Genomic DNA, 46,211 nt, shown 5'->3' on the forward strand with positions numbered 1-46,211 from the left:
TCGAGGTCCCGCCGGCGTGGATGGCGGTCCTGGTGGCGCTCTTCCTCGCCGGCGCGCTGACCAGCCTGATCCGTGTCGGAGGGCGGCTGCCCCGGCCCGCGACGGGCCGGGGCTGCTCGCCTTCTCGTGGGGTATGGTCAGCCCACGATCCTGGTCTTGACCTTCTTCACGAAGAACCAGTTTTTGGTGCCCAGGCGCTCAAGCTCGTCCCGGGAGAGGTTCTCGGCGCCGGTCGGGACGTCGTAGCTGTCGACGCCCAGGATCGCCTCGGCGGTCCGCCCCGACTTCTTGCCGAGCTTCACCGTGATCGCGATGGTCTCGTAGTCGTCGATCTCAAGGGAGTAGGGAGTCCAGCACCAGAATCCGTCTTCGTAGTTGTAGCATCCCGTGCCCTTGGGCGCGGAGACTGCGGTGATCTTGGAGCCTTTGGGCAGCAGGCCGCCCATGTAGAAGTAGTCGGCCTCGTAGGGGCCCTTGTTGACGGCCTTGATCTTGTAAGTGACCTTTCCGCCGGCCTTGGCCTTCTTCGGAGCGGAGACGCTGACCGTGAAGGAGGAGAACGGTTCGGCTGCGGCCTTGACCGCCGCCGGTGCCTGCGCGGGAGCCGCCGAGGCGGGGGTGGCGAACAGCATGCCGCCGGCCAGCGGGGCGACCAGAGCAAGAGCGGCGATCTTGGAGATCGGGTGGCGCATCAAACGTCTCCCAGCTGGAGGGTTAAGGGGACGCCTGGAACGCCCCATAAAGTTCCAGCGTTTTATCACACATATAGATGTGGGGAGAAATCATATTTCGCTATGTGATTTAGGTGGAGCACCTGGCGCGGCGCCGTACCGGGTGGAGGTGCCCGGCACGCCTCGTGCGATCCGGGGCCCGGAGTGACCTGAGGCTCGAAAGGGCCGGGACTTCGCGCCGTGCAGAGGCCTGGGCTTCGTGAGGAACCCGAACCGGGAAAGGCCGGGTTTTGAAAATGCCCTAAAGGCACCCTAAGAGGATTTTAGGGGATGAAACCGACTGAGGCCGTTTTCCGCGCGTGCCGCGTCGTCGACGTACGGGGCGTCACGATCGTCGCTGTTTCGGCGATCGTCCCAGGGGGACGGCGGCACGCGCGGAACGCGCGGTTAGCGGAGCACCCGGGTCTTCACCCGCACGTACTTGACGTCGCTGCCGATGTCGATGCCGTGGATGTCGAAGGTGCCGAGCCCGCCCGCGGGGACGTCGATCGAGGCCGAGCCGAAATCGGCGGTCGCGGTGCCCCTGGCGCTGTTCTTCAACCAGACCCTGACCTTGATGGTGGCCGTCTTTCCGGGGTTCAGGGTGTCGAGCAGGCAGCCCACCTCGCGGCCGGAGATCTCGCAGTACGACCCGGCGGGCTTGCGGATGACGCGGACCTTGGAGACCTGCGAGGGAAGGTAGCCGCCGATGTAGGCGATGTCGGTGTACCACTTGCCCACGTTCTTGGTCGTGAGCGTGTAGACGTACGAGTCACCCGCCCAGGCCCTGCGAGGGTAGGTGACGGTCAGCTTCAGCGGCGCGAGCGGCTTGTCGGTGTGGACCGTCCCCTGCGGGGCGGTGATCCGGGGAGCCGCGGCGTTCGCGGTTCCAGGGGTGAGCAGCATGCCTCCCGCCAGGGCGATGGCGGCGAAGGCGGTCAGGTGCCGGCGCATTTCTTTACTCCAGTCGGAATTCGGTGATCCCCCGTTGGTTAATACGATCAGCATGCGGGAGCCCACTTGGAGATTCCTTGTGACTGACTGGCCGACCGAACGGTGAGCGGTTGGACGACGCACCGGATGCCGATCGGGAAGCGGCGATCCGACACGGCCGGGTCTGGCTCACCACCGTGCCCTTCGCGCCTTGGACGCGAAGGGGCTCCCTGTGCCCATCTGTGGTGCCTGGGAGTGCGCGGAGTCTTTGAAGTCCGCCAGGAAATGTCGCGGCGGGATGTCGAGAACCCGAGCGCGGCTTCGTCCCCGGAGTGAACACGGCCACAATGGGCCGTACCGCACTGAGGAGAACATGATGGCCAAGTACCTGCTGCTCAAGCACTACCGGGGCGCGCCGGCACCGGTCAACGACGTGCCGATGGACCAGTGGACGCCGGCGGAGCTTTCGGCCCACGTGCAGTACATGCGGGACTTCGCCGCTCGGATCGAGGGCACCGGTGAGTTCGTCGACAGTCAGGCGCTCTCCCCGGAGGGCACGTTCGTCCGCTACGACGGCGAGGGGCGGCCGCCGGTCACCGACGGCCCGTTCGCGGAGACCAAGGACCTGATCGCCGGCTGGATGGTGATCGACGTCGAGACCTACGAGCGGGCGCTCGAGCTGGCCGGCGAGTTGTCCGCGGCTCCGGGTGCGGGTGGGAAGCCGATCCACGAGTGGCTCGAGGTGCGCCCGTTCCTGGCCGAGCCCCCGACCATCACGGAGTGACGCACGGTGGACGAGGCCCTGCTGCGGACCCTCACCCCCATCGTGATCGGCATCCTCGTCCGTCGCGGAGCCGACTTCGCGGCGGCCGAGGATGCCGTGCAGGACGCCCTGGTCGAGGCCGTGCGCGTGTGGCCGGACGACCCGCCGCGGGACCCCAAGGGCTGGCTGGTCACCGTGGCCTGGCGTAAGTTCCTCGACACCGCCCGCGCCGATACCTCCCGACGGCACCGCGAGGTACGTGTCGAAGGCGAGCCCATGCCCGGCCCGGGCGAGGTGGTGGACGACACGCTCCAGCTGTACTTCCTGTGCGCGCACCCGTCCCTGACACCGGCTTCGGCCGTCGCGCTCACGCTGCGCGCGGTCGGCGGCCTGACCACGCGTCAGATCGCGCAGGCCTACCTCGTGCCGGAGGCGACCATGGCCCAGCGGATCAGCAGGGCCAAACGGGCCGTCTCGGGCGTCCGGTTCAACCAGCCCGGTGACGTCGCCACGGTGCTGCGCGTGCTCTACCTGGTCTTCAACGAGGGCTACTCCGGCGACGTCGACCTCGCCGGCGAGGCGATCCGGCTCACTCGCCGGCTGGCGGCCAAGATCAACCATGAGGAGGTCGCGGGCCTGCTCGCGCTCATGCTGCTCCACCACGCACGGCGCCCGGCACGGACCGGCCCCGACGGCAGGCTCGTGCCTCTTGCCGAGCAGGACCGCGGCCTGTGGAACACCCGTCTGATCGCCGAGGGCGTCGACGTGCTCCAGGCAGCCCTCACCCGCGACCGCCTGGGCGAGTTCCAGGCCCAAGCCGCCATCGCCGCGCTCCACGCCGACGCCCGGACAGCCGAGGAGACCGACTGGGTGCAGATCGTCGAGTGGTACGACGAACTGGTGCGCCTCACCGACAGCCCGGTGGCCCGCCTCAACCGGGTCGTCGCGGTCGGCGAGGCCGACGGCCCGCGGGCCGGCCTGGCCGCCCTGGCAGGGCTCGACCCCGCCCTGCCCCGCCACGCCGCCGTCGCGGCGTACCTAAACGAGCGTGACGGTGACCCGGTGACCGCGGCACGGCTCTACGCCGAAGCCGCCCGATCGGCGCCCAGCCTCCCCGAACGCGACCACCTCACGCGACAGGCCGCACGGCTCAACGCGCAGCTGCGCAGTTGAGCGGCGGGCATTCACCGACCCGATGGGGATGGTCTGCCTGATCCCCGGTGCCGCAGGTCAGGGCAGTTCCGGGCCGGGAATCGACGCTGCCGTGGAGCCGCTGTCCTGATCAGCTGCCGAGCCTGCCGAGCAGGTCTTGGATCGCTTGGAGAACGGCGTCGGGGCGGCGGAATATGACGGAGACGTGTCCGGCGTCGTCGATGACGCGGTTCTCGCCGTGCGAAACGGATTCGGCCAGCGCGGTGTAGAGCCGCGTTTTCGCTTCGGCCTCCTCGTGGAGGAGCGATGTGGGTATGCCCTGGGTGACCGCTTCTTTGAAGGGGTCGATCGCCACAGCGGTGAGCACGATCAGCGGGACGTCGGGCATCGGTCCCGCGTTGCGTACCTCGTCATGGAGTTGGTAACGGTTGGCCGCCTCCTGGCCGCCGATTCTCAGCCATTCCGGGCTGACGTGCCGTTCGATCAGCGACTCGCGGATCTCCTCCGGCCAGTCGGCCATCTCCCGCGCGAACAGGCCGCGGTAGAACTGGACGATCTCGTCGGGCAACTCGTCGGGCACCGCCTCGCCGGGGTCCCATGCCTGGTACAGCTCGTTCAGTTCCTTGGGCATGTAGGAGTCGTAGTCCTCGTGTTCGGGCTCCACCAGAACCAGGCCCGCCACCTCGTCGGGGAAACGCTGCGCATAGTGGCGTGCGTGCAGGCCGCCGAGGGAATGACCGACCAGCAGGTAGGGAGCGGGCACGCCGACGACCCGCAGCAGCTCGCGCAGCTCGTCGGTGACCTGGGTGGAGGTGCGTGGCAGCTCGGCCCGGTCGCTCCACCCCGTTCCGGCCCGGTCGTAGAGCACGCTCGTGGTGAGTTCGGCGGCCCGCTGCTGAACGATGAAGCCGTCCATGCCGGATGAGCCGGCCCCGGGTAGGAACACCGCCGCCGGGCTCCCGCTGCCCGATCGGTGGAGGAACAGCCTCCGATCCCCGACCTGGTGGTGCCGTCCCACTGGCGGCGTTGCCTCGGCCGTTTGACGTTGCATCGCTGACTCCCTCACTGCCGGGCCGGCTTGGCGGAGACGAGAGCGCACCTTTCGGGATCGCCGCCCGTCGCATGCCATCGAGCATGTGCTTTACCAATTTCAGGAACGGTACCAGATATGGGATCGTAGAGCTGTGGACACCCTTGATCTGCTCCTGCACCCGGTCCGGCTGCGCATCGTGCACGCCATGTCCGGCGGTCGCACCCGCACCACGTCCGGCCTGTGCGCCGGCCTGCCCGACGTCCCCAAGACCACGGTGTACCGGCACGTCGGCCTGCTGGCCGAGGCGGGAGTGCTGGAGGTCGTCGACGAGCAGCGCGTGCACGGCGCCGTCGAACGCCACTACCGGCTACGCCGCGAGCATGCGGGGATCGACGCCGACATGGCCGCGTCGATGTCCCTGGACGAGCACCGTCACGGGTTCGCCGCAGCCATGGCCGCCCTGCACGCCGAGTTCAACGCCTACCTCGACCGGGAGGGAGCCGACCCGACCGCCGACTCCGTGGGCTACCGGCAGGGCACCGTCTGGCTCAGCCCGGACGAGCTCGCCGAGATGATCGACGAGCTACGCGACGTCCTGGCCTCCAGGGCGGGCAACAAACCCGCGCCCGGCCGCAGCCCCCACCTGCTGAGCATGATCCTGTTCCCGACGGAGGAACCACCGCGGCACAAGGCCGGCGACCACCCCTGAGTCCATGCACGGCTTCTGATGAACGAGCGATTCCGAGAGAAGATCGCCCACACACCCCACGGGACGGCCGAAGACCTCGAATCCCTCTCATGACTCGTTGGCAACCGGATCGTCAGCATGAACGCACCTCCTCGGCTTTGATCGTGGTACCGGCCGCCGCACGGGCGTCCGTCCACCGGTACCGAGCCCGCCGAACGGTGGCGCCGAGCTCTCATCGGACCGGGGCTAGAGTCGTTCCGTGAGCTCCGAGAGTGAGGACCGGGACGCCGTGCTGCACGCGGTGAGCTCGGCCGTCCTCGCGGTGACCAGGCATCTGTCGGTCCGGGAGGTGCTCGGCGTCATCGTGCGGTCGGCGGGGCGGCTGCTGGACGCCCGCTACGCCGCGCTGGGCGTGCCCGACGACCAGGGGGCGTTCGCCGAGTTCGTCGCCGAGGGCATCTCCGACGAGGAGTGGGACGCGATCGGGCCCACGCCCCGCCAGCACGGCATGCTCGGCGCCCTGCTGCGCGAGGGCGTGCCGGTCAGGCTTCCCGACATCCGCAGGGACCCCCGGTTCGAATACTGGCCCCGCGCCCATCCGGTGCTCAAGGACTTCCTCGGGGTGCCGATCCTCGACGGGGACGAGGTGCTCGGCATCATCTTCCTGTCCAACAAGCGGGCCCCGGGCGGCTTCACCGAGGCCGACCAGCGGCTGCTCACCATGTTCGCCGCGCACGCCGCGCTCGCCCTCACCAACGCCCGCCTGTACGAGCGGAGCCGGGAGCTCACGCTGGTGGAGGAGCGCACCCGGATGGCCGGGGAACTGCACGACGCGGTGACCCAGAAGCTGTTCTCGCTGCGCCTCACCGCGCGGGCCGCGGCGTCGCTGGTCGCCGACGACCCGGTACGGGCGGTGCGGGAGCTCGACCGGGTGGAACGGCTGGCGGGAGAGGCGCTGGCCGAACTGCGGGCGGTGATCGTCGAACTCCGGCCGGCCGAGCTCGACCGGCACGGCCTGGCCGAGACGCTCCGCAAGCACGTCCGCCTGCTCGACCGGATCCACCCGGCCTCGTTCTCGTTCGAGGAGGCTCCGGTGTGCGACCTCGAACCCGAGATCGAGGCGGCCGTGCTGCGGGTGGCCCAGGAGGCGCTGCACAACGCCTCCAGGCATTCGAAGGCGCGTGCCGTCGGCGTACGGCTGGGGTGCGAGGGCGGGCGCGTGTTTCTGGAGGTGAGCGACGACGGGACGGGATTCGAGGTGACCGCCGCCGTGGGACGAGGGCTGGGCATCGCCTCGATGGGCGATCGGGCGGAGGCCGTCGGCGGCAGCGTGCGGGTGAGGTCGGAGCCCGGGGGCGGCACGCTCGTCCGGATGGAGGTGCCGGCGTGATCCGCGTCCTGATCGCCGACGACCACCCGGTCGTCCGGCAGGGGCTGCGTACCTTCCTGGACCTCCAGGAAGACCTCGACGTGGTCGGCGAGGCCGCCAACGGCGCCGAGGCGGTCGCCCTGGTGGAGACCCTCGCCCCGGACGTGCTGCTGCTCGACCTGAAGATGCCGGTCCTCGACGGGCTCGGCGCGCTGCTCCTGCTGGGGGAGCGGGGACTGTCGCCGCGGGCGCTCGTGCTGACCTCGGTCAGTGACCGGGAGGACGTGGCCCCGGCGATGCGGGCGGGCGCGGCGGGCTTCCTGTACAAGGACGTCGAACCGGCAGCGCTCGTGCACGCGATCCGGGCGGTGCACGGTGGCCAGGTGCTGCTCGCTCCGGAGGCCGCGGAGGCGATGCTCTCCCTCTCCGGATCCGTTCCGGCCACGCCGGAGGGCAGACGGGTGGCACCGTTGACCGAACGGGAGCGCGAGGTGCTCGCACTGATCGCGTCGGGTCGTTCCAACAGGGAGATCGCCAGACAGCTCACCGTGGCGGAGAAGACCGTGAAGACCCACGTCTCCAACGTGCTGATGAAGCTGGGCGTGCAGGACAGGACCCAGGCCGCCCTCTACGCGGTGCGGAACGGCCTGGCCTGACCGGCGTGCGAGGTCAGGTGTCCTTCTTCTCCTCACGCCGTCCCGGCGGCGGGGGCGGTGGCGGGGGAGGCGGCGGCGGTGGTGGGGTGTAACTCCCGCCCCCACTGCGCTTGGGTTTGGGCGGTGCGGGGTGGACGATCTTGGTTTTCACCGTCTTGAGGTAGTACCAGTGGGGGAAGTTCAGCCGCCTCCACTCGTCGCGGCTGAGGTCCGCGCCTCCGGTCGGGACGTTCCAGGTGTCGGCGCCGAGCTTGGCGACCGCGGTGCCCCTGGTCCGCTTGTTGAGCTTGACCCAGATGCGCACCGTCTCCGACTCGCCCTTGCCGATGATCCAGGGCGTCACACACCAGAAGCCGTCGGTGTAGAAGTCGCAGTCGGTGCCTTTCGGGCCCTTGTAGTAGACGGTGCTGTTGATGCCTTTTGGTAGGAGGGTCCCGCCTACGTAGAAGTAGTCGGCCTTCTGTGGTCCCCGATTGGTGATTTTGATCGTATACATGAACTCTTGGCCGCTTCTGACCCGTTTTGGGGCCTTCACTGAGACCTTGAAAGCGGACCAGGGCCTGTCCAGACTCGCCGCTGACGGGGCCACGGCCGAGACGTCCGTCCGGGTCGCCGACAGGGCCTCGGAGGAAGCCGGGGACTGTGTGTTCGCGGCGGCGGCCGAGGCGTTGGGGACGATCGCGAGCGGAGTGATGAGGCTGAGACCTAGAAGCGTGCCGAAGCTTCGGCGCATGGGCGTCTCCGCACGAGCTAGGGGTGACCGTAGTCACCATTTGTTTCGAAGATTATGACTTAAGAAGGACGCGCCGGAAGCGTGAATGATCTACCTGAAAATTAGTTATTTGCGTATCTTTGGTGACTCGGGGATGGCGGCGGTTCACAGGCTGGACAACGGGGAGGCTCAGGTGCCGGATACGAGCCCGCTGCGCAGGGAGGACCCGGAGTCACTGGGCGACTACCGGCTGCTCGGCCGCCTCGGTGAGGGGGCGCAGGGGGTGGTCTACGCGGGCCGGGGGGCCGACGGGGTGATGGTGGCGATCAAGCTGCTCCACCCCAGGCTGAGCGACACCGGCATGGACGGTGCCCGGTTTCTCCGTGAGGTCTCCGCCGCCCGCCGGGTGGCTCCGTTCTGCACCGCCCAGGTGCTGGGCGCCCACATGGACGGTGACCGCCCCTACATCGTGAGCGAGCTGGTGGAGGGGATCTCCCTGCAGCGGGTCGTGCAGGCCGAGGGACCCCGCGGCGGCAACGTGCTCCACCGGCTCGCGGTCGGTACCGTGACCGCGCTGGCCGCCATCCACCGGGCGGGCATCGTGCACCGCGATTTCAAGCCCAGCAACGTGCTGCTCGGTCCCGACGGACCCCGCGTAATCGACTTCGGCATCGCCAGAGCCCTCGACTCGGCGATGACCGTGACGAGCGGAGTGGTCGGCACCCCCGCCTACATGTCGCCGGAACAGGTCTCCGGGCACCGGGTCGAGCCCTCCTCCGACATGTTCAGCTGGGCGTTGACGATGGTGTTCGCCGCGACCGGGCGGCCCGCGTTCGGCCAGGACAGCGTGCCCGCGGTCATCTACAGGGTGATGAACGAGGCCCCCGACCTGTCCGAGCTTCCCGACACCCTGCGGCCGATCGTCACCTCGTGCCTCAGCAAGCAGGCCGGGGAACGGCCCAACGCCTCCGAGGTGCTGTTCGCGCTTCTGGACACCCAGTCGGAGGAGGCAACCACTCCCGAGCCTCCGCTCGCCGCTCCGCCCCTGCCCACTGCCCTGCCCACTGCCCTGCCCACGCCTTCGCCCGCTGTTCCGCCCGTGCCCCCGCCCGCCGCCTCGACCGTGCCCCCGCCGCCCGCTCCCGAGACGTTGTGGGTGCGGCCGTCAGGGGCGGACCCGGGGGAGCCCGGCGCGGCCCCCGGTCACGCTCCGGGCGGCAGGGCGGGCACCTCCCCGGCTGCTCCTCCACCCGCGGCCGTCCCCTTCACCTCCCCCGCGGGACCCGCGCACTACCCGGGCAACCTGACGCCCGTCGGCCGGCAGGCCGCGCCCCCGCCGGGGGCGTACCCTCCGCCACCGCCGCGGCACCCGGACCTCTTCGGTGACCCGGTACCCGGCGCGCCCGGCGAGCACGGGACACGGCGCAGACGGGCCGCCCTCGTCACCGGGGTGCTCGTGGGAGCCCTGGCCCTGGCCACCGCCGTGCTGGTGGCGGTGCCGAGCATGCGGAACGACACCACGGCGAGCTCCCCGGCTCCCGATGTCGGTACGCCGTCGTCCTCGATTCCCTCCACACGGCCCCCCACGGCCGCCTCGCAGGCTGCCACGCAGGCCCCGACACCTGTCGCGCAGGCCCTGACCCCGGCCCCCACGGCGAGCCTCACGACGGCGCCGACCTCCGAGCCGTCCGAGCCGCTCGCCATGCCGCCCGCCGCGGTGCTCTTCGACGGTCAGGACGGCAAGGCGCTCAAGGGGCACAGCAGGGCCGTACAGTCCCTCGCCAAGATCGAGATCAAGGGCAGGCCCACGGTGGTCTCGGGCAGCCAGGACGGTTCGCTCGGGATCTGGGACCCCGCCGAGCACAAGAGGCTCCACCGGCTCCGCGGCCACCGGGGCGAGGTCTACGCGGTCGCCACCGTCACCTTCGGCGGCACGCCGTACGCGGTGACCGGCGGCTACGACCACTCCGTCCGCCTGTGGAACCTGAAGACCCGCAAGAGCAGGGTTCTCGGCCACCACCCCATCGCGGTCTTCTCCGCCGCGGCGGGCATCGTGAACGGTTCACCGGTCGCCGTCACCGGGGACGGCGACGGCACGCTCTACTTCTGGAACCTGAAGAGCCGCAGGTTGCTCAGAGTCGTCTCCGCGCACCGCGACGACGTCAACTGGCTCGCCTTCGGCAAGATCGGAAAGCGCTCCGTCGTCGTGTCCGCCGGCGCCGACAAGACGCTGAAGATCTGGGACCTCGTCACCAGGAAGCGGTACGGCAAGGTCTATCGGGGGCACAGCGGGCGGGTCTTCTCGGTGGCCTTCGGCAAGCTGGGCGACCGCACCGTGGTCGCCTCGGGCGGCAAGGACAAGAAGATCAGGATCTGGGACCCGAAGACCTCCAAGACCATCGGCAAGCCGCTCAAGGGTCACGGAGGCAACGTCTACTCCCTGGCGTTCGGCACGGTGGACGGGCGCACCGTGCTGGTGTCGGGCAGCACGGACGGGACCGTCCGGCTCTGGGACCCGGCCGAGGGCAAACCCCTTGGCAAGGCGATCAAGGCACACAAGGGCGGGGTCTACTCGGTCACCGTCATGACCATCGGCGACCGTATGGTGGCCGTCTCGGCGGGCAAGGACCGCACCGTCAAGCTCTGGAAGCTGACCTCCGGCCGGTGACCCGCCCCGCGACAGGCTCTCGGACCGGGCCCTCAGACCAGCTCGGTGATGGCGTGGTGGGCGACCACGCGGGCCCGGCGCACCGCGCGGTCGAGCTCACGCAGGGCCTCGGCGCGCACGGCGAGCTGGCCCGAGGTGAGCCCCCGCTCGTCGGCGATGCGGAGCACCGCGGCGAGACGGGCGGCCAGGGCGGCGACCCGATGGGCGCGGGCGGGATAGCCGGGGGCCAGGCCGTCATCGGTGATCTTCGGCTGCCGGTGGCCCTGGGCCGGACCCCCCACGCCGAGCAGGGCGTCGGTGGCCACGCGCATCGCGCGGGTCAGCTCGTGCTCCGCGTCGGCGAGAGAGGGCAGGTCGGGTGCCGTGGCTCGGGCCTCCAGCACGCTCCAGCGAACCCCGGCGTACGATGACCCGCGGTGGTCCTTTACCGGGACCAGGCCAAGGCATCTGTCACCGAGCACGGCTGTCGCCGCCTGTCCGGCCTCGATGGCCGCGGAGTTGAAGGGGGGCGGTCCGGTGAGCCCGAGCGGGTCGCCCGGGACGGGCAGGGCCAGTCGCAGCGACTTCATACCCCCGATCCGCAGGTCGGCGAGGAACCCGCGGAGGGGAAGGTCGCCGCTTTCCGCGGCGACGACTTGGGGGCCGGCCTGTCGTTCCACGCGGTCGGCGGCCTCGTCGAGGCCGACCTGTCCGGCGAGCCAGGCGTTGCCCCAGCAGACCAGGGTGGCCGAGATCGGTGAATCAGGGTGCACCGATCCACGATATGCGCTCACCCTGCAATAGGTTTTGTTCCAGCGATTCACAAGGAGGCGTAAGGGATGGGCGGTCAGGTGCTTCGGCTACAGGACGTCACCGTCCGCAGGGACGGGGCGGCCCTGCTGCGGGAGATCGACTGGACCGTTCACGAGGACGAACGGTGGGTCGTCATCGGTCCCAACGGCGCGGGGAAGACGACGTTGCTGCAGGTGGTCGGGGCGATGCTGTTCCCCACCGAGGGCATCGTGGAGATTCTGGGCGAGCGGCTCGGCCAGAGCGACGTCTTCGAACTGCGGCCCCGCATCGGGCTCGCGAGCGCCTCACTGGCGGAGAAGGTGCCGCCGGAGGAGAAGGTCATCGACCTGGTGCTCACGGCTTCGTACGCCATCCTCGGCCGCTGGACGGAGGAGTACGACTCCCACGACGTCACGCGCGCCGTCGAGCTGATCGACCAGTTCGGATGCGCCCACCTGATCCGGCGCCGGTTCAACACGTTGTCCGAGGGAGAGCGTAAGCGGGTCCAGATCGCCCGCGCGCTCATGCCGAACCCGGAGCTGCTGCTGCTGGACGAGCCCGCCGCCGGCCTGGACCTGGGCGGGCGCGAGGACCTGGTCCGCCGCCTGGCGACGCTCGCGCACGATCCGAAGGCGCCGACCATGGTGCTGGTCACCCACCACGTGGAGGAGGTGCCCAGCGGGTTCACCCACGCGCTGTTGCTCCGGCACGGCTCCGTGGTGGCCCAGGGGCCGATCGAGCAGGTGATGACGGCGGAGAACCTGTCGCACACCTTCAGCGTCCCGCTCAGCCTGGATCAGGGGCGGGACGGCCGGTGGTACGCGCGGGCGCACCAACTCTGAACTCATTTCGGTTGTCCAAAAACCGGTAAAGCATACCCCTGCCGTGAGACGGCGGCCGGGCTCCTCCTAGCATCCGGTAAGTGCCGTGCACCTCGTCATGGGCGCGAGCCTCACCAGCAAAGGGGAGTTCATGACACCGTGGGAGGCGGCTGCGATCTTCGTGGCCGGTATCGGAGCCGGAGGCATCAACGCCGTTGTCGGCTCCGGATCTCTGATCACGTTTCCGACCATGGTCGCGCTGGGGATGCCGCCGGTCGTCGCCAACGTCTGCAACAGCGTCGGCCTGGTCCCGGGCTCGCTGACCGGCGCGCTCGGCTACCGGGCGGAGTTGAAGGGGCAGCGCCAGCGGCTGATCCGGCTGGGAATTCCGACGATCATCAGCGCGGTGATCGGCGGGGTGCTCCTGCTCTATCTCCCCGCGGAGACGTTCGACATCGTGGTGCCCGTCCTGATCGGTGTGGCGTGCGTGCTGGTGATCGCCCAGCCGAGACTCAACAGGTGGTTGAGCGCCCGGCGGGAGCACGCCCAGCCGCACGGCGGCCCCTGGCTCTGGATCGGTGTCTTCGCCTGCGGCATCTACGGCGGCTACTTCGGCGCCGCGCAGGGCGTGCTGCTCATCGGGCTGCTCGGCAGCTTCCTCGACGACGGCCTGCAGCGGATCAACGCGGCCAAGAACGTGCTCTCGCTGCTGATCAACATGTCCGCCGCGGCGCTGTTCATCCTGATCGCGGAGATCGACTGGCTGGCGGTGCTGATGGTGGCGCTGGGCGCCGCGATCGGCGGTTTCCTCGGTGCGAAGATCGGCAGGAAGCTGCCTGCTCCGGTATTGCGCTGGTTCATCGTCTGCATCGGTGTGGTGGCGATAGTCAAACTGGTGTACGGGTGAACCTGCCTACTAGTGGGTACCAATTAGGTATGAAAGGTGACAAGGTCGAGGTTGTCATCGACGCAGGAGACAGTTCCCGTACCTACGAGGTCAGCGCCACCAGAGCGGGACGCCGTGTTGAGGTGGCCAACGCACGCGGCGGCGTCGTCGAGGTGAGCGAGGTCACCCGGAGCGGAACGGCCGTGCGCACCGCCCGGTTCATGTCCAGCCGGATCCTTGCCCTGGTGGAACACCCCGCCGACGGCAAGCCCGCATAGCCCCGAACGGGCCCGAACAGCTCAGGATCGGTGGCGGGCCGGTTCTTGTCGCGCCCGGGCGGGGCGGTCCGTCATGCCTGGGCGGGACGGACCTGGAGCACGCCGTCGCGGCGGACCCGGGTCTCGAAGGACGGCTGGGGGGCCGTGGCCGGGCCGTGTACGACGGCACCGTCGGAGAGTCTGAAGGTGCTTCCGTGCCACGGGCAGACCACGCAGGCGACGCCCTCCTCCGAGATCAGGCGCCCCTGGTGGAGTGGCCCGGCCAGGTGGGCGCACTGGTCGGCGAGGACCGTGACGGTGCCCCCGACACGGAGTACGAACAGGTCGATGTAGCCGAGCCGTCGCGTCACCGGACGTCCGTTCGGCAGATCGCCGATCTCGCACAGGTCATGCCAGCCCAGCGGGACCAGGTGGGTGACGGGCTCGGCGTGGTTGGACCCGGCCGCCTGCCGGTAGGCGAGGTAGCCGCCGAGGTAGCCGCCCACGCTCGCGGCACCCAGCCCGACGAACGACAGCAGCCGCCCGGTCCGGTCGCGCCCGGTCAACCGGAACGCCAGCGATCCGGCGTAGAGCCCTAGGGAGGTCAGGTTGGCGATCGCGTGCACGAACCCCACCCGCTGCTGCTCGCGGTGGAGCGCGGACCAGTCGACGATGCCCGCGGCCACCGCCGGGGTGGCGGTGGCGAGTCCACTCGCGACCAGCAGTTGCGACGCGCGTGGATCCGAGCGGGTCACGTCGAGCACCGCGGTCGCCGCCCAGAGGCCCAGGCTGAGGTTGGCGAGCGGTGGATGGAGTGGCTTGCCGAGCGGTACCCCGTGCAGCAGGTCACGGAGCAGGCCGGGGCCGATCCGTCGGCGCACCGCCTTGGCGAGTATGCGGATCGGCCGATCGGCCCTGGGGGACCGCTCGATCCGCTCGGTGAACTCGACCCCGGGCACCAGGCGCTTAAAAGTTCGGCGCCCTGTTTTGACGGTTTCCTTCACTATCGCCCCCTTCTCGACCCATAGGGACCTACCCGGGAACGGTGTTATGCACGCGCCAAATGTCCTCGGCTGACGGAGAGAGCGATGATCTCGGTGGCGTAGGCGCCCAGCGTCGCCGACCCCTCCTCGATGATTTTCACCTTCTCCAGCACCTGTTCCGCCGTCACCTTGTAGAGCGACCAGGTGCCGCCCTCGTTGTGGTGGTTGGCCATGATGGGCGCGATCCGGTCGAGGGCCTTGGCGAACTTGGCCTCGGGAGTCCTGCGCTCCTCGAACTCGTCCCAGAGGTCGCGCAACCGCGTGGCCTGGTCATCTGGGAGCAGCCCGAAGATCCGGTCGGCGGCCTTGCGCTCGATGCCCAACTGGGCCTCGACGGCGGAGGCGTCGTAGATGAAGGTGTCTCCCGCGTCGATCTCGACGATGTCGTGGACGAGCAGCATCGCGACGACCCTGTCGAGGTCGGTGCCTGGTGGTGCGTGTTCGGCCAAGACCATCGCCAGCATGCCCACGTACCAGGAATGCTCGGCGTCGTTCTCCCGCCGCGACCCGTCCATGAGGGTGTTGCGGCGGACGATGCGTCTGAGCTTGTCGATCTCCATGGCGAAGGTGAGCTGAGCGTGTAGACGGTCCTGTGCTAAAGGGGTGGTCACGCGCGCAAGCCTAATGCGCGTCGATCCCCCTTTTCCGAGCGATCATGGGATCATGCCCGGCCGAGTGTGACGGGGACCCCGTTGAACACGGCGTTTCCCGAGGGTACGTCCACGATGGAATCGTCTGTCAGCGCGTTCGCGTTGACCCCCGCGTGCTCGGCGGCCACCAGTTGCGAGGTGCCCGCGTGTCCCCATCCGTGGGGCAGGCTCACCACTCCCGGCATGATCGTGTCGGTCGGCTCCAGCGGTACGACCAGCTCGCCGGCCGCCGAGCGCACCACCGCGTGCTCGCCCAGCCCGAGCCTGCTCACGTCGTCCGGGTTGATCTGCAGGGTGCACCGGTTGGTCCCGCCGACCAGCGGGCCCACGTTGTGCAGCCAGCTGTTGTTGGAGCGCAGGTGGCGCCGGCCGATCAGTACGATCTCCGCGGGTGGCACGGTCAGCCGCCCGCGCAGCCGCGCGACGTCCTCGACCAGCCGCGGCGGGGCCAGCTCCACCCGCCCCGAGGCGGTGCGGACGATCTCCGCCAGCCGAGGTTCCAGAGCGCCCAGGTCGATGCCGTGCGGGTTCGCCAGGAGCGTGGCCAGGGAGAGCCCGTAGGGGCCGAGCCTGAGCATGGCGTCCAGCCGCATCTCGGCTCCGCTGCCGCCGTCCAGCGAGGCACGCAGCTCGGCCGGGTCCCCGCCCTCCATCGGTGAGCCGGGCGTCTCGACCGCCTTGCGGAGCATCTGGTCGAGGATCAGCTCGTCGAGCAGGGCCGGGTCGGCGTCCGCCCCCTGCCCAGAGGCGATCATCGTCAGCCGCGCCATGATCTCGGCCTCGGAGGGACGTCCCGGCTCCAGTGGCAGGACCGGCGGGGAGAACCTCGCGTAGTTGCGGACCGCGACGAACAGCAGCGACAGGTCGTAGTGCGGCGACTGCATCACCCGGGGCGGCGGCAGGATGACGTTCGCGTGCCTGGTGGTCTCGTTCAGGTACGGGTCCACGCAGACCATGAACTCCAGGTCACGGAAGGCCGCGTCCAGCCGGGGACCGCCCGGCGCGGACAGCACCGGGTTGCCGGCCACCATGACCAGCCCTCTGACCTGCCCCTCGCCCGGTGTCTCGATCTCGTCCGCGAGGGTGGCCACCGGGAGCTCACCGTTCGCCTCCGGCAGCCCGCGGACGCGGCTGTGCCAGCGTCCCGTGGTGTACGGCCTGCTCCTGCGGCCGTTCTCCACCGCGGTTTTCGCGAACATGACCCCGCCGGGGCGGTCGAAGTTGCCGGTCAGGATGTTGACGACGTCGACCAGCCACTGCGTGACGGTGCCGAACTCGACGGTGCAGGTGCCGATACGGGCGTAGACGGCGGCGGTCGGGGCCGCGGCCAGCTCGCGCGCCAGCCGTACGATCTCCGTGGCGGGCACCCCGCAGATCGGGGCCACGGTCTCCGGGGCGAAGTCCTCCGCCAGCCGTCTGACCTCGTCCAGCCCGTTGACCTCGACGCCCACCGAGGTCAGATCCTCGGCGAAGAGGGTGTGCACGATGCCGAACAGCAGGTAGGCGTCGGTGCCCGGCCTCACGAACAGGTGCTCGTCGGCGAGAGCGGCGGTGCGGGTGCGGCGCGGGTCGACGACCACGAGCCTGCCCCCGCGTCCGCGCAGCGCCTTGAGGCGGCCGGGGAAGTCGGGGGCGGTGCAGAGCGAGCCGTTGGACTCCAGTGGGTTGGCGCCGAGCATCAGCAGGTAGTCGGTGCGATCCAGGTCGGGCACCGCGATGGCCAGCGGGTCGCCGAGCATCAGGCCGCAGGAGACGTGCTTGGGCATCTGGTCCGCGGTGCTCGCGGAGAAGATGTTGCGGGTGCCGAGGGCGCGGATCAGGGGTGTGCCGTACAGGGCGCCCGCCATGGAGTGGGCGTTCGGGTTGCCGACGTAGACGGCCAGAGACCGGCGTCCATGTGCGTCGATCACGCCCTTCAGGCCCTCCTCGACCGTGCGGAACGCCTCGTCCCAGGACGCCTCGCGCCACGCCTCGTCCGTCCGGATCATCGGGACGCCCAGCCGGTCCGGGTCCTCGTCGAGGCGGCCCAGGCTTGCCCCCTTGGGGCAGATGAACCCCTTGGAAAACGGGTCGTCCGGGTCGCCCTTGACCGAGGTGACGTGCCCGGTGTCGTCGAGGGTGAGCCGGAGGCCGCAGACGGCCTCGCAGAGGGGGCAGGTCCGGTGCGCTGTTCTCATCGGCACTCCTGAGTCCGGCAAGTGAACTCATCATGGCCGTAGGCCGGGGCGAGGGGAAGCCCCCGAGGGGGCGAACTCGGGGGCTTCCGTGCCGCCAGGAGGACGGGACGGCCAGTGGAACCCAGACGGCCCGCTGTGTCCCGCGGCCGGATGGGAGGTTCGCGCGGCCTGCTTCCCGTGGACCGGAGGTTCACGCGGCCCGTTGCCGTTGGTCGGCGGGCTCGTGCGGCCCGGGGAGCAGGGCGGCGGCGGAGCGGATGCCGGACTCCTCCCGCACGGTCCGGTGGGCCCGTGGGCCGACCCAGTCCGTCCACCCGTACCACCGGTCGATTCCCACCGGGGGGCCGGTGAACTCGTCCCTGCGGACGATCTCGACGGCCAGCAGGTGCGCCCACCTGCGGTGCCGAAGGACCACGGTGTCGCGGGCGTAGCACGCCGACGCGATCTCGGCCGAGAACGCCTCGAAGTCCTCGGCACAGATCCCGGCCCTGGCGAGGATCAGCGCCTTCTCCCCGGCGGCGGAAGGAGTGATCCACAGCACCAGCGGAAGCCGTCCCGAGCGGGTGTGTATCCCGGTCTCCACACACGTTCTCTGGAGGCGGTGCCGGGAGATCAGACACCACGCGTGCGCCCTCACCCACCTGCGCCCGGAGCGGGAGGCGGCGGGGACGCCGGAGGTGCAGGCCAGAAGGGCGGAGGGCCACCAGTGGCCCTGTTTGAAGGAGAGGGCCGCCGCGGCCAGGACGGTCGAGACGGCGGCGAGCAGGACGATCTCCGTCCGCCAGCGCCACAGCCGGACGAGGAGGCCCGTCCTGCCGGGTGGCCGGCCGTCGGGGCGACCGTAGCGGTTGTTGCGGAGGTTACGCCGCGACATCGCCGCCCGCCCTCTTGCCGGGTACGGGCGCCAGGGCGAGGGCGGGGGCGGCGGTCCGCTCGGCCTTGAGGAGGTCGAACCGGGGCTCGCGGTAGTGCCTGCTCACGAAACCGGTCCTGGTCACGGTCCAGCCGAGCCGGTGGGCCCACTCGTCCTGGTCCATGCAGAGTTCTCGGTCGATGATGTAGATCAGATCGAGGATGAGGGTCTTGATTCCGCAGAGTCCCTTGGTACGGTGGAAGGACATAGGAGACTCCCTTCGTGGTTTCAACGTGGAGTTCTTGTGCCAACCGGGTCGGTGGCCGCCGACCCGGTGCTTTTTTGCGCCCGATCGGGCGCTCCCTGGTGCGTGCGACTCTGGGCCGTCGCCGGCCGATCTCCTCCGCTCCCCCTGCTGGCCTCCCCGGTTCAACTCCGTCGTGCTGGAGACGGCGCCGTTGCCGATCAGGTGCGCGCACGTTTCGCCCCGCGCGCGATTCGCGGAGGTCCTCGAAGACATCCCCCGGATGATCACCGGTGGATTCCCCGATCTTCCGAGAACCTTCCTGTTCTGATAGTCGCTCAGTAGAGATTTCCCTGCAAGACTTGCCGTAAGGAAAAAAGCAATAAACTTCTCCGAATACACTGCAAACGACAGTGTAATTTGCACTACCATTCGTCTGGTTCCTGTTGAGGCCATGACGTCCACCCGCCCGTCATGGTGAGGAGGTCGTGATGCCGGAACGTGGTAGTCCAGCGCTCCGCCGGCGTCGGCTGGGCATGGAGCTTCGCCGGCTCCGCGAAGGCCTGAGCATGACCGGTGACGAGGTGTCCGACCGTCTCGGGTGGTCGACCGCCAAGGTCAGCCGCATCGAGACCGCCAAGACACTGGCCAAGGAGGAGGACGTCGAGGCGCTCTGCGGGCTCTACGGGGTCGACGAGCACCTCCGGGAGGCTCTGGTCGCGCTGCGACACGACGCCGCCCGGAAGGGGTGGTGGGAGAGGTATCGGAGTTCCGTTCCCGATGACTACATCACGCTCATCGGGATGGAGGCGGAGGCCACCATGACGCGAAACTGGGAACCCCAGGTCGTGCCCGGCCTTCTCCAGACGAAGGAATACGCCCGGGAGGTCCTCGCGGCGGGGCAACACGCCAGCCAGCTACCGTCGAGCTGGTTTCAGGATCGCGCGGAGATCCGGATGATGCGCCAGCACACCCTGCTGCACGCGCCGCGACCGCTGACGCACATAAGCGTCTTCCACGAGTCCGTGCTGAAGAACCAGTACGGCGACGCCCAGGTCATGCGAGACCAACTTCTGCATCTGATCGAGATCTCCCGGTTATCGCACGTGGAGATACGGATCCTGCCCCAGGACGTTCCGCCGCCGGTGTCCACGGGCACCTTCGTGCACCTGACGTTCTCCGACTTCCCCGATGTCGTCTATCTGGAGTCCCTGTTCGGTGGACGGTTCATAGAGGACGCGGAAATGGTCTACGGGTACGAACGGGCCTTCGGCCATCTGGCGGAGCGGGCTCTGGACGAGGCGGCGTCGCAGGAACTGATAAGAAACACAACGGAGTACTGGGAAAGATAGCGGCAGGCCGCTATGCACATATTGGACGACAAATGAACAAGAAACATATCAGCGCCGCTGAGTGGAAGAAAAGCTCGCTCAGTTCCGTGAACGGGAACTGTGTCGAGGTGGCGGCGCTGGACGGAGGCCACATGGGGGTCCGGGACAGCAAGGAGCGGTCAGGGCCGGTCCTGGTCTTCACCCGCGAGGAGTGGGGAGTCTTCGTCGGCGCGATCAAGAAAGACGGATTACATCTCTGAGAGATGAGAACGGCCCGCCGGCCGATGGCCGCGGGCCGTTCCCCTGGGCACCTCTCACCGCCTCGTGCGGGTCGAGGACTGCCGGACCGCGAAGCCGTACATCCGGTTCGAGGTTCACGGGCCCGCCGCCGGCCGCTGGATGGAGGCGTGCCGGGCGATCAACGATCTTGGTGGAATGCCCGCCTCGTGGCCCGAGGCGCCTCAGGCGGGCGGCGCTGACGGGGATGCCCATGTGGGTGCGGATGGTGGGGGGAACCGTGGGCTCCACCGTCGCCGGTTTCCCGGTATGGGGCCTGGCGCGATAAACCCGCTGGTTAGCGGACTATTCCATGTAAGAGTCTTGCATTTCCTCGTCTTCCCGATGAAATTCTGACATTGGTGCTGTTGGGTGAGAGGACGGGCATGGAATCAGGTGATGCGTTGATCTGGAAGAAGAGCAGCCACAGTTCCCTCAATGGTAACTGTGTGGAGGTGGCACGGCTCTCCGGACGCGAAGTGGGTGTGCGCGACAGCAAGGACCGGGAAGGACCGGTGCTCGTTTTCGGCCATGCCGGATGGGTCGCGTTCGTCGGTGGGGTGAAGGGTGGGGAGTTCGACTTCTGAAGTTCCGCACCTCGGACGGGGGCTTGCCCAACGGCGGTCAGGCCCCTTTCGCGTCCCCGGGGGCGGTCTCTCCGGGAAACCGGGGGAGAAGCCGTATGGCCCGCACCTGTCGAAGGTGCGAGCCGTACGAGGAGAGGGTTGACTATTCGGCGGTGACGCGCCCAGGTCCTGGCCGAGGTCCTTGTGGATGTTCGTCCAGTACTCCACGACGCGCTTCTTCATCTCGACGGTGACCTCCGGGGCGGAGGCGTGGCCGACGACGTTGCTCACCAGGTGGGCGAGGTCGCTGGAAGAAGATCGGCGGGTTGTTGCCGACGATGTGGTGGTTGCCCTCTTCGGTGTAGAACTTCAGCGCGAAGCCACGCGGGTCACGCTGGGTGTCGGGGCTGCCGAGCTCACCGGCCCTGGTCCTCCATGGACGACACGGTACGGTCTAAAGTTGAATTATTCGGATAAGCGATTTACTCAACTTTTGAGGAATCGAATCTCGTAGGGCGAGTTGTGCCACACATCGCGGGTGAGATGGCATCCTCGGATACCGATGGACACGTACAGCACCGCCCGACGTCTTGCCCTGGCCGCCACGATCACCGCCTCAGCCGTGCTCCTCGCGGCCTGTTCCACGGCCGAGTCGGTCACCCCCGGCGCACTCGCCGACGTCGAGGAGAAGTCGACCCCCCAGCCGGAGCCCACGCCTACCCCCGAGCGCAAGCCGTACACCATCTCCTTTGGTGGCGACGTGCACTTCGAGGGCGTGCTGCGAACCCGTCTGAACGCCGATCCGAAGACCGCGCTCGGCCCGATCGCCAAGGTGCTCAGCCGCTCCGACCTGGCGATGGTCAACCTGGAGACCGCGATCACCACCGGTGGCACCCCCGCACCGGGCAAGCAGTACACCTTCCGCGCTCCGGCGGCCGCGCTGACCGCGCTGAAGGCGTCAGGGGTGGACGTGGCGTCCCTGGCGAACAACCACGGCATGGACTACATGCAGAGCGGGTTGACCGACTCCCTCGCCGCCATAAAACGCGCCAGATTCCCCGTTGTGGGCGTGGGCAGGAACGAGGCCGAGGCCTACCGGCCGTGGCGGACCACCGTGAACGGCAACCGCGTCGCCATCATCGGCGCCACCCAGGTGCTGGACGCGGAGTTCGTCGGGGCGTGGACCGCCTCCGGTGACAAGGCCGGCCTCGCCTCGGCCAAGAACGAGGCGCGGTTGATCCAGGAGGTGCGCAGGGCCCGCAAGAACTCCGACACCGTGATCGTCCACCTGCACTGGGGAACCGAACTGCAGAAGTGCCCCAACGAGGCGCAGCGCGGCCTGGCGCCCAAGCTGGTCGCGGCCGGGGCGGATGTCATCGTGGGCGGCCACGCGCACATCCTGCTCGGTGGCGGCTACCTGAAGAACAGCTACGTCAACTACGGCATGGGTAACTTCGTCTTCTACAACTGGGGCCCGGAGACCGGCAGGACCGGCGTGCTCACTCTGACGATCAACGGCCGCAGGGTGCTCAAGGACCAGTGGACCCCGGCCAGCATCCAGGGCGGGGTGCCGATCCCGATCACCGGGCTCGGGCGGCAGCAGGCCATCGCGAACTGGAAGGCGCTGCGTGACTGCACCGGACTGGCCGCCAGACCCGGCCAGTCCGGCTGACCGGGCCGGTCCCGCTCTCCCCGCGCGCCGCGTCGCCTTCGATGATCACCCCAGGTCGTGTGCGGCCGGCCGCGGGAAGCGGCCTGTCAGGATCCCGTTCTGTTCGACTACTGTCTTGGACAATCCATCCAACAGGAGGTCGTGGTGCGGTGGGTCGAGTCCGGCGACGTGCGGCTGGCACTGTTCGAGCAGGGTGATCCCGCCGCTCCCACGGTCCTGCTGGTCCATGGCTATCCGGACACCCACCGGGTCTGGGACGAGGTCGCCTCGCTGCTGGAGGACCGCTTCCACGTGGTCCGCTACGACGTCCGCGGTGCCGGACTCTCCGGCGCCCCGCGTGCCACCGAGGACTACGACTACGACCACCTGGCCGCCGACATGACCGCGGTCCTGGACACGGTGGGCAAGCCGGGAGTGCACCTCGTCGGGCACGACTGGGGCTCCATCCAGGGCTGGAAGCTGATCGGCAGGCCGGGAATCGAGGAGCGGATCCTCTCCTTCACCTCCGTCGGCGGCCCGCACCTGGACCAGGCCGCCCACTTCGTACGGCACGGCCGTCCGCGCGAGGTCGCCGGGCAGCTCCTGCGCTCCTGGTACATCGGCGCCTTCCAGATCCCCGTCATCCCCGAACTCGTCCTGCGTGCCGTGCTGCCGCGTGTGATGAGACGGTTCGTACGGGTGGCCGGGCGCCCGGGGCACCCCGCGGACACGCTCGTCAGGGACGGACTGAACGGCCTCGGTCTCTACCGGGCCAACATGCTGACCCGCCGGGGGACGCCCGCCGAGCCCGTCCCCCGGATACCCGTCCAGCTCGTCGAGACCACGAAGGACCCGTTCGTCTCCTCCACGCTGCTCGCCTCGACGCGCCTGTGGGTGCCAAGGCTGTGGCACCGTCGCATCCCCGCGGGCCACTGGGTGCAGCGCAGCCATCCCCGGGTGCTCGCCCGCATGATCGCCGAGTTCGCTGAGCACGTCGAGGGGGCGCCGCCCTCCAGGGAACTGCGCGGGGACCGGCCCGGCAGGCGCGGGCCCTACGACGACCGACTGGTGGTGGTCACCGGTGCAGGCAGCGGGATCGGACGGGCCACGGCCCGCGCCTTCGCCGCGCACGGCGCCGAGGTGATCTGCGCGGACATCGATCTCGGCGCGGCCCGCCGCACCGTGGAGGGCATCGCCGCGGGTGGGGGCACGGCGCACGCCCGGCAGGTGGACGTCGCGGACGCCACCGGGATGGAGGAGTTCGCGCGGGTGGTCAAAGACCGGTACGGCGTGCCCGACATCGTGGTCAACAACGCGGGGATCGCGGTGGCCGGCCCGTTCCTCGACCACTCGGTCGACGACTGGCGGCGGACCCTGGACGTGAACCTGTGGGGCGTCATCCACGGCTGCCGCCTGTTCGCCGCCCAGATGGCCGAGCGCGGCCAGGGCGGTCACATCGTGAACGTGGCCTCGCTCGCCGCCTTCCTGCCCAGCCGGCTGCTGCCCGCGTACTCGACGTCGAAGGCGGCGGTGAAGATGCTCAGCGACTGCCTGCGCGCGGAGCTCGCCGGGCAGGGGATCGGGGTCACCGCGATCTGTCCCGGGTTCGTCTCCACCGCGATCGCGCGGAACGCCAGATACGTCGGCGAGCTCGCCGAGGGCGCCGGCAGGCCTGCGGGGAGGGCGCTGGCCGCGCGCGGGTACCCGCCTGAGCGGGTGGCCGCGCACATCCTGCGCGCGGTCCACCGCGACCTGCCCGTCGTCGCCGTGAACGCGGAGGGCAAAATCGGTCACGCGCTCTCGCGGATCTCCCCGGCGGCCGTGCGCCGGCTGGCACGGCTGGCCGGCGGGGCGAAATCTCGCGATTGACGAATAAGCACTGACCCGACGGCGTCAGGCGGGCAAGATGGTGGGGTGTCCATCGTGCCCGCCGAGGAGCCCTGCGAAGTCCCACTGCGGCGTCAGCCCACCCAGCGACGGAGCGCACGGCGCGTGGAGCGAATGCTCGACGCGTGCGCCGACCTGCTGGACGAGATCGGCTACGACGCGCTTTCCACCACACGGATCGCCGAGCGCGCGGGGGTCGCGATCGGCTCGGTCTACCAGTTCTTTCCCGACAAACGGGCCATCGCCCAGGCGGTGACCCGGCGTCACATCGAGGGGTTCGTCTCCCGGATCGGGAGACGCTTCCTGTCGGAGGAGTACGCGGACTGGTGGGACGCGGTCGACGCGATCATCGATGAGTACGTGGAGATGCACAGGACCGTGCCGGGTTTCCGGTCCCTGCACTTCGGCGACGTGGTCGACCTCAACCTGCTCGACGCCGGTTCTGAGAACAACACGGTGATCGCCGGACGGCTGCGTGGCCTCCTCCTGGAGGAGTACGGCCTGGCCGACAGCGAGGAGTTCGACCTGGCCATCCTGGTCGCGGTGGAGGCCGGAGACGCGGTGCTCAAGCTGGCGTTCCGCCGTGATCCGAACGGCGATCCGCAGCTCGTGGCCGAGGCCAAGCGTCTGATCCGTGGCTATCTGAACCGTCAGTTCGCCCGGGTCTCGGTCTGAGAGAGCCGGGGGAGAAGGTTCTCTTCGAGAGACTCGCCGGTGCCCTCAGGCGGGTTCCCGCCGCCGGTCGAGTCCGGCGTGGCGAACACGGGCCCCGCGTCGGCGAGCCGTTCCCGATACTGCCGGACCTGGCCCCGGCGTTCGAGCTGGGACCACCGCTCCTGTGCGAAGGTCCCGCCGGACGCCTCGGCCGCCCCGGCCGTCCCGGTCTCGACGCGCCTCTGCGCCGTCGGTCTCTGCGCTTCCAGCAGTCTCTGCGCTTCCGGCCCCTGCGGGTTCTGCCAGGCTGTTCCCGGTCTCTGGGTGCTCTGCCGCTGCACATCCTGCCGTTGCGCGCGCGGCGGTCTCTCGCGCGGCCACTCCGCGCCCGGCTCGATCGGCACCGCTACGACCGTGCCGGGTCCGGGCGGCAGCGTCCCCGACTCGACGCGGGAGCTCCGGACGGGCTCGGAGGGGGTGACCGGTTGGAGACGTCGCGCCCGATGGACCCGCTCCATCTTCTTGATCCGGGCGGCGAGCTTCTCATGACGGAGCCTGCTCTCCAGGGTGAGCAACTCCTGGTGGGCCTGACCGATCGCCTCCATCTTGACCGACAGATATCCGGCGGACCCCGGAACGATCACGGAGAAGGCCAGGAGAAGCATCAGGGTGAAGGCCGTCTGCCTGGACATGCCCATCGCAGCTCCTCCCAATGATGTGCTCCCCTAGCAGGAGTCATCGCTCATATGCCCGTTTTACTGGAGAAACACGCGCACCGTAGTCGTTCGTTTACTCAAGGTCATATGGCCAATACCTGCCGTTGGCCGTACGCGGTCGAGCGTCGCTCGGTACTCTCGCGATGTGGCGCATGTGACACGTGAGCAACTTGATCGATTGCTTGAGCAGGCACTTCTGGCCGACGATCACGAAGCCCTGGCTCGGCGACTCGAAGCCCTGGTCGAGGCGTACGCGTCCGGCGACATATCGCGGGCGGCGATCCTCGTGCTCGCTGCCGAGGAGTGGCGGCAGGCCGGACAGCCCGCTCGGGCCCTTGACTGCTTCCAGCGGGCGGTGGACGACGGTGGCGAGGTGAGCATCGATCCCCGGGCCGGGATCGCCGACACTCTTTTCGAGCTAGAACAGCCGGACGAGGCGAGAGAGGTGATCGCGGCGATTCACGCGGTCGGCGAGGTCACCGCGGCCACCGCTCTCACGGTCGCTGAGACGCTCGTCGCCTACGGAGACCTCGGGGAGGCCCATCGGTGGGCCACCGAGGGGGCGCACCGGGCGGTGGAGGGCGGCGGTGAGCACATCGCCCTGCTCAGAACCCGCTACCGGATCCGCGTCGACCTCGGGCTCCCCGAAGACGAGCTCGACGCCCTCCTCGACGCTTCGTGCTGACGACGGCCTGCCCCGAAACCAGGAAAGGGCCGTGCCCGTTGGGGCACGACCCTTCCTCCGTGGTGGTTCGCGATCCGGTGGTTACCCCACATTGAGGCCCGGGATCGTCCTCTCCAGCGCGGGGAGGACGGAAAGCTCCGCGCCGCCCTCCGTGGTGGCGGCCTCGCCCGCGGAGGTGTCCGGCGCCGTGGGAGTCTCCGGCGCCGCGGGGGCCTCCGGGCGTGCGACGGCCGGAGGCTCCACCACCGGCGTTTCGGCCGACGGCAGGTCCTCGGTGACGGCGTCCGCCTGGGCCGGCTGGGGCAGCGGCGCCGTGTCGTCGTCCGGCGTGACCGCCGCTTCGGCGGGTCGCTCGGGCGCCGGGGGCACCGGGGCCCGCAGCCAGCTGATGCCGTCGCCGGGAGCACCCGGCGCGCCCGGCAGGCCGGGCAGGTCCGGCGCGTCGGCCACGATGCTCACCCAGGAGTTCGTCCACTCGTGACCGGGCAGGCTCGACAGCCCGAAGGGCAACGCGTGGAAGCCGGTGCCCGCGGCGACGCCTCCGGCGTCGGCGAAGCTGACCAGTGCTGAGGCCTGGGAGAGATCCGGCAGGTCGGTGACGTGTGCGAGCCGGTCCGCGGTCACCGACGCCCCGGCGCCGTCCGTCGCGACCGGCGTCTCGCCGATGTTCGCGGTCACCGATGCCCCGGAACCGTCTGCGATCGCCGGCGTCCCGGCGTCGCCGGTGGTCGTCCCGTCGGCTGCCGCGGTGCCTCCGACATCGCCGGCCTCCTCGCAGGCGGCCGCCATGGCCCCGGGCGCCTGCGGTGCCCCTGCGGTCTCGCGCTCCTGGCAGGGCGCGACCTCCGCCGAGGCCGGAGAGACCATGGTCCAGCCGGCGCCGGCGGTGAGCAGCGCCACCGCGAGGATTCCCCTGATGTTCCGTGATGAGTTCGACATGCACATCCCCCTGTTGCGTTCGGTAATCCGATGACTGCCGAACGTAACAGGGGGGTCTTGCCCAGGGGCGCGCTTAACCCAATGGTGGTCGAGCCATTACCGGGCCCCATCCGGTGATGGTCAAGCCCTTACCGGGCCGATGTTCAGGGAGTCGCTCGCCTCGTCGAGGTCGACCAGCACCTCGTCGCCGTCCTGGACCTCGCCGGAGAGCACCTCCTTGGCCAGCTTGTCGCCGATCGCGGACTGGACGAGGCGGCGGAGCGGGCGCGCGCCGTACAGCGGGTCGTAGCCCGTCAGCGCCAGCCAGTCGCGTGCCGCCGGGGTCACCGTCAGCGTGAGCCGCCGGTCCGCCAGGCGCCTGGCCAGGTGGGTCACCTGCAGGTCCACGATCTGGGAGAGCTCCTCGGTGCCGAGCGCGTCGAACTGGATCACATCGTCGAGCCGGTTGAGGAACTCGGGCTTGAACGAGCTCCTGACCGCGGCCATCACGGCGGTCCGCTGATCCTCCTTCGCCATGCTCGGGTCCACGAGGAACTGCGAGCCGATGTTGGAGGTGAGGATCAGGATCACGTTGCGGAAGTCGACGGTCCGGCCCTGTCCGTCGGTGAGCCGCCCGTCGTCGAGCACCTGGAGCAGGATGTCGAAGACCTCGGGGTGGGCCTTCTCGACCTCGTCCAGCAGCACCACGGTGTACGGCCTGCGCCGCACGGCCTCGGTGAGCTGGCCGCCCTCCTCGTAGCCCACGTAACCGGGTGGGGCGCCCACCAGCCGCGAGACGCTGTGCTTCTCGCCGTACTCGCTCATGTCGATGCGGACCATCGCCCGTTCGTCGTCGAACAGGAAGTCCGCCAGCGCCTTGGCCAGCTCCGTCTTGCCGACGCCCGTCGGACCGAGGAAAAGGAAACTGCCGGTCGGCCGGTCCGGGTCGGAGATGCCGGCCCGCGCTCGCCGTACGGCGTCGGAGACCGCTTCGACCGCCTGCCGCTGGCCGATCAGCCGCCTGCCGAGTTCCTCCTCCATGCGGAGCAGCTTGCTGGTCTCGCCTTCGAGCAGCCGGCCTGCGGGGATGCCGGTCCACGAGGAGATGACCTGGGCGATGTCGTCGGCGCCGACCTCCTCCTTGACCATCGGGTTCTCGGGCTGGGCGGCCTTGCTGGCCTCGGCGAGCTTGGCCTCCAGGCTGGGCACCTCGGCGTACATCAGCCGCGAGGCGGCCTCGAAGTCGCCGTCGCGCTGCGCGCGCTCGGCGGCGCTCCGCACCTCGTCGATCTGCTTCTTCAGGTCACCGACCCGGTTGAGCCCGGCCTTCTCCTGCTCCCACCGGCCGACCAGGGCGTTGAGCTCCTCCTGGCGGTCGGCGAGTTCCCCGCGGAGCCGCTCCAGCCTCTGCAGGCTGCTCTCGTCGGTCTCCTTGGCGAGCGCCAGCTCCTCCATCTTCATCCGGTCCACGTTCCGCTGGAGCTGGTCGATCTCGACGGGACGGGAGTCGATCTCCATGCGGAGCCGGGAGGCGGCCTCGTCGACAAGGTCGATCGCCTTGTCGGGCAGGAAGCGGGAGGTGATGTAGCGGTCGGAGAGGGCGGCGGCGGCCACGAGCGCGCCGTCGGCGATCTGGACCTGGTGGTGTGCCTCGTAGCGCCCCTTGAGGCCGCGCAGGATGGCGATCGTGTCCTCGACGGTGGGCTCGCCCACGTAGACCTGCTGGAACCGTCGCTCCAGCGCGGGGTCCTTCTCGATGCGCTCGCGGTACTCGTCCAGCGTGGTGGCGCCGATCATCCTCAGCTCGCCGCGGGCCAGCATGGGCTTGAGCATGTTGCCCGCGTCCATCGCGCCCTCGCCGGCGCCCGCGCCGACCATGGTGTGCAGCTCGTCGATGAAGGTGACGACCTGGCCGTCACTCTCCTTGATCTCCCCGAGCACCGCCTTGAGACGTTCCTCGAACTCGCCGCGGTACTTGGCGCCGGCGACCATCGCGCCCAGGTCGAGCGCGATCAGGCGCTTGTCGCGCAGGCTGGAGGGCACGTCACCCGCGACGATCCGCTGGGCCAGCCCCTCCACCACGGCGGTCTTTCCGACGCCGGGCTCGCCGATGAGCACCGGGTTGTTCTTGGTACGGCGGCTGAGCACCTGGACGACACGCCGGATCTCCGAGTCGCGGCCGATCACCGGATCGAGCTTGCCCGCCCGGGCCCGCTCGGTCAGGTCGATCCCGTACTTCTCCAGCGCCTGGTAGGTGTCCTCGGGCGTCTCGCTGGTCACCCTGGCGTGCCCGCGCACCTTCTCGAAGGCGTCGAGCAGCGCGTTCGGGCTCGCGCCGCGCGATTTGAGCAGTTGGGCGATGGGGCCGCCGTCCGTGGCGAGACCGACCAGCAGGTGTTCGGTCGAGACGTAGTCGTCCTCAAGGCCGCGGGCCCGCTGGGCCGCCGTGTTCATCACGGTGAGAAGCTGCCGGGAGCTCGACGGGGCGCTGACCGTGGCGCCCTGCGCCTTCGGCAGGGCCGCGAGCTGCTTCTCGGCCTCGATCCGCAACTGCTTCCAGTCGGCGCCCACCGCTTCGAGCAGGGGCACCGCGGTGCCGCCGGTCTGGGCGAGCAGTGAGGTGAACAGATGGGCCGGGGCGACCTCGGGGTTACCCTCCGCGGCTGCCCGCCGGATGGCGGAGGAGACCGCCGCCTGACTCTTCTGGGTGAGCTTGTAGTCCATTGACTTCCCTCGTGTGGTTCAGGAGGTGCTGCCGGCGACGCTGCGCGTCGCGGTGAGGCCGCTCAGACCCAGTCGCTGGCGGGGCCTCACGGGCTGTCGGCGACGCTAACGCGTCGCGGTTCGGCCGCTGGGGTCCGGTGACTTCCCTCGTCGAGGGAGGCCGCTCGTTCCTCGCAACCTCCCTCTCCTCAGTCCAGTCACCGGCGCGGCCTCACGGGTAGGAGTTTCAGGCGGGAGGTAGCTGGTACTGGATGAGGGCGCGGATCATGTTCATCTCCGCGCGGAGACGGTGGTTCTCGTCACGCAGGCGCAGGGCCTCCGTCTCGAGGACCAGGATTCGCTTGATGCCCGCGAGGTTGATGCCCTCCTCCTGGGAGAGCCGCTGGACCTCGCGGAGCATCATGATGTCGCGGGTGGAGTACAGGCGTCCGCGTCCCGCCGTACGGCCTGGGCTGACCAGGCCGAGACGGTCGTACTGGCGAAGGGTCTGCGGGTGCAGACCTGACAGCTGGGCGGCCACCGAGATCACATAGACGGGTGTGTCATCCGACAGATCGAAGTAGTTGGCTTCCATGGCTACTCGCTTCTGGCCTGTTCGATGAGGTCCGCCCGTGGGTCACCACCCGAGGTGGCGTCGCGGAACTCCTCAAGGGCACCTCTCGCCTTGTCCTCCAGCTGCTGTGGCACCAGAACCTCGATCGTGGCGAGCAGATCGCCCTTGGTGCCGTCCTTACGTGCCACACCCCTGCCGCGCACCCGGAAGGTGCGGCCGTTCGGGGTGCCCTCGGGGATGCGCAGCGTGACCGGCATTCCCTTGAGAATCGGCACCTTGATCTCGGCTCCCAGCGCCGCCTCGGTGAAGGTGACCGGAACGGTGACCGTCAGGTTCTCACCCGTCCTGCCGAACACGGAGTGCGGCTTGACGTGGATCTGGACGTAGAGGTCACCGGCGGGGCCGCCGTTCTCCCCGGGCGCGCCCTTCGCCTTGATCTTGATGCGCTGGCCGTCGCCGACCCCTGCCGGGATGCGGGCCTGGATCGTGCGGGTGCTCTTGCCCCGCCCGCTCCCCTCACATACCTGGCACGGGTCGTCCACCAGCAGGCCGCGGCCCTTGCAGTCGCGGCACGGCTCGGAGAAGGCGAAGTTTCCGAGGTTGCGGCTGGCCGCCCCGGTGCCCTCGCAGGTCGGGCAGACCCGCGGGGTGGTGCCGGCCTTGGCGCCGGTTCCCCCGCACGCGGTGCACGCGGAGGAACTGGTCAGACGGAGCGAGACCGTGGTGCCCTCCACCGCCTCGGAGAAGGAGAGCGAGACCTCGGACTCGATGTCCTGGCCGCGCCGTGCCCTGGTCGACGTCCCGCCGGGGCGGCTCGTGCCACCCCGGTTGAAGAGGCCGCCGAAGATGTCGCCGATGCGCTCTCCGGCGCCGCTCTGCTGGTGGGTGCCTCCGAAGAGGTCTCCTAGGTCGAACGGGAACCCACCCGCGCCGGTGCGCGGAGCCCCCCCGGTCCCCGCGTAGCCGCCCAGACCCGATCCGAACAGCGTCCGCGCCTCGTCGTACTCCTTACGGCGCTTGGTGTCGGACAGGATGTCGTAGGCCTCGGAGACCTCCTTGAACTTGGCGGTGCTCTCGGAGGTCGCCGAGCTTCCGGGGTTGGCGTCAGGGTGATACTTCCTGGCCAGCTTCCGGTACGCCTTCTTGATCTCATCGGCCGTGGCGGTCTTGGGCACACCAAGGACGGCGTAGTAGTCCTTCTCCAAGTAGTCCTTGGTGCTCATCCACGTTCCTTCTCAGAGATTGGATCTTGGGGGGTCAGTTGTCGTCCGCGACGGGCTCTTCGGGCTCGGCCACCGCGACTCGCGCGGGGCGGAGCACTCGCTCGCCGATCCGGTAACCGGGCTGCAGGATCTCCACGCAGGTCGGCTCTGTGACGTCGGGGGAGTAACTGTGCATCAGGGCCTCGTGCACCGTCGGGTCGAACGGTTCGCCCTTGGTGCCGAAGGCACTCAGCCCCAGTTTCCCCGTGGCCGCCTCCAGTGACTCGCTCACCTTGGCGAAACCGCCGGTCAGCTCGCCGTGGTCGCGGGCCCGGCCGATGTCGTCGAGGACAGGGAGCAGTTCGGCCAGCGCGCCGGCCACCGCCTGCTCCTTGACCGCGGCCCGGTCCCGCTCGACCCGCTTGCGATAGTTGGAATACTCGGCCTGAAGACGCTGCAGGTCCGCGGTGCGCTCGGCGAGCTGGGTGGCCAGCTCGATCGAGGCGAGGTCCGATGCCAGGGAGGACGAGGAGGACGACCTGTCGGTCTGCTCCTTGTCGTTCTGACCCGTGGCCTCCGCCGGGGCCGTCTCGCGGACCTGTCCCGTCTCCGGGTCTATCTTCCGGTTGTCGCGGATCACCGGCTCCTCCTCGGAACCGTTCTCGCGCGTGCTCACGCTGCTGCTCCCCTCGACTTTCCGGCCGTCACTTGGTGCCGCTGTCGCGCTTCGGCTCGTCGTCCACGATCTCGGCCTCGACCACATCGTCGTCCGCCTTCTGCCCGGCGGTGGCGTCCGCCCCGGGGGCGCCGGTCGGGGCCTCGGAGGCCTGCGACTGAGCGTAGATGGCGGAGCCCATCTTCTGGCTGACCGTGGCGAGCTTCTCCGCGGAGGCGCGGATCTCGGACGAGTCGGTGCCCTCCAGGGCCTTCTTGAGCTCGGCGACGGCCTCGTTGACCTCGTTCTTGATGTCCTCCGGGACCTTCTCGGCGTTCTCGCCGAGGAACTTCTCGGTCTGGTAGACGAGCGAGTCGGCGTTGTTGCGCGTCTCGGCCTCTTCGCGGCGCTTCTTGTCCTCGTCGGCGTAGGACTCGGCCTCGCGCATCATGCGCTCGATGTCGTCCTTCGGCAGCGCGGAGCCGCCGGTGATCGTCATCGTCTGCTCCTTGCCGGTGCCGAGGTCCTTGGCGGAGACGTTGACGATGCCGTTGGCGTCGATGTCGAAGGTGACCTCGATCTGCGGGATCCCGCGCGGCGCCGGGGCGATGCCGGTCAGCTCGAAGGTGGCCAGCTTCTTGTTGTACGCCGCGATCTCGCGCTCGCCCTGGTAGACCTGGATCTGCACCGACGGCTGGTTGTCCTCGGCCGTGGTGAAGACCTCGGAGCGCTTGGTCGGGATCGTGGTGTTACGCTCGATGATCTTGGTGAAGATCCCGCCCTTGGTCTCGATGCCCAGGCTCAGCGGGGTCACGTCGAGCAGCAGGACGTCCTTGACCTCGCCCTTGAGCACACCGGCCTGGAGGGCGGCGCCGATGGCCACGACCTCGTCCGGGTTGACGCCCTTGTTGGGCTCCTTGCCGCCGGTCAGCTCCTTGACGAGGTCGGCGACGGCGGGCATGCGGGTCGAGCCGCCGACGAGCACCACGTGGGCGATGTCGGAGACCTTGATGCCGGCGTCCTTGACGACCTGGTTGAACGGGCCCTTGCAGCGCTCGAGCAGGTCGGCGGTGAGCCGCTGGAACTCGGCGCGGGTGAGCTTCTCCTCCAGGTGGAGGGGACCCTCGGCCGAGGCGGTGATGTAGGGCAGGTTGATGGAGGTCTCCGACTGGCTGGAGAGCTCGATCTTGGCCTTCTCCGCGGCCTCACGCAGGCGCTGGAGGGCCATCTTGTCCTTGGTCAGGTCGACGCCGTGGGCGTTCTTGAACCGGGTGGCGAGCTCGTCGACGACGCGCTGGTCCCAGTCGTCACCACCGAGGTGGTTGTCGCCGCTGGTGGCCTTGACCTCGACGAAGCCGTGGCCGTCCTCCTGGCCGACGTCGAGCAGGGACACGTCGAAGGTGCCGCCACCGAGGTCGAAGACGAGGATGGTCTCGTCCTTGTCCTTGTCCAGGCCGTAGGCGAGCGCCGCGGCGGTGGGCTCGTTGATGATGCGCAGCACGTTGAGGCCGGCGATGGTGCCGGCTTCCTGGGTGGCCTGACGCTGAGCGTCGTTGAAGTAGGCGGGAACGGTGATCACCGCGTCGGTGATCTTCTCGCCCAGGTAGGCTTCGGCGTCCTGCTTGAGCTTCTGCAGGACGAAGGCGCTGATCTGCTGCGGGGAGAACTTCTTGCCGTCGATCTCGACGGTCCAGTTGGTGCCCATCTCGCGCTTGACCGAGCGAATCGTCCGGTCGACGTTGGTGACGGCCTGCCGCTTGGCGACCTCTCCGACGAGGACCTCGCCGTTCTTCGCGAAGGCGACCACGGACGGCGTGGTCCGCGAACCCTGGGCGTTGGCGATGACGGTGGGCTCACCGCCCTCAAGAATCGAGACGACGGAGTTGGTCGTCCCCAGGTCGATACCTACCGCACGTGCCATGAGTACGTCCTTGTAGTCAAAGTTGAGTCGATGCCACTCATAGTGGAACCTCGCGCGAGGTTTGTCAAACGACTTGAGTCTATTGGGCTCAACCTTCGACCGCGTGGAAGCATTCCCGATTTCCGGGAAACGGGCGGGATCCTTCATCCCCTCCGACGAGGGAACGCGCGTGGTCGTTCCCGGCGGTGACCGGAGGCCGTCCGGTCACCGCCGACGGGGGCCCGTTCTGGACGCGCGAGCCCCGGTGGGCGCCGCGTCAGCGGGCGCCGTCGACCACCTTGCGGGAGCCGAGCGGCTTCTTGAGCTTGACCGTCGTCACCTTCTGGATGGCGATCTCGATGCAGGCGACGTTCTGGGCCTTGCTGCTCGGGCCCTCCCACAGGGTGACGGTCACCCGCTTGGAGGTCTCCCGTACGGTGACCCGGTCGAGCACGTTGCACGGCTCCACCCCGGACCACCAGATGATCCGCAGGCTCCGGCCGTCCTTCGACGGGGTCGCCTTCAGCCACCTGACCTTGCGGGGATTCTCGGTGTGGCCCTCCGGCTTCGTCGGTCTGGGGCCGCCGCCGGTGGGTTCGTCCCGGGGGGCCACGGTGTGGCTCGCCGGCTCCGAGGGACCGCCGGGAAGGGCGGTGCTCCGGCTCACCGGCTGCGAGGGGGTGGCGCTGGGTTCGGTGCCGCAGCCCAGCGCCAGCAGGAGACTTCCGGCCAGGATGGGAGTCGCGATCATACGCATACCCCTAAGACGGATCGGGGCCTTGGGCGGTTCAGGGCACCCCGATGCCGCGCTGCCGTACCTCGGCCATGACCGCCGAGACCGTGACGAGGTCATTGTCGACGGGTAGTGCGGTCGGCCCGTGGTGCATGGCGGTTTATGTCGATGGCGTATGTCCACATACATCGCCACTACCCAGCGGCGCTGGATGATTTCGCGGGAAGGCGGGGCCGATAGGCTGCGAGGAGTTTCGATCCCTGATTTCGAGGTGCTCACATGATCGCGATTCTTGGAACCGGCAAGATGGGGGAGGCCCTGCTGTCCGGGCTGCTCAGAGCCGGGTTCAAGCCGGGCGACGTGATGGCGACGGCACGACGTGCCGAGCGGGGCGAGGCCCTCGCGAAGCAGTACGGCATACGGGTGGTCTCCAACGCCGAGGCGGCCAAGAGCGCCGACACGATCATCCTCGCGGTCAAGCCGCAGGACATGGGGCTCCTGCTCGCCGAGATCGCGGCGCACCTGCCGGCCGACCGGCTGGTCATCTCGGCGGCGGCGGGAATCACGACCTCGTTCGTCGAGTCGCGGCTCGGTGCCGAGATCCCGGTGGTCCGGGTCATGTCCAACACGCCGGTGCTGGTCGACGAGGCGATGAGCGTGATCTCGGCGGGAGCGCACGCCTCCGAGGAGCACCTCAAGCGCGCCGAGAACCTGTTCAGCCCGGTCGGCAAGGTGCTACGTATCCCCGAGGCTCAGCAGGACGCGGCCACGGCCCTGTCGGGCAGCGGTCCCGCCTACTTCTTCTATCTCGTCGAGGCCATGGTCGACGCCGGAATCCTGCTCGGCATGCCCCGTGCCGCGGCCCTTGACATGGTCACCCAGTCGATCGTCGGCGCGGCGATCATGCTCCGCGACTCGGGCGAGCACCCGGTGATACTGCGCGAGGCGGTCACCTCGCCGGGGGGTACCACCATCGCCGCCATCGCCGAACTGGAGCGGCACAGCGTCCGAGCCGCCTTCCTGGCCGCCATCGAGGCCGCCAGGGACAGGGGACGCCAGCTCGCCGAGGGCTGAGCTCGCCCCCGCCGGGAAATCTATTAGGAAATTTTCCTATATAACGGCATCATTTTCCGCGGAACTTCGGGGGAGATGGGGCCATCGTGGGGCAGGCCGTACTGGATGATGATCAGCGGGAACTCGGCGGTCCCTCCGTCTGGACGCGGAGCTTCCTGCTCTTCTTCACCGCCAGATCGATCTCCATGCTCGGCGCGTCGATGGTGCCGTTCGCGACGGCGGTGGGGGTGGGCGGGCTCGGTTACGGTCCCACCGGGGTGGGGCTGGCGCTGGCCGCCTGGATGGCGCCCTTCGCGGTGCTGATCCTGTTCGGCGGGGTGTTCGCCGACAGGTTCACGCCGCGCCGCATGATGATCGGCGCCGACACGGTCCGGATGGTGACCCAGGGGATCAGTGCGGCGCTGTTCATCTCCGGCAGGCCGGACCTTTGGCAGATCCTCGTCATCTCCGCGGTCAACGGTGTCGCCGCCGCGATGTACCAGCCGGGGGTCTCCAGCACTGTCCCGCGGGTGGCGCGGGACGTGCAGAGGGCCAACGCCACCCTGCGCGTCTCCGAGTCGATCATGATGCTGGCCGGGCCGGGGGTCGCCGGTGCCATCGTCGGCTTCTGGGGGGTCGGCGTCGTCTTCGCGATCGAGGCCGCCGGGTTCGCCGTCAGCGCGTTCTGCCTGCTCCTCCTGCGCCTGCCCGCGGTCGCCTTCCAGGCCGTGGCGCGGTCGGTCTGGCGTGACCTGCGCGGTGGCTGGCAGGAGTTCCGGTCCAGGACCTGGATGTGGTCGGTGATCCTGGTCTGGACGGTCTTCGGCGTCACCCTGTTCGGCCCGATGATTCCGCTGGGCTCGGTGCTGATCACCGAGCGGCTCAGCGAGACCGCCTACGGCCTGGTCATGTCCGCCTCGGGCGCGGGCACTGTCGTCGGCGGTCTGATCGCCATGCGGGTCCGCCCGGGACGGCCGCTGATGGCCGGCGCGATCGGCCTGTTCGGCTTCGCTCTGGAGCCGCTCTCCATCGCCCTGGCATCGCCGCAGGGGGTCCTCATGGCCGCGCATGTGATCGGCGGCGCGGGATGGGCGTTCTGGTCGGTCATGTGGGCCACGAGCATCCAGACCCAGGTGCCCGCGGAGGCGCTCAACCGGGTCACCGCCTACGAGGTCGCCGGCTCGACCCTGTTCGTCCCGGTCGGCCAGGTGCTCGCCGGCCCGGTGGCAGGGGTGATAGGTGCGCCGCAGCTGCTGACGGTGTCCTCGATCGTGGCGGTCGCCGGATGCGCCTCACTTCTCCTGGTCCCCGCTGTCCGGGGACTGCGCCGGGTGCACCCCACCTGACCACACCGTCCGGAGGGTGCTCCAGGCAGCGGTCTCGTGTCCCGGCACCCGGAACTGTTAATAGCAATAAATTAGGATATTTCGCTCAGATGAAAACCGCTCTGTCCTCCGAGACGCGTGCGTAAACCGCATTCCGTACACGTGCGGTAACGTCGAGCCGGGAGTAGGAAGATCGGGCCGTGGCGCGCGGCGTCGCGACCAGACAGGGAGTGCGCATGAGCCGATCCGTGCGGGTTGTCTGGGACGATGCGCTCATCTCCTACGATTTCGGTCCGGAGCACCCGCTCGCGCCCGTGCGGGTCGAGCTGACCATGGCGCTGGCCAGGGAACTGGGCGTGCTGGACCTGGTGGAGATGAGCGGATGCGCGCCCGCCACCGACGACGAGCTGGCGCTCGTTCACAAGCGTGACTACATCGAGGCGGTCAAACGGGTCTCCGCCACCGGGCGACGCGACCTGGCCTGCGGGCTCGGCACCGAGGACAATCCCGCCTTCGTCGGGGTCCACGAGGCGTCCGCGCTGATCACCGGGGCCAGCCTGGCCGCGGCCCGCGCGGTGTGGACCGGCGAGGTCGAGCACGCGGTCAACGTCGCGGGCGGCCTGCACCACGCGATGCCCGCCCTGGCGAGTGGGTTCTGTGTCTACAACGACCCGGGTGTGGCGATCGCGTGGCTGCTGGCCCAGGGCGCGTCCAGGGTCGCCTACGTGGACGTGGACGTGCACCACGGCGACGGCGTGCAGGCGATGTTCTACGACGATCCCAGGGTTCTCACCATCAGCCTGCACGAGAGCCCCCGCACGCTCTTCCCCGGTACGGGCTTCCCCAATGAGAGCGGCGCGGAGGGCACTGCGGTCAACGTGGCCCTACCCGCCGGCTGCGGCGACAGCGACTGGCTGCGGGCCTTCCACGCGGTGGTCCCGCCGCTGCTGCGGGAGTTCGCCCCCGAGGTCCTGGTCACCCAGCACGGCTGCGACAGTCACGCCCTCGACCCGCTGGCCAACCTGATGCTCAGTCTGGACGGCCAGCGCATGGCGTACGCGGCGCTGCACGAACTGGCCCACGAGACCGCGGGCGGGCGATGGGTCGTGACCGGTGGCGGAGGGTACGAGCTGGTGCAGGTCGTGCCCCGGGCGTGGACCCACCTGATCGCGGAGGTGGCGGGCCACCCGCTCGACCCGAGGACCGCCACTCCCGGGGCGTGGCGCACGTTCGTCAAGGAACGGACCAACCAGTCGGCACCCCTGACGCTGACCGATGGCCGGAATCCGGAATTCAGCGATTTCTCCGCCGGTTATGACCCAGCAGACCCGATCGACCGAGCCATCATGGCGACAAGAAAAGCCATCTTCCCCTTCCACGGCCTCGACCCCCTCCCGTGACACGAGTGTCCGTGGGCGAATTGGACTGGTATACCGATGACCCGTGCTGAGCTTCGTGAGCACCTGGTCCGGACTCGGATCGCCGGTGATGTGGCGACCAGCCGGGAGAACAACCTGGACCACTACCGGTCGCTGGCCAACCGTGATCCGCACTACATGTTCGGGCTGACCGTGGACGGAGCCTGGTCCTATCGGGACGTGCTGGAGTTGATGGCCAAGTCCGCCGGGGTGGTGGCCGATCCGCTGCACCGGGAGGGTCAGGACACCATCGACCCCGACCGCACGATCGAGGCGGTCGAGAAGATGGGCGACACGATCGCGGGAGTGCTCGGCAGGGAGAATCCGCAGATCCTGATCGCCACCGGGCACCCCACCGGCCTGCTCACCATTCACCTGGCCCTGGCCCGGATGCTCAGGGCGCGCGGGGCGGTCCTGATGAGCCCGGCCGAGGGGTGGTCGTACTGGGGCAGCGGGTTCGGGCGCAGGCGCAAGATCCGTTATCTGGACGACGTCGCGATGCTCGACGACAAGGGCGCCTTCGTGCACACCCACGACCCCGCCCCGATGCGGGCCATGATCGCCGAGCTCGACGCGGACCGTCCCGATCTGGTGATCGCCGACCACGGCTGGGCCGGAGCGGCGGGCGAGGCGGGCATCCTCACCGTCGGATTCGCCGACAGCAACGATCCCGCGCTCTTCGTCGGGGAGGCCGAGGGCAAGATCGCGGTGACCGTCCCGCTCGATGACAACGTGCTACCGAGGTATTACGAACCGCTGACACACCACCTGGTCGAGAGGGTCGCGCGAGCCCTCTGAGACGGGGGATGCGCAAATTGGGTCATCCCTATACAGGTATTTCGCGCCTGCATTCCACGGAGCTCGCCGACCGTTTGCCAACTTTTTGGTGATTGTGGGCGACTCTAATAGGAGACAGTTGGTCCGTTCCAAGATCGAAAATAGGGGCACGGTCCGGCTGCTGGCCAGCGATTTTGTCGGTTTCACTGACGTGAGGCTCAGAGGGCTGAGAAAATAGGGGGTTTGCGTGCCCGGCCTCCCGACTTACGCTGACGGCAGTACACGTGCGTGAGCAATGGCACCAGTGGGGATAACCCGGATACACGTGCGGAAGAGGCGTCCGATGGGTGCAGGCGAAAGACCTCTCAGCGAGGTGAAGTTCCTGACGGTGGCAGAAGTGGCCACTGTCATGAGGGTGTCCAAGATGACTGTGTACCGACTCGTGCATTCGGGCGAGCTGCCGGCCATCCGGGTCGGTCGATCCTTCCGGGTGCCTGAGCAGGCGGTGCACGATTATCTCAGGGATGCCTACATCGAGGCAGGTTGAGACAGGGGGCTCGGTGCGCCGAGCCGAGCGGCCGGTGGAGGGAACATCCGGCCGTGAGGTGGGCGAGGCGCGCTGACGGCTCGTGAGTCTGTCCCTTCCGGTCGTGCCGGAGCATGATTTCCGGTGCGGTCGGTGTGTGACAGGTCTCTGTCTCGTCGAGGTAGCGACGTGTACGCCACGTCGTGAGTTGATGTGCCCGGGGTCCCCCCAGGGGCGATCTACCGTGGATCGCCGGTAGTCTGTTGTGCCGGTGTGCTATCGCATGCCGGTTTGACATTCTCGGCTACCAGCTACCTGGGGGTCCCGTGGGCTCTGTGATCAAGAAGCGCCGTAAGCGCATGGCGAAGAAGAAGCACCGCAAGCTTCTGAAGAAGACCCGCATCCAGCGGCGTAACAAGAAGTAACAGCGCGGATCTGCGAGGCGCCGATGACCCACACCGTGCTTGTCACCGGGGTCTCGCGCCACATCGGCGCCCGAGTGGCGAGCGTTCTCGCGGATGACCCGGATATCGACCGGGTCATCGGAGTGGATACGGTGCCGCCGCCTTCGCTCTCAGGTGATGGCGGCGTACCTCTCGGCCGGACGGAGTTCGTCCGCGTCGATCTGCGCAGCCCCGACATCGCGCAGGTGATCGCGGCCGCCGACATCGACACCGTCGTTCACATGAGCCTGGTGAGCGCTCCTCCCCGGAGCGGTGGCCGGGCACTCATGAAGGAGCACAACGTCATCGGCACCATGCAGTTGCTCGGTGCCTGTCAGCGGTCCGCGACGGTCCGCCGTGTCGTCGTGCGCTCCACCACCGCCGTCTATGGTTCCTCCCCGCACGATCCCGCGGTCTTCACCGAGAACGCCGAGCCGGCCGAGCCGCCGAGCCACGGCTATGCCAAGGACGCCTCCGAGGTGGAGGGCTATGTCCGGGGCTTTGCCAGGCGGCGCCGCGACATGGTCGTGTCGACGCTCAGGTTCGCCAACTTCATGGGTCCCGGCGTCGACTCCCCACTGACGCGTTACTTCGCCCAGCCCGTCCTGCCGACCGTGTTCGGGTTCGACCCGCGGCTGCAGTTCGTTCACGAGGACGACGCGGTCGAGGTGCTGCGGCGGATGGCGATGGAGGACCACCCCGGCACGTTCAACGTGGCCGGGGACGGCGTGCTGCTCCTGTCGCAGTGCGCGCGCAGGGTGGGCCTGCTTTCGCTTCCGATGCCCTCTCCCGTCTTCGGTCTCATGGGCGACCTCGCCCGCGGTGCGGGGCTGGTCGACTTCTCCCCCGAGCAACTCCGCCTGATGTGTCACGGCCGGGTGGTCGACACCACCCTGCTGTCCGCGGCTCTCGGCTGGAAGCCGAAGTTCTCCACCGCCACCGCCTTCGAGGATTTCATCCGCGCGCGGAATCTGGCCGGTGGCCTTCCCGCCGCCATGATGGACATGCTGTCCCGGGCGGTGACGGAATGACCGAGACGGCAGGGGAGAGCCGGGAGGCCGAGGTGATTCCCATCACCCGCGCCCGCACCCTTGGCGAGCCTGTCTCCGAGGAGACGCCGGACGAGCCTTTCCCCGGGCCGCCGACGGGCGGAGGCGACGATCAGCGGCTGGCCGAACTGCTCGCCTTCCTGCGGCGCCGGGTGACCGGAGAGTACGAGGTCGACGAGTTCGGGTTCGATCCCGAGCTCACCGACAGGGTGCTGCTGGAGCTGATCCGCCCGCTGTACCGCCACTGGTTTCGCACCGAGACCGTCGGCCTGCACAACGTGCCCGGCGACTCCGGCGCCCTGGTCGTGGCCAACCACTCGGGCACCCTCCCGCTTGACGGGCTCATGCTGCAGGTGGCCCTGCACGACGAACATCCCGCGCGCCGCGCGCTCCGCCTGCTGGGGGCCGACCTGGTCTACCGGCTCCCGGTGCTCGGGCATCTGTCCCGTAAGACCGGCCACACCCTCGCCTGCCGCGAGGACGCCGACCGGCTGCTCCGCAAGGGCGAACTCGTCGGCGTCTTTCCCGAGGGGTTCAAGGGGGTCGGCAAGCCGTTCTCCGATCGCTACCGGTTACAGCGCTTCGGGCGGGGCGGCTTCGTCGCCTCCGCCATCCGCGCGGGCGTGCCGATCGTTCCCTGCGCCATCGTGGGCGCCGAGGAGATCTACCCCAAGATCGGTGACCTGCGTCTCCTGGCCAGAGTGTTCGGCCTTCCCTACCTGCCGGTCACGCCGCTGTTCCCCTGGTTCGGGCTCCTCGGGCTGGTCCCGCTCCCGTCCAAGTGGATGATCAGTTTCGGTGAGCCGATCCGTACCGACGAGTTCGACCCGGCCGACGCCGACGACCCGATGCTGGTCCTCAACCTCACGGACCAGGTCCGGGAGACCATCCAGCAGCAGCTGGACGAGCTCCGGCTCCAGCGCGGCCACGCGTTCCCGCCCTTCTTCTGAGGCTCTCCGGCCTCCCGCCGATCCGGATGGAGACCTGTCGCGTGAGCGCGCGCTCGGCGGACAAGCGGGGGCGATTTTTATTAGTCACGGCGTCTAACAACGAGTGCTTTCTGTAGGTATGGTGTGCTCAACATCGGTCTTCCGGATCAAGGGAGTGGTCATGGGCGCAGGCCGTACCGCGACAGGGGCCGCCATCGCCGGGCTGGCCGTGGGGGCGGTACTGGGAGTCGCCGTACGGCGGCGCAGGGCATACGCGGGCACGGTGCTCGGCGGGCACCGCGGCCGGTCGGCCACCGTCACCACCGGTGACGGCGTGCGGCTCGCGGTCGACATCGAGGAGGCCGGGGCGCCCGAGCTGGCTGTGATCTTCACGCACGGCTGGGTGATGAACAGGCACTGCTGGCACTTCCAGCGCGAGGCGCTCGCTGGCCGGACCACCCTGATCTTCTACGACCAGCGCGGGCACGGCGCCTCCTCGGCGGGTGCCCTCGACGCCTGCACCGTCGATCAGCTTGGTGACGACCTCGCCGCAGTGATCGAGGCCACCGTGCCCGAGGGGTTGCCGGTGGTCCTCGTCGGCCACTCCATGGGCGGTATGACGGTCATGGCGTTCGCCGGGCGGCATCCGGAGACGTTCGCCGCCAGGGTGGCGGGAGTGGCCCTGCTGAGCACGTCGTCCGGGCAGCTGAACGGCAGCACGTTCGGGCTCCCCGGGCCGATCGGGCGGCTCGCCCCGTGCGTCACGCCCCTCATGTTCGAACGCATGCTGGCCAGGGGCACGCTCATCGACCGCAGCGTGGCCCTCAAATCTCGCACCAACCTGCCGATGACCCGGTACGTCGCCTTCGGGCCCCGCGCCCCGCGCGAGCACGTGCGCTTCGTCAACGACATGGCCGCGGCCACCCCGACGGAGGTCATGGTCGGTTTCTTTCGTGACTTTCTCATCCACGACAAGCTGGCCGCGCTGGCCGCGTTCGGCGGGGTCGAGACGCTTGTCATGGTCGGGGACCGTGACCGTCTCACTCCACCGGCGCACAGCAGGCGCATCGCCGAGGCCCTGCCGGGCGCCAGGCTGGTCGTGTTCCCCGAGGCCGGCCACATGATCGGCCTGGAACGCCCGGAGGCCGTCAACCGGGAACTGTCCGCGCTGCTGGACCGGATCACGGCCGCCGGTACGGCAGGCTGACCGGAGCCGCGCCAGGCCGTCCTGCGGGCGCCGGAGCGGCGGGTGGGTCAGCCGCCGGAACGGTAGTGGCGGCGCAGGGCGATGGCGGCGGCGATGCTCCCCGCGAGGGCCCCGGCGCCCGCCGCGATGGGCAGGCCGATCAAGGTCGCCTTGCGGCCCGTGCGGAAGTCCTTTATCTCCCAGCCGTTCTCCCTGGCGAAGTCGCGCAACTCGGCGTCGGGGTTGATCGCGGTGGCATGGCCGACCAGGGAGAGCAGCGGCAGGTCGTTCGCCGAGTCGCTGTAGGCGGAGCAGCGGGTCAGATCGAGCCCCTCCCTGCGGGCCAGAGCCCTGACGGCCTCCGCCTTGGCCGGGCCGTGGAGCAGGTCGCCGACCAGGCGGCCGGTGTAGACGCCGTTCTCGGTCTCAGCGACGGTGCCGAGGGCACCGGTCAGGCCGAGGCGCTGGGCGATCACGCGGGCCAGCTCCACCGGGGTCGCGGTGACCAGCCAGACTCGCTGGCCGGCGTCGAGGTGTGCCTGCGCGATGGCGCGGGTGCCCGCCCAGATGCGGTCGGCCATCACCTCGTCGTAGATCTCCTCACCGAGCCGGATGATCTCCTCGACCTTGCTGCCCGCCACGAACGCCAGCGCGGTCTCCCTGGCCTCTGCGATGTGGGCCGGGTTCTCGTCGCCGCGGACCCGGAAGACCGCCTGGCCGAGCGCGAACCTGAACAGGTCCTTGCTGGTGAACAGGCCCCGGGAGGCGAGGCCCCGGGCGAAGTGGTAGATGGACGCGCCGCGCATCATGGTGTTGTCGACGTCGAAGAAGGCGGCGGCCACCGGGTCGGGTTCGGCCATCGGCATCGCCACGGCGGCCGCGGCCGCGACCTCCCCGGCCGCCTGCTCCCCGACCGTCGCCGTTTCGCCCCGTCGTCGTAGTAGCCGCCTCATAGCACCTCAGCTTAACCGGGACACGGGGGGTAGATCGGTAGCCGCCGTGTTAGCCAAATGTGACGTCTCGCTGTCATACGGCATGGCACGACCTGGACGGAACAGGCTAGTCGGGTGGAGCCAGACCGTCGATGTAGTTGAGGTAGACGTGGGCCTTGATCTGATCCTCGGCATCCATCTTGGGGATCATCCCACTGATCTGGGTGCGCTGTTTCTGGACGAAGCGCTTGAGCTCCCTGGCGTTCGCGGCGTCACGGCGCCGGACCTGCCTGAGGGAGGTCACCGCGGAGCGAGTGGTGTCCTCCATCGCCTGGAGGGTCTCCCCGATCATGTCCTCGCGCTCGCCGGAGCCCAGGAGTTCCTCGACCTCGCGGGCACGGGTCTCCGCGTAGCCGAAGGAGCGGTCGGCCCGCTCGGCCTCGTCGGTGCTCAGGTGGAACAGCGTCCTCTCGGCGGCGCGCTTGAGCGGGTAGAAGGTGTCACCGGGCATCGACCGGGAGGTCCATATACCGGAGGTGACCATCGCGGCCACCAGGACGACGCTCAGCAGCTGCGTGAACAGCCCCGTACGAGGTCTGCGCCGGGAGTGGCGCGGGCCGGTCGGCGGCCGCTCCGCGAGGTCCTCTCCGGGAGGGGGCTGGGTGAGCTGCTCGCGGAGCCTGGCGTGGAACTCGGGACGGGGGGTGGCCGCCATGCGGTTACCGAGGCGCGACACGCGGTTTTGGATGTGAGCCTGCGATCTCCGTGAGATTCCGGGCAGCCACTTCCCCATGAACGCTCCCTGCCGCCCCCAGCTCATGATCCATCGGTGTCACTTGCCTAACGACGACTCCGCACGTCAGGTTACGCGCCGCACCGGCATCGGCATGGTGAACAATCCTCTTGCGCCCGGCCGGACGCGGGATTCTTCCCGCAGGCTCCCCCGGGCGGGGTCCTTTGGGGCGGGGTAAGGGGCGCGGACGCGGCGTCAGCCCAGGTCCGAGGGGAGCGCGCGGGCCAGGGAGCGGATCGCGCGGAACTGCAGCGCCTTGATAGCGCCGCTCTTCTTGCCCATGATGAGCGCGGTCTCCGCCAGCGACATGCCGTGCAGGAAGCGCAGCACCACGCACTCCTGCTGCTCGGGGCCCAGGTCGCGGACGGCGCTGAGCACCCGGTCGCTGATCATCGAGATGACGACGGCGTTCTCCGGGATGTGCGGGCCGTCGAGCGGGGTGTCGATCACCTCGGCCGTTGTGACCTCAAGACGGTACCTGCCGGACTTGAAGTGATCGGTGATCAGGTTCCTCGCGATGGTCACGAGCCAGGCCCCGAAATCACGCCCTTGCCACGTGAAGTCAGTGATCCGGCGGAGCGCGCGGAGAAAGGTCTCGCTCGTGAGATCCTCGGCCAGCGGGTGTGAGCCGACCCGGAAATAGACATAGCGGTAGACCAGGGTGAGGTAGCGATCATAGAGCGTGCCAAAAGCATCCGTGTCTCCGGTTTTGGCACGCAAAACGAGCCTCCGGAGTTCTTCGGAGGCGTCCTCACGCAGAGTGAGGTCGTTACTGCGGACGGGCTGGGCCATCCCGACGGTCGTGGGGAGGTGCCCGGCGAGCGGCCACGTTTCAGGCATCCGGTATCCCTGAGGGGAAGGGGGTACGGCGTGCCTGATCACTCTAGGAAACCAAGCGGTAATTCCACAATCCACTTCGAAGCGCCGTGACTGGGGGTAATCA

The 46,211-nt window shown here is 69.1% G+C and carries 45 protein-coding genes and 2 pseudogenes; 25 read left to right on the plus strand and 22 right to left on the minus strand.

Going from position 1 to position 46,211, the window contains the following annotated elements; translation table 11 throughout:
• Positions 1-137: 137 nt before the first annotated feature.
• Together ABZ260_RS05335 and ABZ260_RS05340 are read right to left on the minus strand one after the other, a co-directional pair.
• Positions 138-692, minus strand: a complete 555-nt coding sequence (locus ABZ260_RS05335) for a hypothetical protein (protein WP_355613259.1) — start codon at positions 690-692, stop codon at positions 138-140.
• 426 nt (positions 693-1,118) lie between these two features.
• A complete protein-coding gene (locus ABZ260_RS05340; RefSeq protein WP_355613260.1) occupies positions 1,119-1,664 on the minus strand; it encodes a hypothetical protein in 546 nt (181 codons plus the stop codon).
• Positions 1,665-2,019: 355 nt separating this feature from the next.
• On the opposite strand from ABZ260_RS05340, the gene ABZ260_RS05345 reads away from it, so the two are divergent.
• Both ABZ260_RS05345 and ABZ260_RS05350 read left to right on the plus strand, forming a co-directional pair.
• Positions 2,020-2,427, plus strand: coding sequence for a YciI family protein (locus ABZ260_RS05345; RefSeq protein WP_355613321.1), 408 nt, complete (start codon positions 2,020-2,022; stop codon positions 2,425-2,427).
• Between the two features lie 6 nt (positions 2,428-2,433).
• On the plus strand, positions 2,434-3,579 hold the full coding sequence (locus ABZ260_RS05350) for a DUF6596 domain-containing protein (RefSeq protein WP_355613262.1): 1,146 nt from the start codon (positions 2,434-2,436) through the stop codon (positions 3,577-3,579).
• Between the two features lie 109 nt (positions 3,580-3,688).
• Here the strand turns inward: ABZ260_RS05350 and ABZ260_RS05355 are convergent, their stop codons facing one another.
• Positions 3,689-4,687, minus strand: a complete 999-nt coding sequence (locus tag ABZ260_RS05355; RefSeq protein WP_355613264.1) for an alpha/beta hydrolase — start codon at positions 4,685-4,687, stop codon at positions 3,689-3,691.
• A gap of 55 nt (positions 4,688-4,742) precedes the next feature.
• Between ABZ260_RS05355 and ABZ260_RS05360 the strand changes: the two genes are divergently transcribed.
• The 3 genes from ABZ260_RS05360 to ABZ260_RS05370 all read left to right on the plus strand — a co-directional run bounded on the left by ABZ260_RS05360 (position 4,743) and on the right by ABZ260_RS05370 (position 7,304).
• The gene (locus ABZ260_RS05360; protein WP_355613266.1) at positions 4,743-5,300 is read left to right on the plus strand and encodes a helix-turn-helix domain-containing protein; all 558 of its coding nucleotides are present in this window, start codon (positions 4,743-4,745) and stop codon (positions 5,298-5,300) included.
• A gap of 238 nt (positions 5,301-5,538) precedes the next feature.
• A complete protein-coding gene (locus ABZ260_RS05365) occupies positions 5,539-6,669 on the plus strand; it encodes a GAF domain-containing sensor histidine kinase (protein WP_355613268.1) in 1,131 nt (376 codons plus the stop codon).
• A complete protein-coding gene (locus tag ABZ260_RS05370) occupies positions 6,666-7,304 on the plus strand; it encodes a response regulator transcription factor (protein WP_355613270.1) in 639 nt (212 codons plus the stop codon). The genes ABZ260_RS05365 and ABZ260_RS05370 overlap by 4 nt, the downstream gene beginning before the upstream one ends.
• Positions 7,305-7,317: 13 nt before the next feature.
• On the opposite strand, the gene ABZ260_RS05375 is transcribed toward ABZ260_RS05370, so the two are convergent.
• Positions 7,318-8,037, minus strand: coding sequence for a hypothetical protein (locus tag ABZ260_RS05375; RefSeq protein ID WP_355613272.1), 720 nt, complete (start codon positions 8,035-8,037; stop codon positions 7,318-7,320).
• Between the two features lie 172 nt (positions 8,038-8,209).
• Here ABZ260_RS05375 and ABZ260_RS05380 point away from each other — a divergent pair, with 172 nt between their 5' ends.
• Complete coding sequence (locus ABZ260_RS05380) at positions 8,210-10,684, plus strand: protein kinase (protein WP_355613274.1); 2,475 nt, start codon at positions 8,210-8,212, stop codon at positions 10,682-10,684.
• A 32-nt stretch (positions 10,685-10,716) separates the two neighbouring features.
• Here the strand turns inward: ABZ260_RS05380 and ABZ260_RS05385 are convergent, their stop codons facing one another.
• Positions 10,717-11,436 (minus strand): hypothetical protein, encoded by a 720-nt coding sequence (locus ABZ260_RS05385; protein ID WP_355613276.1) that lies wholly within the window; start codon positions 11,434-11,436, stop codon positions 10,717-10,719.
• Between the two features lie 66 nt (positions 11,437-11,502).
• Here ABZ260_RS05385 and ABZ260_RS05390 point away from each other — a divergent pair, with 66 nt between their 5' ends.
• From ABZ260_RS05390 to ABZ260_RS05400, 3 genes are all read left to right on the plus strand, one after another.
• Positions 11,503-12,297: an ABC transporter ATP-binding protein gene (locus tag ABZ260_RS05390; RefSeq protein WP_350918647.1), complete on the plus strand. Its 795-nt coding sequence runs from the start codon at positions 11,503-11,505 to the stop codon at positions 12,295-12,297.
• A 130-nt stretch (positions 12,298-12,427) separates the two neighbouring features.
• A complete protein-coding gene (locus tag ABZ260_RS05395) occupies positions 12,428-13,183 on the plus strand; it encodes a sulfite exporter TauE/SafE family protein (RefSeq protein WP_355613323.1) in 756 nt (251 codons plus the stop codon).
• A gap of 29 nt (positions 13,184-13,212) precedes the next feature.
• Positions 13,213-13,440 carry a hypothetical protein gene (locus tag ABZ260_RS05400; protein ID WP_329088968.1) on the plus strand — a complete coding sequence of 76 codons (228 nt, stop codon included), beginning with the start codon at positions 13,213-13,215 and terminating at the stop codon, positions 13,438-13,440.
• Between the two features lie 71 nt (positions 13,441-13,511).
• Here the strand turns inward: ABZ260_RS05400 and ABZ260_RS05405 are convergent, their stop codons facing one another.
• The 5 genes from ABZ260_RS05405 to ABZ260_RS05425 all read right to left on the minus strand — a co-directional run bounded on the left by ABZ260_RS05405 (position 13,512) and on the right by ABZ260_RS05425 (position 18,410).
• Entirely contained in the window at positions 13,512-14,378 is an 867-nt protein-coding gene (locus tag ABZ260_RS05405) for a Rieske 2Fe-2S domain-containing protein (protein ID WP_355613278.1), read from the minus strand.
• Between the two features lie 89 nt (positions 14,379-14,467).
• Positions 14,468-15,022: an HD domain-containing protein gene (locus ABZ260_RS05410; RefSeq protein WP_355613325.1), complete on the minus strand. Its 555-nt coding sequence runs from the start codon at positions 15,020-15,022 to the stop codon at positions 14,468-14,470.
• Positions 15,023-15,123: 101 nt separating this feature from the next.
• Positions 15,124-17,289, minus strand: coding sequence for a molybdopterin-dependent oxidoreductase (locus ABZ260_RS05415; RefSeq protein ID WP_355613281.1), 2,166 nt, complete (start codon positions 17,287-17,289; stop codon positions 15,124-15,126).
• Positions 17,290-17,479: 190 nt separating this feature from the next.
• Positions 17,480-18,163 (minus strand): hypothetical protein, encoded by a 684-nt coding sequence (locus ABZ260_RS05420; RefSeq protein ID WP_355613283.1) that lies wholly within the window; start codon positions 18,161-18,163, stop codon positions 17,480-17,482.
• The gene (locus ABZ260_RS05425) at positions 18,150-18,410 is read right to left on the minus strand and encodes a hypothetical protein (protein ID WP_355613284.1); all 261 of its coding nucleotides are present in this window, start codon (positions 18,408-18,410) and stop codon (positions 18,150-18,152) included. Before ABZ260_RS05425 ends, ABZ260_RS05420 begins: the two co-directional genes overlap by 14 nt.
• Positions 18,411-18,877: 467 nt before the next feature.
• On the opposite strand from ABZ260_RS05425, the gene ABZ260_RS05430 reads away from it, so the two are divergent.
• From ABZ260_RS05430 to ABZ260_RS05440, 3 genes are all read left to right on the plus strand, one after another.
• A complete protein-coding gene (locus ABZ260_RS05430; RefSeq protein WP_355613286.1) occupies positions 18,878-19,738 on the plus strand; it encodes a helix-turn-helix transcriptional regulator in 861 nt (286 codons plus the stop codon).
• A gap of 32 nt (positions 19,739-19,770) precedes the next feature.
• Positions 19,771-19,977 carry a DUF397 domain-containing protein gene (locus tag ABZ260_RS05435; protein WP_355613288.1) on the plus strand — a complete coding sequence of 69 codons (207 nt, stop codon included), beginning with the start codon at positions 19,771-19,773 and terminating at the stop codon, positions 19,975-19,977.
• 378 nt (positions 19,978-20,355) lie between these two features.
• Entirely contained in the window at positions 20,356-20,580 is a 225-nt protein-coding gene (locus ABZ260_RS05440) for a DUF397 domain-containing protein (RefSeq protein ID WP_355613290.1), read from the plus strand.
• A gap of 283 nt (positions 20,581-20,863) precedes the next feature.
• Here ABZ260_RS05440 and ABZ260_RS05445 read toward each other — a convergent pair.
• Positions 20,864-20,995 (minus strand): annotated as a pseudogene (locus tag ABZ260_RS05445) (catalase); the annotation flags it as partial.
• A 126-nt stretch (positions 20,996-21,121) separates the two neighbouring features.
• Between ABZ260_RS05445 and ABZ260_RS05450 the strand changes: the two are divergent.
• The 3 genes from ABZ260_RS05450 to ABZ260_RS05460 all read left to right on the plus strand — a co-directional run bounded on the left by ABZ260_RS05450 (position 21,122) and on the right by ABZ260_RS05460 (position 24,772).
• On the plus strand, positions 21,122-22,231 hold the full coding sequence (locus ABZ260_RS05450; RefSeq protein ID WP_355613292.1) for a CapA family protein: 1,110 nt from the start codon (positions 21,122-21,124) through the stop codon (positions 22,229-22,231).
• 144 nt (positions 22,232-22,375) lie between these two features.
• Positions 22,376-24,079, plus strand: coding sequence for an SDR family oxidoreductase (locus ABZ260_RS05455; protein WP_355613294.1), 1,704 nt, complete (start codon positions 22,376-22,378; stop codon positions 24,077-24,079).
• A gap of 132 nt (positions 24,080-24,211) precedes the next feature.
• On the plus strand, positions 24,212-24,772 hold the full coding sequence (locus ABZ260_RS05460; RefSeq protein ID WP_355613327.1) for a TetR family transcriptional regulator: 561 nt from the start codon (positions 24,212-24,214) through the stop codon (positions 24,770-24,772).
• On the opposite strand, the gene ABZ260_RS05465 is transcribed toward ABZ260_RS05460, so the two are convergent.
• On the minus strand, positions 24,748-25,443 hold the full coding sequence (locus ABZ260_RS05465) for a hypothetical protein (protein ID WP_355613296.1): 696 nt from the start codon (positions 25,441-25,443) through the stop codon (positions 24,748-24,750). The genes ABZ260_RS05460 and ABZ260_RS05465 overlap by 25 nt on opposite strands.
• A gap of 178 nt (positions 25,444-25,621) precedes the next feature.
• Here ABZ260_RS05465 and ABZ260_RS05470 point away from each other — a divergent pair, with 178 nt between their 5' ends.
• Positions 25,622-26,152, plus strand: a complete 531-nt coding sequence (locus tag ABZ260_RS05470) for a hypothetical protein (protein WP_355613298.1) — start codon at positions 25,622-25,624, stop codon at positions 26,150-26,152.
• 81 nt (positions 26,153-26,233) lie between these two features.
• Here the strand turns inward: ABZ260_RS05470 and ABZ260_RS05475 are convergent, their stop codons facing one another.
• From ABZ260_RS05475 to ABZ260_RS05505, 7 genes and pseudogenes are all read right to left on the minus strand, one after another.
• Positions 26,234-27,091: a hypothetical protein gene (locus ABZ260_RS05475; RefSeq protein WP_355613300.1), complete on the minus strand. Its 858-nt coding sequence runs from the start codon at positions 27,089-27,091 to the stop codon at positions 26,234-26,236.
• A gap of 120 nt (positions 27,092-27,211) precedes the next feature.
• Positions 27,212-29,794, minus strand: coding sequence for an ATP-dependent chaperone ClpB (gene clpB / locus ABZ260_RS05480; RefSeq protein WP_355550556.1), 2,583 nt, complete (start codon positions 29,792-29,794; stop codon positions 27,212-27,214).
• Between the two features lie 298 nt (positions 29,795-30,092).
• Positions 30,093-30,368 (minus strand): annotated as a pseudogene (locus ABZ260_RS05485) (helix-turn-helix transcriptional regulator); the annotation flags it as partial.
• A gap of 2 nt (positions 30,369-30,370) precedes the next feature.
• Positions 30,371-31,570 (minus strand): molecular chaperone DnaJ, encoded by a 1,200-nt coding sequence (gene dnaJ, locus ABZ260_RS05490; protein ID WP_355613302.1) that lies wholly within the window; start codon positions 31,568-31,570, stop codon positions 30,371-30,373.
• Between the two features lie 34 nt (positions 31,571-31,604).
• Positions 31,605-32,225, minus strand: a complete 621-nt coding sequence (grpE, locus tag ABZ260_RS05495) for a nucleotide exchange factor GrpE (RefSeq protein WP_355613304.1) — start codon at positions 32,223-32,225, stop codon at positions 31,605-31,607.
• A 28-nt stretch (positions 32,226-32,253) separates the two neighbouring features.
• A complete protein-coding gene (dnaK, locus tag ABZ260_RS05500; RefSeq protein WP_030916824.1) occupies positions 32,254-34,125 on the minus strand; it encodes a molecular chaperone DnaK in 1,872 nt (623 codons plus the stop codon).
• Between the two features lie 256 nt (positions 34,126-34,381).
• The gene (locus ABZ260_RS05505; protein ID WP_355550549.1) at positions 34,382-34,855 is read right to left on the minus strand and encodes a hypothetical protein; all 474 of its coding nucleotides are present in this window, start codon (positions 34,853-34,855) and stop codon (positions 34,382-34,384) included.
• A gap of 261 nt (positions 34,856-35,116) precedes the next feature.
• Here ABZ260_RS05505 and proC point away from each other — a divergent pair, with 261 nt between their 5' ends.
• The 9 genes from proC (at position 35,117) to ABZ260_RS05550 (ending at position 43,564) form a co-directional block, all read left to right on the plus strand.
• The gene (proC, locus tag ABZ260_RS05510; RefSeq protein WP_355613306.1) at positions 35,117-35,911 is read left to right on the plus strand and encodes a pyrroline-5-carboxylate reductase; all 795 of its coding nucleotides are present in this window, start codon (positions 35,117-35,119) and stop codon (positions 35,909-35,911) included.
• Between the two features lie 86 nt (positions 35,912-35,997).
• Positions 35,998-37,236: an MFS transporter gene (locus ABZ260_RS05515; RefSeq protein ID WP_355613309.1), complete on the plus strand. Its 1,239-nt coding sequence runs from the start codon at positions 35,998-36,000 to the stop codon at positions 37,234-37,236.
• Between the two features lie 215 nt (positions 37,237-37,451).
• Complete coding sequence (locus ABZ260_RS05520; protein ID WP_355613311.1) at positions 37,452-38,615, plus strand: acetoin utilization protein AcuC; 1,164 nt, start codon at positions 37,452-37,454, stop codon at positions 38,613-38,615.
• Between the two features lie 36 nt (positions 38,616-38,651).
• Positions 38,652-39,431, plus strand: coding sequence for a phosphatase (locus ABZ260_RS05525; RefSeq protein ID WP_355550542.1), 780 nt, complete (start codon positions 38,652-38,654; stop codon positions 39,429-39,431).
• A 322-nt stretch (positions 39,432-39,753) separates the two neighbouring features.
• Positions 39,754-39,957 (plus strand): helix-turn-helix domain-containing protein, encoded by a 204-nt coding sequence (locus ABZ260_RS05530; protein ID WP_012887307.1) that lies wholly within the window; start codon positions 39,754-39,756, stop codon positions 39,955-39,957.
• A gap of 305 nt (positions 39,958-40,262) precedes the next feature.
• Positions 40,263-40,361: an AURKAIP1/COX24 domain-containing protein gene (locus tag ABZ260_RS05535; protein ID WP_018654693.1), complete on the plus strand. Its 99-nt coding sequence runs from the start codon at positions 40,263-40,265 to the stop codon at positions 40,359-40,361.
• Between the two features lie 23 nt (positions 40,362-40,384).
• Positions 40,385-41,410 (plus strand): NAD-dependent epimerase/dehydratase family protein, encoded by a 1,026-nt coding sequence (locus ABZ260_RS05540; protein WP_355613313.1) that lies wholly within the window; start codon positions 40,385-40,387, stop codon positions 41,408-41,410.
• On the plus strand, positions 41,407-42,378 hold the full coding sequence (locus ABZ260_RS05545) for a lysophospholipid acyltransferase family protein (protein WP_355613315.1): 972 nt from the start codon (positions 41,407-41,409) through the stop codon (positions 42,376-42,378). Before ABZ260_RS05540 ends, ABZ260_RS05545 begins: the two co-directional genes overlap by 4 nt.
• Before the next feature lie 160 nt (positions 42,379-42,538).
• Complete coding sequence (locus ABZ260_RS05550) at positions 42,539-43,564, plus strand: alpha/beta hydrolase (protein WP_355613317.1); 1,026 nt, start codon at positions 42,539-42,541, stop codon at positions 43,562-43,564.
• Positions 43,565-43,611: 47 nt separating this feature from the next.
• Here ABZ260_RS05550 and ABZ260_RS05555 read toward each other — a convergent pair whose 3' ends face one another.
• The 3 genes from ABZ260_RS05555 to ABZ260_RS05565 form a co-directional block, all read right to left on the minus strand.
• Positions 43,612-44,496, minus strand: a complete 885-nt coding sequence (locus ABZ260_RS05555) for an HAD-IB family hydrolase (RefSeq protein ID WP_355550534.1) — start codon at positions 44,494-44,496, stop codon at positions 43,612-43,614.
• Between the two features lie 106 nt (positions 44,497-44,602).
• A complete protein-coding gene (locus tag ABZ260_RS05560; protein ID WP_355613319.1) occupies positions 44,603-45,190 on the minus strand; it encodes a DUF5667 domain-containing protein in 588 nt (195 codons plus the stop codon).
• Positions 45,191-45,463: 273 nt separating this feature from the next.
• Positions 45,464-46,108 (minus strand): sigma-70 family RNA polymerase sigma factor, encoded by a 645-nt coding sequence (locus ABZ260_RS05565; RefSeq protein WP_051752836.1) that lies wholly within the window; start codon positions 46,106-46,108, stop codon positions 45,464-45,466.
• Positions 46,109-46,211: the final 103 nt, after the last annotated feature.

Origin of the sequence: Streptosporangium sp. NPDC006013, assembly GCF_040614275.1 — a bacterium.
Taxonomy (GTDB): Bacteria; Actinomycetota; Actinomycetes; order Streptosporangiales; family Streptosporangiaceae; genus Streptosporangium.

What these genes read in the sequence shown, in the direction of transcription:
- ABZ260_RS05335 (WP_355613259.1), bottom strand. Translation starts at nt 692, where the DNA reads ATGCGCCACCCGATCTCCAAGATCGCCGCTCTTGCTCTGGTCGCCCCG.
- ABZ260_RS05340 (WP_355613260.1), bottom strand. Translation starts at nt 1,664, where the DNA reads ATGCGCCGGCACCTGACCGCCTTCGCCGCCATCGCCCTGGCGGGAGGC.
- ABZ260_RS05345 (WP_355613321.1), top strand. Translation starts at nt 2,020, where the DNA reads ATGGCCAAGTACCTGCTGCTCAAGCACTACCGGGGCGCGCCGGCACCG.
- ABZ260_RS05355 (WP_355613264.1), bottom strand. Translation starts at nt 4,687, where the DNA reads ATGGCATGCGACGGGCGGCGATCCCGAAAGGTGCGCTCTCGTCTCCGC.
- ABZ260_RS05375 (WP_355613272.1), bottom strand. Translation starts at nt 8,037, where the DNA reads ATGCGCCGAAGCTTCGGCACGCTTCTAGGTCTCAGCCTCATCACTCCG.
- ABZ260_RS05390 (WP_350918647.1), top strand. Translation starts at nt 11,503, where the DNA reads ATGGGCGGTCAGGTGCTTCGGCTACAGGACGTCACCGTCCGCAGGGAC.
- ABZ260_RS05395 (WP_355613323.1), top strand. Translation starts at nt 12,428, where the DNA reads ATGACACCGTGGGAGGCGGCTGCGATCTTCGTGGCCGGTATCGGAGCC.
- ABZ260_RS05400 (WP_329088968.1), top strand. Translation starts at nt 13,213, where the DNA reads ATGAAAGGTGACAAGGTCGAGGTTGTCATCGACGCAGGAGACAGTTCC.
- ABZ260_RS05410 (WP_355613325.1), bottom strand. Translation starts at nt 15,022, where the DNA reads ATGGAGATCGACAAGCTCAGACGCATCGTCCGCCGCAACACCCTCATG.
- ABZ260_RS05415 (WP_355613281.1), bottom strand. Translation starts at nt 17,289, where the DNA reads ATGAGAACAGCGCACCGGACCTGCCCCCTCTGCGAGGCCGTCTGCGGC.
- ABZ260_RS05420 (WP_355613283.1), bottom strand. Translation starts at nt 18,163, where the DNA reads ATGTCGCGGCGTAACCTCCGCAACAACCGCTACGGTCGCCCCGACGGC.
- ABZ260_RS05425 (WP_355613284.1), bottom strand. Translation starts at nt 18,410, where the DNA reads ATGTCCTTCCACCGTACCAAGGGACTCTGCGGAATCAAGACCCTCATC.
- ABZ260_RS05430 (WP_355613286.1), top strand. Translation starts at nt 18,878, where the DNA reads ATGCCGGAACGTGGTAGTCCAGCGCTCCGCCGGCGTCGGCTGGGCATG.
- ABZ260_RS05435 (WP_355613288.1), top strand. Translation starts at nt 19,771, where the DNA reads ATGAACAAGAAACATATCAGCGCCGCTGAGTGGAAGAAAAGCTCGCTC.
- ABZ260_RS05450 (WP_355613292.1), top strand. Translation starts at nt 21,122, where the DNA reads ATGGACACGTACAGCACCGCCCGACGTCTTGCCCTGGCCGCCACGATC.
- ABZ260_RS05460 (WP_355613327.1), top strand. Translation starts at nt 24,212, where the DNA reads ATGCTCGACGCGTGCGCCGACCTGCTGGACGAGATCGGCTACGACGCG.
- ABZ260_RS05465 (WP_355613296.1), bottom strand. Translation starts at nt 25,443, where the DNA reads ATGTCCAGGCAGACGGCCTTCACCCTGATGCTTCTCCTGGCCTTCTCC.
- ABZ260_RS05475 (WP_355613300.1), bottom strand. Translation starts at nt 27,091, where the DNA reads ATGTCGAACTCATCACGGAACATCAGGGGAATCCTCGCGGTGGCGCTG.
- clpB (WP_355550556.1), bottom strand. Translation starts at nt 29,794, where the DNA reads ATGGACTACAAGCTCACCCAGAAGAGTCAGGCGGCGGTCTCCTCCGCC.
- dnaJ (WP_355613302.1), bottom strand. Translation starts at nt 31,570, where the DNA reads ATGAGCACCAAGGACTACTTGGAGAAGGACTACTACGCCGTCCTTGGT.
- dnaK (WP_030916824.1), bottom strand. Translation starts at nt 34,125, where the DNA reads ATGGCACGTGCGGTAGGTATCGACCTGGGGACGACCAACTCCGTCGTC.
- ABZ260_RS05505 (WP_355550549.1), bottom strand. Translation starts at nt 34,855, where the DNA reads ATGATCGCGACTCCCATCCTGGCCGGAAGTCTCCTGCTGGCGCTGGGC.
- proC (WP_355613306.1), top strand. Translation starts at nt 35,117, where the DNA reads ATGATCGCGATTCTTGGAACCGGCAAGATGGGGGAGGCCCTGCTGTCC.
- ABZ260_RS05520 (WP_355613311.1), top strand. Translation starts at nt 37,452, where the DNA reads ATGAGCCGATCCGTGCGGGTTGTCTGGGACGATGCGCTCATCTCCTAC.
- ABZ260_RS05525 (WP_355550542.1), top strand. Translation starts at nt 38,652, where the DNA reads ATGACCCGTGCTGAGCTTCGTGAGCACCTGGTCCGGACTCGGATCGCC.
- ABZ260_RS05530 (WP_012887307.1), top strand. Translation starts at nt 39,754, where the DNA reads ATGGGTGCAGGCGAAAGACCTCTCAGCGAGGTGAAGTTCCTGACGGTG.
- ABZ260_RS05540 (WP_355613313.1), top strand. Translation starts at nt 40,385, where the DNA reads ATGACCCACACCGTGCTTGTCACCGGGGTCTCGCGCCACATCGGCGCC.
- ABZ260_RS05545 (WP_355613315.1), top strand. Translation starts at nt 41,407, where the DNA reads ATGACCGAGACGGCAGGGGAGAGCCGGGAGGCCGAGGTGATTCCCATC.
- ABZ260_RS05550 (WP_355613317.1), top strand. Translation starts at nt 42,539, where the DNA reads ATGGGCGCAGGCCGTACCGCGACAGGGGCCGCCATCGCCGGGCTGGCC.
- ABZ260_RS05555 (WP_355550534.1), bottom strand. Translation starts at nt 44,496, where the DNA reads ATGAGGCGGCTACTACGACGACGGGGCGAAACGGCGACGGTCGGGGAG.
- ABZ260_RS05560 (WP_355613319.1), bottom strand. Translation starts at nt 45,190, where the DNA reads ATGGCGGCCACCCCCCGTCCCGAGTTCCACGCCAGGCTCCGCGAGCAG.
- ABZ260_RS05565 (WP_051752836.1), bottom strand. Translation starts at nt 46,108, where the DNA reads ATGCCTGAAACGTGGCCGCTCGCCGGGCACCTCCCCACGACCGTCGGG.